The sequence below is a fragment of the Bacillus sp. B4EP4a genome, from assembly GCF_006680105.1.
Classification (GTDB): Bacteria; Bacillota; Bacilli; order Bacillales; family DSM-1321; genus Peribacillus; species Peribacillus simplex_E.
This window is the reverse complement of the sequence record NZ_VHIK01000018.1, coordinates 115,343-173,013: the sequence shown is the minus strand read 5'-3', so window position 1 is coordinate 173,013 and position 57,671 is coordinate 115,343. Positions and strand designations below refer to the sequence as shown.

The window sequence follows — 57,671 nt, the reverse complement described above, 5'->3', positions numbered from 1 at the left end:
AACTTGCTATATCAATTATTTATAGGGGGACATGCTCATGGAAATAGCAGACAACCGTCAGTCACCGAATATAGAACAAGTAGAAGTAATGGATAAGCCAGCGTATGATTCAATGCTGGGAACTAAAAGTATTCCGTTATTATATTTACGATTTGCTTTGGCAGGCATTATGGCTAATGCGATTTTAGGAGTTGGAGCGGTTGTCGATGGCTATTTCGTCAGTGGCTTTCAGGCACTGGAAGTTGAAGGGATCGGAATTGGATTTACCGTCATGGTTATTACTCGTATGCTTGGGGTTCTTTTTGGTGTCGGAGCGGGAGCGGTTATTTCCCTTCGGCTCGGAAAAGGAAAGATCGAAGAAGCTAGGAGTATTATGGGACAAATCTTATGGTTTACTCTTTTCTTATCTATTTTGATCGCCGTACTTGGGTTGATTTTTGAGAATCAAATTATGATCTTTTTCGGAGCAAGTAATGAATCGCTTCCGTATGCGGTACAATACAGCCGCTTATTATGGATTTCGTTGCCATTAACAATATTGGCTGTTGTACTAAGTATTTTAACTAACATCGATGAAAAGCCTATATTATCAATGAGCAGTTGGTTAGTAGCAACAGGTGTTGCTGGGATTACAGAATGGATTATGGTAACGAAGTATGACATGGGAATGATGGGTTCCTCATGGGCCAATACGATTGCACAGTCGATTCCTGTTTTACTGATTTTTTATTTTTGGTTCAGCAAAACAAAGCTTAAGCCAAAAATGAAAGATATGATGATTAATTTAAAGACGATCGGTGAAGTGGCTTGGACTGGGTTTGCATCTTTCTCGAGCCAGTTGATGATGTTCTTTGCAATTATTTTTTTCAACAACTTACTGCAAAGCTACGGAGGTGGTTTGCATGTCGTAGCTTTCACGATTCAGAATGGCTACATTACAAATATGCTCGCATTAGCAGCACTCGGTGGGATGACGGGACTTCAGCCAATCATTAGTTACAACTACGGTGCGGGCAAATTTGATCGTGTGAAACAGGCAATTAAGATTGGGCTCATTTTTACGGTTTCCTTCTTTTTGGTTATGACAGTTATCTTGATCATTTTTGCAGACTCAATTGTGTCATTTTTCTCCAGCGGAAATCCTGAATTGCATCAATTGGGCATTTGGACGACAATTGTATTTAATTCTTTGTTTATGCTTAATGCAGTTGGCTTGCTTGTTTCCGGCTATTTCGAATCTCAAGAGAGAAACTGGATCGCAACGTTTATTAGTGTTAGCAAAATGCTGTTGTTCTTATTTCCGTTCATGTTTATTTTCCCAAAATATTGGGGCGTAGAAGGTTTATGGTACGCAACTCCTGCTGCAGAAATTCCAGGCGTTCTCATTGCCATATACTTTATGAAAAACGAGTTCAAACGTTTAAAAGATACAAATGTTAAGACAGTACGTTTATAGAACCTATTCCTTCAAAATTACCTATAAGAAAGAGAGAGGATCATCATGTTTTTTGCGAAAAAACTTACAGCAGAAGAAGCACTACAACTAGGTGTTGACACGTGGGAACCATGGGTAGGCGAACCAGATAAAGGAACGTGGCATCTAGAAGAACAGGAAGTTTTCTATGTGACAGACGGTGAAGTGTTTATTACTGTTGATGGAAATAAGTATCATATTACAAAGGACTGGGTCGTTTCCTTGGCTAAGGACCTTGTCTGTGAATGGGATTGTCCAGTATTTTTGAAAAAGAATTATAAAATGAACCATGAGATCAATCTGAAATAATGTGAAATGGGGAGTGGGCAAATTTTAAGCAGATAATGCTAAATACTGAATTAATCACTCTAAAAGAGTAATTTCGAAAGGGATGAGTTTATGAAAGCTGATGTTGTATTGATAAATGGAGAAGTTATTACAGTAGACCAAAAGAATACAGTAGCCGACGCTGTAGCAATAAAGGATAATCGTATCGCAGTTGTTGGTTCAAATCAGGAGGTTAAGAGTTTTATAGGAGAAAAAACGAATGTAATTGACCTGCAAGGAAAAACGCTTCTTCCTGGATTCATTGATTCTCATATTCACCTCATTTTTTATGGGGTGAATCAGTTGGCGGTAAGTTGTAAAGCTGAGCATATTGATTCTATCGAGGCTTTGTTAGATGACCTGAAGAAGAAAGCCATAGAAACTCCTAAAGGTGAATGGATACGTGCTTGGGGCTTTAATGAAACCGCTGTGAAGGAAAAGCGTTATCCAACAATCGCTGAGCTGGATGAAATTTCAGTTGAACACCCCATTATTGTATCCCGTACTTGCAGCCATATAAGCGTGGTGAACAGCAAAGCATTAGAAATTGCGCAAATTAACGAGAACACACCGGATCCTAATGGGGGAGTTATTGAAAAGAATCAGGCAGGAAGGCTTACAGGAAAGTTAATTGAAGCAGCAAATATGGGTATGAGCGAGGTTGCAAGTTATACAGAAAGTGAACTGATGAAGGCTGTGAAAATTGCATCAGATCATTTCGTTGCAGCGGGCATAACAAGTATACATGAGGCAGGTGGAAATGGTCCTGAGAGTTACCGTTTACTGCAACAAGCTGTGAAGAGTAAGGATATTCGTGTCCGAATTTATGCAATGATATGTCAGGTAAATAACTCCCATGAATTTGTTAATAAAATGGTCGAAGCTGGTGTGGTAACTGGTACCGGAGATGAGAGATTCAAAGTTGGACCAGTTAAATTGTTTACAGATGGAAGTAGCACCGGGCCTACAATTGCAACCCGTGAGTCGTACTCCAGTGACTCTAACAATTATGGCATTCTTTATTATAGTGAGGAAGAAATCTACCAAGTTTTAGGTGAATCACATAAAAAAGGCTATCAAATCACTGTACATGCACAAGGTGATAAAGCCATTGAAATGTATTTAAATTGTGTAGAAAAGGTGTTGGAGGAAGCACCAAGAAAAAACCATCGTCATCGGATTGAGCACGCGGGAATTTCTTCACCAGATTTACAAGAGAGAATGAAAAAACTCGAGATGGTTCCTATTCCAAATCCTCCATTTCCATATGAATTCGGAGAGATATATGTCCAACACTATGGTGATCGTGTTAATCACATGTACGCTGTTCGTGATTTTATTGATCGTGGCATCATGGCAGCAGGTGGATCGGACGCGCCAGTTACTGACTATAATCCTTTATTAGGAATTCATGTTGCTGTCAATAGAAAAAGCCAGTCTGGAATGGAGTTTGGTGCTAATCAATCTATAAGCGTAATGGAAGCTATTAAACTATACACTTGGAATGGCGCTTATGCGAGTTTTGAAGAAGAGATAAAAGGAAGCATAGAGGTCGGAAAGTTGGCGGATTTAGTTATATTAAATGACAGCATTTTAAGTGTCAACCCAAACCAAATTAAAGATATAAAAGTAGAAACAACTATTATTGATGGTGAAATTATCTATCAAGAAGAACCATCAGTGAAAATTTAATATATCATAGTTTGCATACCATGTAAGCCTTGTAATGAAAGTGAATGGCGAAAAGTTTACTGCTTTCATTGTTGAAAAAGGTTACGAAGGAGTCTCTATTAGTCCGAAAGAAAAGAAAATGGGGGTGCGGGGGTCTTCCACGTGTTTTCTCATTTTGGATAATGTAAGAGTACCTTCTGAAAATGTTATTGGTGAAGTAGGGAGGGGGCATATTATTGCGTTTAACGTATTGAATATCGGCCGCCATAAGATTTCAACCACTTCGCTAGGACTAGCAAAGAGATCGATTGAGCTAGCAGTTAACTTTGCCAATGAAAGGAAGCAATTTGGCCTGCCTATTTCCAGTTTCAACTTAATTAAAAATAAACTAGGTGATATGGCTATAAAAACGTACGCTAATGAAAGTTCCGTGTATAGAACTGCTGGCGCCATGCAAGAAGGGTTTGAAAAGATGAAACAAACAGGCTCCGCTGACTTTGGTGAAACGATAGCCCGTTATGCTTAAGCGTGTTCGATCAACAAAGTTATGTCCACAGAAGTTCTTGACTTTATCGTATCCATCCTATTGACATTACTCCAATTTCGATCTACAATCTGGTCGAAATTGTTTTCAACTGAAGTAAAGTATTAATAAAAGGGGAGAAAATAGTTGTCATATTCACTAAAAATATTAAGAAAAAGTGAACAAATAACCAGTCTTTGGTCAGGTGGTAAAACAACTCAACTTGCTATTTATCCTGAAGGTGGAGATTACTCGAAGCGTGATTTCAACTGGCGGATAAGCACCGCAGATGTCGAGGTGGACGAATCCTTATTTACTCACCTTCCAGGCATTCAGAGAATCATCATGATCCTTGATGGTGAAATGTTGCTGGAACATAAAGGAAAGCACCGTGTGCATTTACAGCCATTTGAACAGGATCGGTTTGATGGAGGCTGGACGACCCGAAGTATTGGGAGGGTTACAGACTTTAATTTGATGTTAGCAGAAGGATGCGAAGGAGCCCTTAGCACGATTCATTTGAATGATGGAATCCATTCTGAAGTGTTGGATAATGGGGAATCTACGAAAAGAACCGACGCCTATTATTGTTTCAAAGGAAAAAGCAGAATGAGTATCGATGAAAAAGAGACTATTGTTTTAGAGCAAGATGACATCGTAATCATAAACATAGATCATTTATGCAACAATTTAAATATAAAGTTATCCAATTACGAAGACGACTCATCTGCAACAATTATTAAGGTAAGTATTTTTTATTGATGGAAGTTTTGGTTCTTGTGCAAAAAACATTCAATTATGAAAGTAGAAAGAGTTTACTTTATTCAAATTATATACAGTAAAAAGTAAACAGGATATTAAATAATAATTAATCAGAGCTGTCCTTAGACGGCTTTTTCTTTTTAAAATAAATTGAGATAATTCAGCGACTTAAGGAGATAAAAACTCTATAAAGATAATTTTATGATTAAAATTATTTTGATATATCCAAATTTTAGAATATTCGGTATGTGAAATCAGAATTAAAACACTTACATTTCCTATTATCTGTGTACAATTACCTGAAAATATTGAATTGTCTTTAAATTAAGACGATTTAGTGTTATTATATTAGAATATTCAAATTATTAAATTGGAAGGTGAGGAAACTCATATGTCACAGATGTTGGCTTTAGTAATTGTTATTCTGATTTTATTTGTAGGAGACATTGTGGCGGTTCGAACAAAAGCCTGGGTACCTTCCGTTTTCGTTTCCGCAATCCTATTTCTATGTGGTTATTGGACATTCTTCCCGCAAGACATCGTTTCAATAGCAGGTGTTCCACCAGTAGTGGCAACCATGATGATGTACCTATTGATCACGAATATGGGAACATTGCTTTCAATAAGAGAATTGGTAAATCAATGGAAAACGATTGTCATCTCATTATCTGGTATCCTTGGTATTGTTGCACTTATATTCGGAATTGGCATATTCATATTTGATCTGCAAACTGTCCTTGTGGCGATTCCACCTTTAGTGGGCGGTATGGTATCTTCAATAATCATGTCAGAAGGAGCGGCAGACGCAGGACTTACGAGTTTGTCCGTTTTTGCCATTGTTATTTATGTAATGCAAGGCTTTGCTGGATATCCTTTAACTTCAATTGTGTTGAAGAAAGAAGGGAAGAAGCTATTGGGGCAATATCGCAATGGGCAATTAACGGTAAAAAAGAGTGATACTGCAGCCGCTTCAGAAGGCATGACGGAACTTAAGCTGTTTAAAAAACTTCCTGAAAAATATAATACGGAATATTTTAAATTTTTCAGACTTGCGGTTGTTGCTTTTCTCGCTTACCTTGTTTCGACTGGATTAGAGCCGATTATATCAATAAATGCATTTGTTCTTTGCTTACTATTCGGTGTTGTCGGAAAAAGTATAGGTTTCTTGGAAAAGCAGACTCTGCAAAAAGCAAATGGATTTGGATTTGCCATCATGGCCCTTATGCTTTTTGTCTTTGACGGATTAAAAAATGCAACACCAAGTATGATGATGGAGATCCTTTACCCACTTATTGTTTGCATTTTCTTAGCTGTTATTGGCATGTATATATTCTCATTCATTGCAGGGAAATTGTTAAATGTCAGCAAAGAAATGGCCTTTGCTGTATCTTTAACAGCATTATATGGATTTCCAGCCGATTACATTATCACCAATGAAGTGGTCAATTCATTAACAAAAGATGAAAATGAAAAAGAAGCATTGCTAAGCCATATGTTGCCGCCGATGCTTGTTGGTGGATTTATATCGGTTACAATTGTGTCGGTTATTTTGGCAGGAATATTTGTACAATTCTTGTAAAATAGGAGGGATTCTAAGTGAGTCTTATCGAACGTATAGAAAAGCAAATAAATGATTTGAGCGAATTTACATCAACACCCGGAAAAGGGACAACCCGGCTTACGTATAGCAAGGAAGACTTACTTACACGCAATTATATTAAAAATAAAATGATGGAATCCGGTCTAAAAGTACAGGAGGATGGATTCGGAAATATTTTTGGAAAGCTAGAAGGTACTTTAAAAGATGCACCAAGCGTTTTGATCGGTTCACATTTTGATTCCGTACCAAATGGTGGTGCGTATGACGGACCAGCAGGTGTAATTGTCGCTCTTGAAGTGGCTGCCCTATTTGCAGAAAATCAATTAACACCTAAATATCCATTGGAAATCGTTGCCCTGATTGAAGAAGAGGGTGCTCGTTTTGGCGGAGGACTAATGGGGTCTAGAGGAATAGTGGGGACACTTAGTGAGGAAAGTTTTAAAAACTTAAGGGATAAAGAAGGTATCACAACAATTGAAGCGATGTCAAAAATTAGTCTGGATTCATCACTTCCGAAAAGGAGAAATCCCAATAGCATTAAAGCATTTCTCGAATTGCATATAGAACAAGGACCAATCCTTGAAGAGAAGAATATCCCCATTGGTGTTGTAGAAGCTATTGTTGGTTTAACTCAATTAGAAGTAACCATTGAAGGAAAGGCAGGGCATGCAGGCACAACCCCTATGGATCGCCGTACGGATGCATTGGTTGCAGCCGCTCAGATTATTTCTCAATTACCGAGCTTTGCAATTGAGGAAGGTGAAGGAACGGTTATCACGACAGGACGACTACATGTTTTACCAAATGGAGCCAACGTCATCCCAAATAAAGTCGAATTTTCGGTAGATATCCGATCTAGCAAGGAAGAACATATTAACAATGTCATCAAGCGGATGAAAGAATTAATCGAATCCTATCATGAACAGGGGATCCATACAACTGCGGAACAGGTGTTATATATGCCGCCAAAGGTATTGAGTGATGAAATAAAAGCTTTATTAAAAGATAAAAGTTCTGATTTGAAAATTCCATATTGTTCCATTAATAGTGGAGCAGGTCATGATGCGATGGTTTTTTCCGATGTGACTGATGTTGGCATGCTCTTTGTTCCAAGTAAAGCAGGACTAAGTCATTGTCCAGAAGAATGGTCTGATGCACGTCATTTAGCAAATGGAGTGCAAATATTTTACGAAGTGGCTAAATGTTTAACGGAGGTGGAATGAGAATGATTAATCAAACGATAAAAGAAGCGATTCAAAATTATAGTGATGAATTAATAGAAATACGTAGAAAACTTCATAGCGAACCTGAGTTATCATGGGAAGAAGAAAATACAACTGCCTTTATTTGTGAATACCTTGAAAGATTAGGAATACCTTTTCGGAAAGCAGAACCAACAGGTGTCATTGCAGAAATTAAAGGCGGTAAGGCAGGAAAGACGGTAGCATTAAGAGCGGATATGGACGCCCTTTCTGTTGAAGAATTAAATAAAGACTTGCCATATGCTTCAAAAGAAGAAGGGAAAATGCATGCATGTGGTCATGATGCCCACACATCAATGCTATTAATTGCAGCGAAGGCACTAAATGAAATAAAAGAAGAATTACCTGGGAATGTGCGATTAATCTTTCAACCAGCTGAAGAAGTAGCAACAGGTGCAAAGGAAATGGTTAAACAAGGGGCTGTTAAAGGTGTTGATAATGTTTTTGGCATACATATTTGGTCGCAAATGCCAACAAACAAAGTTGCTTGTTCTCAAGGACCTTCATTCGCTTCAGCAGATATCTTTACAGTAACGTTTAAAGGAAGAGGGGGACATGGTGCAATGCCACAGGATTGTATCGATACAACTATTGTGGCCTCTTCATTCGTCATGAATGTACAATCTGTCGTATCAAGAACGGTCGACCCACAAAATCCCGCAGTTTTGACAGTTGGAAAAATGGTCGTTGGAACACGATTTAATGTCATTGCAGAAAATGCCGTTATTGAAGGAACTGTCCGTTGTTTTGATCCTAAAACACGTGACCATATAGAAAAACAGCTCCAGATTTATGCTGAAAATGTTGCTAATATTTACGGTGCGACCGCACAGGTTGAGTACTACCGTGGAACGCAAGCTGTCATTAATGATGAATACAGTGCAAAATTAGTGCAAAAAGTTGCTTCAAATGCGTTTGGCGAAGACGCAGTATATAATGAAAAGCCAACAATGGGTGGAGAAGATTTTAGTTTCTATTTAGATGAAGTACCTGGAAGCTTCGCTTTAGTTGGATCTGGAAACCCTGAAAAGGATACGGAATGGGCCCATCATCACGGGAAATTCAACATCGACGAAGATGCGCTTGCTACCGGTGCAGAACTTTACGCTCAATATGCCTGGGCATATTTGCACGAATAACGGACTGGATAAAAGAGGAAATACGGTATTTGTTAAAAGGTAGTTTGAACGCCAGAAGGCAGCCGATTGGCGGCCTTCTGGCGTTAAGGGTTAAATTTCACTAAAAGGGCTTTGCACACAGTCAAAAAGGGAATGGATTTTACCATTCCCTTTTTGTTTTCCATTAACAAGGAATGAAACATCAAAGATTCTTTTGTCGAAATCAAAAGTGAGGAATCAATTAATCATCTGCAAAAACTTAAATTGACTTAAATTAATGTAGATTTAATTGCAATTAAAAATAAATAGACTTATAATTGGATCTATAAGGTGAAATCATGTAACTGGACGAGTGACTATTTCGACAAATATGAAATGGATTGATATCGAAACAATTTGTTAAATAATAATAAATCCAAAAACACCACTAGAAGAGATATGAAAAATTGGGAGATAAGTGTAACCTCGATTAAATACGTGATGGTTGCCTCTTGTTCCCCAATGAAGTCTATTAATCATGATCATCTTAAAATACAAATGTACTAGAGGAGGATTTTACAGGTGAATCAGGAAAAGGAAGGTTTGTCCCGCAGAAAGTTTATAGGTAACGTCTGTAAAATTGGAAGCGCTTCCGCGGTTCTCGGTGTCACGGACACGATGGGATTATTCATGCCTGAGACGGCAAGTGCGGATTCTGAGAAGAAGGTTGGCCATAACACCAAAAAACCAGGAAAGAACAGTTCCTATATGTTGATGAATGTTCGATTGGAAAGTGGATACAAGTATGAAAATGGCCAGGTCGTCGCAACCGAAACCGTATTGAGGAACCTCCATATTGTTAAAGGCATCATTACCAGAATACTAGATACTAAGTCCCCTTATGGAAAAGGTATCGATTGCTACGACGCGAAAGGCATGCTGCTACTTCCTTCTTTTAGAGATATGCATATTCATTTGGATAAAACTTTTTATGGGGGTCCTTGGAGAGCAGCAGCAACGAGGAAAAATGGCATTTTTGACATGATTACCTTGGAGCAGACACTGCTACTGGAGCTCCTTCCAACAGCCCAGGAGCGTGCGGAGAAATTAATTGAACTAATTCTTGGCTACGGCTCGACATATGTCAGAAGCCATTGCAACATCGATCCAGTCGTTGGTTTAAAAAATCTTGAAAAACTTAATCAGGCCTTAGCAAACTATTCAGATAAAATATCACATGAAATCGTTGGCTTTCCCCAACATGGCTTGCTTCGTTCAAATGCTCAGGGACTGATACGCGAAGCCATGCAACTCGGAGTTACACATGTTGGCGGACTAGATCCAACCTTAGTTGACGGTGATATGGAAAAATCGTTGCAAACGATGGTACAGATTGCGGTTGACTACAAAGCAGGTATTGATATTCACCTTCATGAAGGTGGCGAAACAGGATTGAAGGCAATTCGTCGATTGGCTGATCTGACTGAGGAAGCCGGTCTGCAGGGGAAAGTGACGATCAGTCATGCCTTTTCGCTCGCTTCGTTAGGGGATGGCGCCGACGTAGAAATGGCAAAACGCCTTGCATCGCTTGGGATTTCCATTGCTTCAACCGTTCCAATCGGTAAAGACGTAATGCCGATTCCGCTGCTTCAGAAGCATAAGGTGAACGTCATGCTTGGTAATGATAGTATTACTGATCACTGGTCACCATTCGGGATTGGCGATACACTGCAGAAGGCACATCTCGCTGCAGATCTGTATGGATGGTCAAACGAATACAACCTGTCTCGCTCACTTTCCCTTGCTACCGGCGGCATTACACCGCTAGACGAGTCCGGTAAGCAAATTTGGCCAAAGGTAGGCGATGCCGCGACCGCCGTACTCGTTCCAGCAAGCTGCTCGGCCGAAGCCGTAGCACGCCTGCCCAAGCGTGCTGCCGTATTACATAAGGGAACTCTGTCTTCGGGTTCTCTGGATAGCGTGAAGCCTAAGCTTCATACCAATTAAAAGGATATGACCTTTTTAATGAACCTTGGTAAAAAAGAATTGGGGATAGGTTCGATGAGCACATAAACGTTTAACGTTTTAAAGGAAGTACAAAATATAAATACCAATGGGGGAAGTTATGCTACAAAATATTGGAATACCAGGATTGATGCTAATTTTAGTGATTGCACTTATTATTTTCGGCCCTTCTAAGTTACCGGAAATTGGTAGGGCGTTTGGATCAACATTAAGGGAATTTAAAAAGTCTACCAGAGACCTTGTAGCAGATGACACTAATGCCGATGTAACCAATAAGAAAGAAAGCTAATCAAATAAATGAAGAGGGGATGTAGGATCTGTCTTACATCTTTTTTTCCTGGAGTGATGATGTTGGAAAATCAAAAAAAATCGAGCATGATTCAGCACCTTGAGGAGTTACGTAAACGTATTATTATCACTTTAGTCGTTTTCACGCTGTTCCTCGTACTGACATTTATATTTGTTCAAGATATTTATAATATAATAGTTAAAGATTTGCCGTTTAAGCTAGCTCTGTTAGGACCGAGTGATATCATACTCGTTTATTTAATTATTGCCACCGTCGTTGCCATCGCGGCTACTATACCGGTTGCTGCGCACCAAACTTGGCTGTTTGTACGTCCAGCGTTAACACCAAAAGAACGCAAAGTTACTAGCGCTTATATTCCAGCACTATTTATTCTATTCACACTAGGAATCAGTTTTGGTTACTTCATTTTATTTCCGCTTGTACTAAATTTTTTAATGTCTCTATCAAACGGCATGTTTACAACTTTCTTTACAACGGAGAAATATTTCCGATTTATGCTTCATATGACACTGCCTTTTGGATTTCTGTTTGAAATGCCTGTTGTCATTATGTTTTTAACAAGTTTAGGAATAATAAATCCATACCGTTTGCAAAAAATCAGGAAATATTCTTACTTTATTTTAATAGTTATTTCAATTTTGATTACACCACCAGACTTCCTATCAGATATCCTAGTTACGATACCTTTATTACTATTATATGAAAGCAGTGTAAGCCTATCCAAATTCGTATATAAACGACATCAAAGGGAAAAAGGGATGTCTGAACCTGTCTAAAAAGGGTCTGGCACTAAGACAGCATCATCTCCATTTTAAGGTTGATTTTTTTTCATGCCCGGAATATTAATATCATGTTTAATCCCTGGTTAATATCCCCGATTTGGAATTCTGATAACTAAATATATTGATTACGGTGTTCAGTATTTACTAATAATCTACCCTCGAAAGTTTAATTATCCTTAATATAATTCATGTTTCGTTGTGAATAAACTTGGGTTAACTTATAATTAAATCTACGAGGTGAGATCATGCTGCAGGATGAACGATTAGACGCAATTATTCAATATTTAAATGAAAATGAACGGATTGATATTGAAACAATTTGTAAAATAAATAATGTATCTAAAGATACGGCCAGAAGAGACTTAATAAATTTAGAAGAGGAGAGGAAGATCATTCGAATACGGGGTGGGGCGAAAAAGGCTCTGCTTTCCAATGAAGTCCATAATTATGGTGAGCGTATGAACATGGCATCGGAAGCTAAAAGTGAAATCGGAAAATTTGCAGCTTCTTTGATAAACGATGGGGATCATCTTATTTTGGATGCCTCCACAACAGTTCAATTTCTAGCTAAATATTTAACGAGCCGGAACAATACGGTCGTGACTAATTCGATTAATGTTACCAGTGTATTAAGCCCAAGAGAAGATATAAAGGTTAATTTATTAGGTGGAACATTAAGCACTAGACACCAAGCTATATATGGTTCAAGAGCCATTAGAGATGTCCAGGATTATAAGGTGAATAAATGCATCATTGGTACTTGCGGAATATCTTCTGAAGGACTGTCTACTTCCATCGAGGAAGAAGGCCTCCTCGTTCACGAAATGATTAAGCGTTCTGACCAGGTCATTGTGATTGCAGATTCAACGAAATTTAATAAAACTTTTTTTCAAAAGGTATGTGACCTAGACTCTGTTGATATAGTGATTACAGACAAAGAAGTACCAAAAAATATGCAGGAAATCCTAAAAAAACATGTGGTAGAAGTGATTGTGGTTCCAGGTCAAGAAAGAGACAATTGAGTATTAGAAATTTGGGTTCGAGTTTAAAAACTACTCACTTGATATAAAAAGTATCAGTAAATCTCGAATTTCTAGGTTACAGCCTGAAATAGTGTTGAACGAAAAGCAACAAGATATGTTTGTGAATCACGTTGAAAAAAAATCATGAAAAAAGAGTGCCAAGAGGTGCTCTTTTTTCAGTGGATAGATTGTAATTTAACTTTTGTAAAGGTGAGAAGCTGTGTACTCCACAATGCTGGTAAATGCAAATAAACAAGTAAATGAACCATGGTAATTCATTCTCTAAAACCCTTATGTGCAATTCATTATTTTGTTTATACACTTCAAGATAAGCTGGATGATCAAATGTTACAGTGTAATCTTCAAATGGATGTGAAGGGGTTGTATTCTTTATCTGCTCTGGAAGGGACTGATTTACTTCTTTCATCATTTCATTTATCTTAGCGGTATCTTCAACAGATCTTTATACCTCTTCAATTGGTTATAATTCAAGGAGTTCATTATAGATTTGGTACGCAAAATAATTAGATAATCATTTAAAATTTATAACTAGTGAATTTCGTTTGCTCATTTAGTGCTTATTAATGAAGATGTTGATATGATCCATTTTTTTGATAGACAGGGCCTTTGAAAATCCCTTATTTTAAATGGAAAATGGTAAAGTTAGGGCAGGATAGAAGTTTTCTTTAGAATACTGACTCTCTCCAATCGACTGTAGCTGCCGTATGGAAGCAGGGAAATCAAAAAATTAATATATTAAATTATGGTACAAAGTAAATGTGAGAATTAGGAAGAACTTTACAAAAAGGCTTTGCGGAGGAGGAACACATGTGGGCAATTACTTATCAATCAGTGAAATGGCTTCCATTCACAGTATCTCAAGGCAAACACTCATTTATTACGATAAGATCGAATTATTTAAACCTGTACATATAGATGAACATGGTTATCGGTATTATAGTGCAGTTCAGATTCCGTTTCTAAGGGAAATTTGCTTTTTGAAGTCGATTGGCATCAAACTGAATGATATTAAGGAGCATATAGGAAATCGGAATTTAACTACTGCCATGTCACTTTTGGAATTTCATCAAGAATTCATTGATAAAGAAATAAATACCTTGATGAATACACGTACATTTATTCAGCAGAGATTAATGAAATATTCAGAAGCCAAAAATATTAAAAGTGAATTGGATAAACCTATTATAGAAGAATTTCCTGAAAGGCATGTCTTATTTATACCATTTGAAAATGAATTGTGCCGAGAAGAATTACATTTAACGCTGATGAAAGCTTGGAATGTATTAAGTAAACATGAGATGCTTCCGTCAGAGGGATTTGGCACGGTTATTTTAAAGGATAAGCTTGGAACGGATGATGTTTTCGAGGGTGCGGGAATATATACTTCTTTACCCTTTATAGATCCTGATATGGATAATATGATGACGTTGCCTGCTGGTCAGTATGCATGTGTGTATAAATATGGAATGCCATATGACATTGAGTTTTTAAATGAATTGGTTCATTGGATCAGTGAAAATCAGTATAGAACTGTAGGGGACGTCGTGGACGCTTGTTTATTGGATACGACCTTTTACGAGAATGATAATAGTGTTGATTTTTGTCAGCTGCAAATCCCTGTAGAGAAAATTACTTGAATTTTTAAATATCCATTGACTGTATAGTAGAAATACACTTTAGAATATCAGTTGTAACCGATAACATATAGGTTATTTGAATTTGAATGATACATAGGATACTGGTCATAAAGTGATAGGGGGATTTTTTATGTCTGAAAAAATGAATAAAGTGACAGATTTACGTTCTGCCTTGGAACTACTGAAGTCCATACCAGGACAATTGATTGAAACGGATGAACCTGTCAATCCTCATGCTGAATTATCTGGGGTTTATCGTCATGTCGGTGCTGGCGGAACAGTAATGCGTCCAACAAAAATCGGACCTGCCATGGTTTTCAATCATGTATTGGGACATGAAGATTCAAGCGTGGTGATTGGACTTTTAGCCAGCCGGGAAAGAGTCGGTCTCATGCTGGATACAAAACCGGAGCGACTGGGGTTCCTTTTAAATGAAGCTGTAAAAAACCCAATTGATCCAATCACCATTACAAATGATAAAGCGAAAGCTCAAGAAGTGGTTCACTATGCGGAAGATCCGGATTTCGATATCAGAAAGTTAATACCTGCCCCTACGAATACAGAGGAAGATGCAGGCCCGTATATCACCATAGGCATGTGCTATGCCTCCGATTCGGAAACGGGTGAATCTGATATAACGATACATCGTTTATGTTTACAAAGTAAAGATGAGATGTCCATGTATTTTGTTCCTGGCCGCCATTTAGAAGTTTTTCGTGAAAAGGCTGAAAAAGCAGGAAAACCATTACCAATTTCCATTAGTATCGGTGTTGACCCTGCTATTGAAGTCGCTGCTTGTTTTGAAGCACCTACGACTCCTCTTGGCTTTAATGAGTTGAGTGTTGCAGGGGCTATCAGGAAAGAAGCGGTAGAACTGGTCCAATGCTTGACCATTGATGAAAAAGCTATCGCGAATGCTGAATATGTAATAGAAGGGGAATTGGTTCCCGGAGTGCGCGTTCGGGAAGATCAAAACACCAATACTGGAAAAGCAATGCCAGAATTCCCTGGTTATACAGGCTCAGCTGTAGCGGAACTGCCTCTAATCAAAGTGAAAGCTGTTACGCACCGTGTCAATCCAATCATGCAAACAGTTATTGGTCCAAGTGAAGAACATGTGAATATGGCTGGCATTCCAACTGAAGCAAGCATTCTGCAAATGGTGGAAAAGGCCATGCCAGGCAAATTATTGAACGTTTATGCCCATACTTCAGGAGGGGGTAAATACATGGCCGTTCTTCAATTCAAGAAAAGTCAGCCAAGTGATGAAGGTCGCCAAAGACAAGCTGCACTATTGGCGTTCTCTGCCTTTTCTGAACTTAAGCATGTGTTCATAGTGGATGAAGATGTGGATCCCTTTGATAGTAATGATGTTTTATGGGCGTTAAATACTCGTTACCAAGGTGATGTTGATACTGTATTCATTCCTGGAGTGCGCTGTCACCCGTTAGATCCTTCACAAGATCCCGCATACAGCCCCACCATTCAGGAAAAGGGGATTTCCTGTAAGACCATTTTTGACTGTACAGTACCGTTTCATTTAAAAGATGAATTTAAAAGGTCTGAATTTAAAGAGGTAGATCCAAGTCGATTTGTGCCTGGATTCTCCAATGTATAAGTTCTCTATATTTTTAAGTTTCGATTCAATGACTAATGAATAAGGAGGGGAATTAATGAAAATCATTGTTGGGATAACAGGAGCGACTGGAGCCATTTTCGGAATTAGGATTCTTCAGATGCTTAAAAGCAGTGAAGTGGAGACCCATTTAATCATGTCCCCTTGGGCACATGCCACCATTCAACATGAAACTTCATATTCTGTTAAAGACGTGGAGGGATTAGCTGATCATTCCTATTCTTACAAAGATCAAGCAGCAAGAATATCAAGTGGATCTTTCCGGGTTGATGGCATGATCGTAGCACCTTGCAGTATGAAAACACTAGCTTCCATTCGCATGGGACTAGCGGATAATTTATTAACGCGATCTGCTGATGTCATGTTGAAAGAAAGAAAAAAATTATTACTAATGACAAGAGAAACCCCTCTAAATACGATTCATTTGGAGAATATGATGGAGCTTTCCAAAATGGGGACTATTATATTCCCTCCGATGCCAGCCTTCTATAATAATCCTGAAAATGTTAACGATATCATTGATCATCTTGCATATAGGGCGTTAGATCAATTTGAAATCGATGCTCACGGTGCGAAACGGTGGGACGGAATGAAATATCGCACCAAAATATAACAGATTACTAGTGAATTAAGGAAAAAGGTGAAAAAATGAATGGGATGGAAATGCCAGTAGAGGTATTCGACTTGTTAAATGGTAAAGAACTTGTCGACAAGCAGCATGAAGCCATGATGCTGTTGACGGTAAGTGAAGAAGGATGGCCACATACTGCAATGATTAGCGTGGGTGAGATCGTAGCAATAAGCAGGAAGGAATTAAGGATTGGCTTATGGCCGGATACTTCGACTACAGCCAATGTCAATCGTACCCATAAAGCTACACTGGTTTTGTTTTGGAAAGGTAAAGCCCAATATTTTCGCCTTTCATTAGAGAGATTAAAAGAGCTGCAAAATGTCCAATACAAAAGAGAAAGATTCCAGGCCAAAATAGTAGAGGCACGGGAGGATATTGCTAAGTATGCTGAAATAACCTCTGGAATTAAAATCGACTTGAAAAACCCTAAAGAAATTGTTGAACGATGGAGGGAGACCATAGAGGACCTCCTTCAATAAAATTCCCAGGTACCGACTTTAAGTTACTAAGAAATCAAAATTATCAAATTATAATTGATAAAATTAGAACTTCATGTAAAATGGAATCATTACATGTATTTATACCTTGCCTATTCATTAATCATTAAAAAAAGGCCTTTTTTAATGAAAATTAATGAACTGACTGGCTATCTTAATTTCTCGATCAAGTTACCTTGATGGTGAAGTTAAGATAGCTTTTTTTATTAAATATGTAGGTTGGGTTATGTTTTTAATCAAGGAAATGGAGGAGTGTTACTATGGAAATGTATGTAAAGGAATTGGGGGAACATAGAATCCAAATTGCTGATTATCCTGGAACGAAAGGGCCAATCATCGCCATACATGGTTTAACGGGCAATCATAAGCAAATGCATTATTATGCAGAAATGTTAAAAGGCGAGTACAGAGTCATTTCGATTGACTTGAGAGGGAGGGGAAATAGTTCGAGGACAGATGTGCAGTCTTCTCTTTTTAAACATGCAGAAGATGTAATTGAGTTAATTCAAGAGTTAAAGATTAAAAATCCTATTTTGATCGGGTATTCAATGGGAGCCTTCATCTCAAGTGTTGTAGCCAGCAAATTAACTTCGGTACAGGCCCTGATATTATTGGATGGTGCGGCCATTTCCTCTCAACAACAAAGGGACATCGTACAACCATCTCTAGGCCGATTAAGTAAAGAATATGAATCTCAGGAAAGTTATATTGCAGAAATTAAGGAAATCTATAGCCGTTTGGGTATCAATTGGACAGATCACCTGCAAAGTGTGGCGGAGTATGAGGTTCATGAAGTGGATGGTCACTGGGAGAATAAATCATCAGAAGATAGCATTCTTACAGATTTCAATAGTTTTTATTCTTTTGTCCCTAAAGAAGTTTGTAGACAAATTTCCTGTAAAACCTTATTGGTTTATGCCAGTGGGAAAATAGGGGATTTTCCTCCATTATTTTATGAAGAAGCCTATGATGATACGAAGAAATATACACCTGATATTGAAACGATCGTTTCAACTTGTAACCACTATACAATGGTGTTTGAAAATAGGGCGGAGATTAACAAAGAGATAAAGTCGTTCTTAAAACGAATTTGATTTTTTTGAAGATATTTTTTAAAAAAATATTGAAATTATCAGAAAATAGTGTAATATTAAGAATATATAATAAACTTAATTATTGCCTATTCATTAGCTATTAAAAAACAACCTTTTTTAATAACAACTAGTGAACAACTGGCTACCTTAAACACCTGCTGTCAATTATTGATAGTAATGTTTAGGGTAGCCATTTTTGTCGTGATAATGTAAAAGCTTAATGAATTTGGGGGTTTTATCGTTGAAAATCATTGATTTAACATTGGAACTTTACGATGGTCTAGTTACGAATAATGATTTACCTGCAATAGGGATTAAAGATGAACCTCTTGAACATAAGGGGAAATATGATTCACTTCCTAAAGGCTACCGTTCCAAGTTGATTTCTTTTTCTGACCATAGTGGGACACATGTCGATGTGGCTTCACATTACTCAGAAAATGGGGATTCGGTTGAAACCATCAATCTGAAGAATATGTTTGGGGATGCCCTCATACTGGATGTAAGCATGTTAAAAGCGACACATGAACCTGTTACGAAAGATTTACTTGAAGAGGCCGAACGCAGGCAGGGAGTATATGTTGAAAAAGACGATATCGTCCTGATCAGGACATGGGGGAAATCATGGGGGGAAAAAGGCTTTTTTGAAGCGCAGGCATTAGATGAAAGTGTGGCTCAATGGTTAATTGAAAAGCAAATACATATTGTCGGGTTGGATTTGCCAAATGCGGATTTGAACCAAGATTCAGAAAGCGGAATTCATCAAAAATTACTGAACCATGATATATATATCGTTGAAAATCTAGTGAATCTTGAAAAACTGCCTAAGCATTCCCGCTTTCTTTTTTTCGGGATCCCTTTAAAACTAAAAAATGCAACAGCCTCACCTATAAGGGCACTATCGATACTTGATTCACAATTAATTTAAAGAGGTGCAGACGAATGAGCGAGGGATTATTGTATTTCAAAGAAGTTTATGATGTGGTACCAGGCTGGGTGCAAAAAATGCACGATTATAGCCCCAATGCACTTGATCACTATACCAACTTACGAAGTAACATCATGCGAGAGGGAGCCTTGACGAAGAAGGAAAAAGATATATTACTGGTAGGCATGAATGCTGCGAGGTTGTATGAACGGAGTATGGTTTACCATACCAAAGGGGCAATCGATGGCGGGGCAACAATACCGGAACTGGTGGAATACTTAATTGTTTCTTACTTATATAACGGAACAGAAGCATTAAAAACAGGAATGAAGTCTTTGGAGTATGCTCTAACACTTAAAGGCATTCGATATCCCGAAATAAGTGGCGATCAAGGAACAGCAGAAGAAATCCTGCTTTATATGATTGAACTATTAGGGGATGAGGAGACGGGATTCGTCTCGAATGTTTTGAAACTGGTTAAATCGGAAGACCAAAACTCCCTCAAAGATTATATATTAAGTGATTCAGTGGTTTCAAAAAGTCTAAAACATCTCCTGATGACAGGCATATTCATTACAGAATTAAAAGGGGAACAGGTTGGGGAATGGATGGAGGCGGCAAGGTTAAATGGAGCTTCGGAAGAACAATTAGCTGAAGTGGGACTGATTTGCTTATTGACTGCTGGAATACCTGCTTGGTTTGAGGCAAGTGATTCATTGATTGAAAATAAGTAACGTGAGATTGGTGGGGAAAACATGGAAAAAGTACATCAAGATATAGAAGCAGCTTTATCTTGTGTGAAGAACGGTCATACATTAATGGTAGGTGGATTTGGCTTGATCGGTGCCCCTCTTACATTAATAGATGGTTTGGCCAAAAAGGATGTAGCAGGCTTGACAGTAATCAGTAACAATTTAGGCGAGAAAGGAAAAGGTCTGGGAGTTCTCCTAAGCCAGAAGAAAATAAAAAAGGCGATTGGTTCTTATTTTACAAGCAATCGTGAAATTGGGGAGTTTTACCAACGTGGTGAAATTGAATTAGAACTATTGCCACAGGGGACATTAGCGGAATCCATTCGTGCTGGCGGTGCTGGCATAGGCGGTTACTATACGAAAACGAGTGTAGGGACCGATTTAGCTAAAGGAAAAGAAGAAAGGGAAATAAATGGGGCTACATATATTTTTGAACCTGCCATAAGAGCAAATGTAGCTTTGATCAGGGCATGGAAGGCAGATACACTCGGTAATCTTGTTTATTATAAAACGGCTCGAAACTTTAATCCGGTAATGGCAACAGCCGCAGATGTCGTAATTGCTGAAGTGGATGAGATAGTTGAACCTGGAGAACTCCCGCCAGAGGAGATTGTAACACCGCATCTATTCGTCGATGGAATTATTAAGGCAAAGAAAATCCTGACGAAGGAAGGTGTCAAAGGTTATGAGTGACAAAGAATTAATGCAAAATATGATAGCAAGACGCGCGGCAAAAGAATTGACGGGCCCTTGTATAGTGAACCTTGGAATCGGGATTCCGACCTTGGTTGCAAAATACATTGATGATGAAAATGTTTTTTTCCATACGGAAAATGGATTATTAGGGGTTGCAGAAGTTGATGAAGATGAAATCGATCCCAATTTAGTTAATGCAGGCAAGTTACCGGTAGGGGAATCGATTGGTGCATCATTCTTTAATAGTGCAGAATCGTTTGCAATGATCCGTGGAGGACATATTGATGTTGCCATCTTGGGTGTTTTGCAGGTAGGTCAAACCGGGGAAATTGCAAATTGGGCCGTACCTGGCAAGAATATCATGGGTGTTGGAGGAGCGATGGACCTGTTGGTTGGTGCCAAAAAAGTGATCGTGACAATGACACATACAAGTAAGGAAGGTAAAAGTAAAGTTTTAAATGAATGCACCTACCCGATTACTTCCACTAGAAGCGTTGACTTGATCATCACCGAGTTGGCTGTCTTTGAAGTTATTGACAAACAGTTGAAATTGATTGAATTAATGCCTGGTATAACGATCGAAGAAGTAAGAGCAAAAACAGAAGCGGATTTTATCTATTAAATGTTAAAAAGGTGGTTTAAATGAAAATACGTTCAGTAGATGTATACATTATTGATTTACCCACAATTCGTCCTCATCAGCTTGCCATGCATACGATCGTGGAACAAACGATCATTCTTGCCCGTGTCATGGATGAAGAGGGTGCGGAAGGTTGGGCGGAAGTGGCGACAATAGGCGGGGCTTCATATGGTGAGGGGACACCTGAGGCGATCAAAGTGAATATTGATACATATATCACCCCGCTTATCATTGGTAAAAACCCCGTCCATTATGACAAAATCATGCATGAAGTTTCACTAAATGTTAGAGGAAATAATTTTGCGAAGGCTGTCGTTGAATCAGCCATGGTGGATTTAGTAGCCAGAAGGAGAAACATCCCTGCATATGAATTATTCGGTGGACAAATTCATAAATCATTGCCGGTGGCATGGACTTTGGCAAGTGGGGATACGAGTAAAGATATCGAAGAAGCGAAAGAATCTTTACACCAAAAACGTCATAATATCTTTAAATTGAAAATTGGCAAAGGTAATCCATATAAGAATGTGGAGCATGTATTGAAAATTATTGAAGCCGTGGGAGATCAAGCACGCATTACGGTTGATGTTAATCAAGCATGGGATGAAACAACGGCTACGTATTGCATTGAAGCTTTACAGGAAGGCGGAGTTTCCATGGTCGAACAGCCGCTGCCAGCTTGGGATAATGAAGGGATGGCAAGGTTGACCGAACGTTTTAAGGTCCCGATCATGGCCGATGAATCATTGAATTCATTACAAGATTCATTCCAAATAGCTAAACATAGGGCAGGTAATTCCTTCGCCTTGAAAATATGTAAACATGGCGGGATGACCCAAACGAAAAAGGTGGCTGCGATTGCCGAAGGTGTAGGCTTTGGTTTGTATGGCGGAACGATGATTGAATCATCATTGGGAACGGCCATTTGTGCACAACTTTATTCAACCATTCCAAAATTTGAATTCGGTACAGAATTATTTGGACCGTTACTTTTCAAAGAAAATATTACGCTAAACCAAATAAAATATGAGAATTATGAAATAATCATCCCGGATGGTCCAGGATTTGGCATGGAGATAGATCTGGAAAAAGTAAAACATTTTTCAAGAGGTCTTTAATTAATATAAACTGGAAAGGGGATTAAGAAACACCCACTGGTTTATGCAAGTAATCTTGAGAGGATGTAGTTTTATATGGGACAGCCAACATTATTAATCACGGCCTATGCGAAGGCACCGCAAAATACGAGCATGTATGAAAATTATAAATACGCTGGGATGGTACTGGAAATTCACAAGGAAAGTCACATAATCATTAATGCAGAATTTACGTTTTTAACAACTTTGGCCCAGGATTTTTTTAAGCGAATGATAGTAGGTTTTGATTTTAGTAAAGATATCGATTCCTTAATAGAGAATATTAAAACGGACTTTTTAGCTCCATCGCAGCAGTCGGTGATTGTTGCCCTGAAAATAGCTCACCAAAGATATAAGGATAGTTTAGAAGAAAGAAATAAAAATAGCAGGAGGTAGAAAATTGAGCAATGTAGTTATTATAGATTCGGTTCGCACCGCTATAGGGAAATTAGGGGGAGCATTGGAAAATGTTCCTGCCGATTTCCTGGCAGCTGCTGTCCTTGATGAAGTTATCAAGAGAGCGGATATTCCTAAAGAGAGTATTGATGAAGTGATAATGGGACAAGCCAAACAAAGTTCAGATGCGTCAAATTTGGCAAGAGTTGCATCGCTCAGGGCAGGATTTCCTGTGGAAGTACCAGGTTATACCGTACACAGACAATGCGGATCCGGCATCCAGGCAATCAATTCTGCCAGTCAACAAATACAATGCGGATTTGGGGATGTAATCATTGCAGGCGGAGCGGAATCAATGAGCACGGCCCCATACTATATGAGAAATATCCGTTTTGGATTGAAATCAGGGAATGGACAGTTATTGGACCCGAATACGGAAAGCCAGCCAGGTTCACAGCCCGTTGAAGATTACGGGATGTTAACGATGGGAATGACAGCAGAAAATCTGGCTGAAAAATATTCCATTTCAAGGACTGAACAAGATGAATTTGCTTTAAGGAGCCAAGAAAATGCAAAACGGGCAATTTCTACTGAACTATTTTCGAAAGAGATCGTTCCCTATCAAGTTAAAACGAAAAAAGGGTTAATGGAATTTAATGTGGATGAGCACCCAAGAGAAACCAGTCTGGAAAAGTTGGCTAATTTAAAACCGGTTTTCAAGAAAAATGGAACGGTAACCGCTGGAAATAGTAGTGGAAGAAATGATGGTGCATCCGCTCTGATACTAATGTCGGAAGAAGCAGCAAAAAGGAGTGGTAAAAAGCCGAAGGCAAGAATGATCGCTCAAGCTGCAGCAGGCGTATCTCCGAATTACATGGGGCTGGGACCTGTCAACTCTACCTTGAAAGCGCTTCAAATGTCAGGGCTGAAACTGAATGATATTGATTTAATAGAGCTGAACGAAGCCTTTTCTGCACAAGCTTTGGCAGTAATCAAAGAATTGAAGCTTGATATGAATAAGGTGAATCCTAATGGCGGTGCCATTGCCATGGGACATCCAATTGGTGCCACTGGTGCAATTTTAGCAACCAAATTGATGCATGAGTTAGAAAGAACCGGAAAAAGATATGGGCTAATCACACTATGTATAGCAGGTGGATTAGGAATCAGTACCATCATTGAAAATCAACAAATATAAAAACTTAAAAAAATTGGAGGAAATATAATGAAGAATCAAAAAGTAATCGACGTTTATAATGGATTGGTAGTTAAATTCAAGGAATTAGTTAGTGAATACGAAATTGATCATAATGACTATCAAGCTCTTGTGGATTGGATGGATCAATTAGGCAGGGCAGGGGAAATTCCGTTATTTATGGATGTTTTCTTTGAAACTCATGCTCTTCAAGAAATGTATAAAAGTGTAAAAGGAACTGAACCTACTATTCTAGGACCTTATTACATTGAAAATACGCCAGTCGTTCAAAATCCTGGTGTGCTGCCACAACGTGAAAATGAACCAGGTGACGCCCTATTCTTTTCAGGATCAGTGAAAGATGTTAATGGAAATCCGTTGGCAAATACTAAAATCGATATGTGGCAGGCTGATACAAATGGTGAATACTCATACTTCGCCGAAGGTATTCCAGATGATAATTTACGTGGTGTTTTTTATACGGATGCGAATGGTAATTTTGAAATTAAAACAGTTGTACCGGGTAATTATTCAATTCCAACAGATGGGCCTTCTGGTCAGTTCTTAAAGTGGATTGATCATCATGCATTTCGTCCAGCACATTTGCATCTATTGTTCCAACCGGAAAATGGCGATAGATTAGTAACACAAATATATTTTGAAGGCGATAAATATTTAGAAAATGATGTTGCACAAGGTGTTCGTGGAAGCTTAATTACGAAGTTAGATAAACATTCCGGTGCAGAAAAAGGTTTGAAAAATGATTATTATACGGCTCATTTAGATTTTGAACTTAGATTACAAGATAAACCAGTTTTCAATAAAGCTGTCGTGAAAAACTAAACATCGATAGGAATATGCATTGTTTGTTAATAGGCAATTTCAAAAGTTATTATCTGATTTTTCCGAGTTCTATTTTGGAACTCGGAAAATACATGATATTTTTATAAATGATGGGAGGCGGAAAATGCGTAGTGTAGTTGCTTCGGATATCATTGCTGTCAGTAAATTTAACCGCTTTCATTTACTTGTTTTTCTTTGGTGTTTTTATGCCATCGCTTTCGACGGGTATGAAATAGCGATGTATGGTGTGGGTTTGCCTTGGATGATGGAAGAGTGGGGGTTAACTTCCATACAGGCAGGGGCAGTCGGCAGTTATTCCTTATTCGGCATGATGATTGGCGCCCTGATTTTAGCACCGATTGCAGATAAATATGGCCGGAAGAATGTTCTCGTCATTTGTATGATTTTGTTCAGCGTATTTACCTTGGGGGCAGGGATAGCACCTAACCTCACATGGTTCACAGTCATGCGTTTCATTGCGGCAATTGGCATGGGAGCCTTGATGCCGAATGTTATATCGCTAATGACTGAATATTCCCCAAAACAAAATCGGGCCATCATTGTAGCTGCGATGTATTGTGGCTATTCAATCGGTGGAATCATGGCATCATTAGTGGGAATGTATATCATTCCTTATACGGATTGGCGTGTTTTATACTTTATTGGAATTTTGCCATTACTTACACTTCCAATATTCATGAAGCAGTTTCCTGAATCCCTTTCCTACTATCTAGCAAAGAAGGAAATTGGTAAGGTTGTTGAAATCCTCAATAAAGTCAAACCAGAAGGGGATTTTAAAGAAACAGACGATTTCAGGCTTAGTGAAGCTGAACAGAGGGGGAAAGGATCACCAGTAAAAAAACTATTCACGAACAAACGGGCATTCAGTACGGTTTCCATATGGTTGGCTGTGTTCTGTACATTGATGATGGCTTACGGATTAAATACATGGCTTCCAAAAATGATGCAGGATTCCGGATTCAGTATCACCTCAAGCCTTTCATTTAACCTGGTTTTATGCCTTGGTCAAATTGGAGGTTCCTTATTAGGCGGTTATTATGCTGGAAAAATGGGCCATCGTAAAGTTCTTGTTACACTATTCTTATTAGGGGCCGTTACCTTTGTCGCATTGAGCGCTACGACTAATACCTTCGGAGTATATTTACTGATTTTTATGGGGGGTGCCTGTACTGTGGGTGCCATGAACTTAGCCAATCCGTACATCACGGAATATTACCCCCGTGAAATCCGTACGACGGGTATGGGCTATTCACAAGCAATAGGCAGGATTGGCTCAATTATCGCTCCTACTTTAATTGCCTTTCTTCTGTCAACAGGCATGAATCCAAAGGTTGCTTTTGCTACATTTGCCCTGCCAAGTATCATCGCTGCCATCGGTTATATTCTTGTCCAAGAAAAACATGGATCTTTTGACAGGGTAGTCAAGGAGGATAATGAAGAGGTAGAATCAGAGAAGACTGTAACTATCTAAAGAAATGATTCACAATTCAAAAAACGATCCCCTAAGTTGCTTAACTTTGCAACAAGGGGATCTGCTATCAATGTTCCTAGGGCTGCTCTTGAAAATATTAAACTCGGATTGATAAGTAATTGCAGGAAACATACAAGCATTTATGAAATTTCAATAAAGTTAGTAGAACGATGTACTAATGTTGGACATTAGGTTAGGGGGAAAAATATTGAGTTCAGAATTAAAGGCAATAATAGAAGATCGCACACCGGAACTGTTAACGGACAGATCAAAAAAAGGAAAACAGAAAACTGTTCGATGGTTTATCCTATTTCTAATTGCTTTAGTCACTTGTATAAATTACATCGACCGTGCCATCATTTCGCTTGCTGCTCCGAATATTCAAGCCGATTTACAAATAGACCCGGCTTTAATGGGAATCATATTTTCTGTATTTGGCTGGAGTTATACGTTCTCCATGCTTTTTAGCGGCTACTTTCTTGATAGATTTGGTCCTAGAAAGGTATACACGGTTTCCCTCATTTTTTGGTCTGTATTTACATTCATGGTAGGAACCGCGAAAAGTATATCGTCCCTGATTACATATCGCATAGGACTGGGTGCCTTTGAATCTCCCTCCATACCTACTAATGCCTGGTGTGTATCCGAGTGGTTTCCTAAAAAAGAACGTGCTACTGCGGTAGGGATTTATACGGGTACTCAATATATTGGATTAGCCTTCCTGACTCCAGTATTTACTTGGATCATCATTACCTTTGGCTGGAATTACCTGTTTTATATAGCCGGAATTATAGGGATTCTTATTGGATTGGTTTGGTATGGATTCTATCGGAATCCAAGGGAACATAAGCGTATTTCTCAGCAGGAGCTAAACTATATCAAAGAAGGCGGAGGGATGATCGGTACCGAAGAGAAGCATCCTTTTTCCTGGAAACGGATTGGCCAACTGCTTAAACACCGTCAAATTTGGGGAATGTTCATCGGGCAATTTTCCATTCAAACTACTTTGTTTTTCTTTATGACTTGGTTTCCATCCTATTTGATTGATGAAAAGGGAATGACGATGTTAAAAACCGGAATTTATGCAAGTATCCCATACATAGTAGCGATATTAGGAACTCTGATTGGCGGCCGATGTTCCGATTGGATGATAATACGCGGGTTATCAACCGGAATGGCACGGAAACTGCCCATTATTGTCGGATTGTTACTTTCTTGTTTGATTCTCGGGGGAAATTATACGGATTCACCAAACATAGTCATCACCTTTATGGCAATAGCCTTCTTCGGACAGGGGATGGCATCAACGGTTACCGGTGCCCTTTTAGCTGATATTGCTCCGAAAGGAATGGTAGGACTAACGGGTTCTTCACTATATTTTGTAGCTAACATAGGCGGGGCATTATCTCCATTAATCGTCGGTATAATCATTAGTGCGACACATTCATATGCAGCAGCGCTAACCTTCATATCCGTAGTGGCCCTAATTGGCGCTTTTGCTTATATCTTTCTTCTCGGAAAAGTCCAGCGTATTGAAATCACTGAATGATAAAATAAAAAGGAGAAAGGCGGAATTACATTGAAATTGAGTTTATGCACAACAGGATTTAAAGAATGGGACATAGAGGAAATAATAAATTGGCTGCTTCCGTTGCAAGCGGATGTTAAAGGACTTGAATTATGGAATAAACATATAGAACGATTTCAGGAGAAGCACGGACCACTGGACAAATTAGCCAAATTACTTGAAACCAATGATTTACAGATACCTTCCATTAGTGGATATACGACTTTTTCGAAACTCTGGAACCAAAAAGAACATCAAAACGAAATCAATCAAGCAAGAAAATTGTTAGATATGGCTCATCAATTAAACTGCCCATTAATACGGACGTTCGCAGGTCATATAGCATCAAGGAATGCCTCACCAGAGCAATGGTCGGAAACGGCAACCGAATTAAATAAATTAGGGCAAATGGCAGATCTTTATGGAGTGGATGTAGCAATAGAAATTCACTATGACTCCTTTGCAGATAACCTCGAAGCCATTCATAAGCTTTTAGAAGATATCGACCATCCACGGATAAAACTGATTTTCGATGGTGCTAACTTATACGTTGATCAATTGAATCCGAAAGAGGTATTGGAATCCATTTTCCCCCATGTCAGCCATGTACATTTAAAAAATTATCACTACAATCATAAAGAGCGTTATAAAAACAAACCAGCACCCATTTTTAGTGGGGATGTTGACAATATTCGCTTACTCGAAGAATTGAGAAAGCGAAATTATACAGGTTTTGTTTCTCTGGAATATTTCGGTCAGGAAGGAATGCCTAACTTGCTTGCCTCATTAGAGCAATGGAAACAACAACTGACATATTAATTCTTTTGGGTATTTTAGATGTAGATCAATGGTGGATATTCAACTTTGATTTAAATGATTTTAGCATACTCTTTTCTCTTAATTAGCAGGAAACCCCATCATGGCAGTCGAACATCAATTAGTAAAAGAGCGGTCTAATTAAGAGAAGGTGAAAAGGAGGGTGAATATGCAGAATCATGAACTGGAACAAGTCATAAAAAATGCGGACAGGGCAATAAATAATGAGGATTTCGATCATTTAATGGAGTTCTATTCAGAAGATGCGATTTTAGTTGTCAAACCTGGAAAATTCGCAAAGGGGAAAGAGGAAATTCGTCGGGCATTCATTGCTATCGCTGAATACTTTAATCATAGTTTAATCGTCAATCAAGAAAAGATGGCAATAATCGAAACGGGTGATACGGCATTGGTTGTCGCAAAAGCCCAGCTAAGTGCCAATCAAAAGGAAGATTCCGAATTCTCTATGGAAAGAACCGCGACATATGTATTTAAAAAGGATTCCACGGGTACCTGGCGCTGCATAATCGACAACTCTTATGGTGCTGAAATAATTGAAGAATTGAAGTAATTGGTGAAAGCTGCCTTATATGGTGGCTTTTTATTTTTTCAAGACTCAGCTGGCTACAACAAAAACATTAATTTACGACAAAACAAGACGACGAAATCTTTAAGATATCGTCGTCTCATATACTAGGGTTATAATTTTCACTATGTTCATTCGTCGCTTATTTTAAAGCTGATAAACTTCTGCTCCATCATTTCATGCATCGCATATTTGACGCCTTCCCGGCCAACGCCGCTGTCCTTCCAACCACCATACGGCATATTATCAATTCGGTAAGTTGGGATATCATTGATGACGACCCCACCTGTTTCCAAGCGTTCTGCCGCATAAAAAGCTCGTTCTATACTCGGTGTCATCACTCCTGAGTTCAATCCGTAACGCGAATCATTTGCATCAGTGATGGCATCATCCAGCGTATCGAATGGGAAAATGCAGACAATCGGACCAAATACTTCGAAACGAAATACCTTTGAGTCACGATTTACATTGGTTAAGACGGTAGGCAATAGTACATTGCCTTCCACTGTACCGCCGCATTCAATTTTTGCTCCTTCCTGTACTGCCTCGTCAATCCAACTTTGTAACCGTTCCAATGATTTTTTTGAAATAACCGCTGTAATATTTGTATTTTCCTCCAGGGGGGAACCGATGACAAGCTGTTTTGTTGCACTGACGAATCGATCTAAAAATTGTTGGTATAGCGATTTGTGGACATAAATTCGTTGAATCGAGATGCACACCTGCCCATTATTCGTAAATGAACCCATCACACTTCGTTGAATAATTTTATCGATGTCGACTCCTTCATCAATGATGAAGGGCGAATTGGATCCGAGTTCAAGGGTAAGCTTGCGGAAGCCTGCCTGCTGCTGGATAAGGTGTCCGACCTCTACACTGCCTGTGAATGTCACTTTTTTTACATGTGGATGGGTCGTCAACGCTTCACTTAATACATCCCCTTTGCCCGGTATGATGTTCAATACTCCATCGGGCAACCCTGCTTCTTTAAAAATATCGGCAAGAACCAGTGCACTCAACGGGGTTTGTTCCGCAGGTTTTAACACAATCGAATTTCCTGCCGCGATAGCTGGACCAACTTTATGGGCGACCAGATTAAATGGAAAGTTAAATGGGGTAATCGCGGTAACGACGCCAATAGGGGTGCGAACCGTAAATCCAAAACGGTTTACCCCACCGACTGCCGCATCCATCGGTATTTGTTCTCCATAATTGTTTTTTGACGCTTCTGCAGCAAAACGATAGGTCTCAACCGTACGATTCATTTCTTCACGAGCATTTCGAATCGTTTTCGCCGCCTCTAGAGAAATGATTTTCGCAAGTTCTTCACTGCGTTCTTCCATGATTGTGGCAGCTTTAAATAAAATTTCCGCTCGTGCATGAGCCGGGTAGGATCGGTATTTCTGAAAAGCTGCATTTGCCTCAACAATCGCTTCAATGGCATCCGCTGGTTCAGCCTGTCCGATTTGTGCAATTTCTTCGTTTGAATGGGGATTATATAATGGCTCATATGATTTTGCCTCCCGCCATTTACCACCAATCCACAATTGCCACTTTTTCTTCATCTGAAATCCCTCCAATAATATCTGCCTTTATAGTTTACAAATATAATCACCTAGTGTTTTCGAGAGCTTTACATTTTCCGAATAATCGACATCCACATCAATCAAGACAATTTCCTGACTCGAAATCGCTTCTTCTAATGCATGAAGCAATTCATCGGAGTGGGTTACTTTCACTCCTTTAACACCAAAACTTTTAGCGAAGCTTAAAAAGTCTGGGTCTGTAAATTCAATCGCATTCGTACGATCAAATTTATTCAATTGCTTCCACTCAATTAGGCCGTATTTTGAATCATGGAAAATGACTATCACGAAGGCAAGACCTAGACGTTTTGCAGTTGCCAATTCAACCCCATTCATCAGAAATCCGCCATCCCCTGTAACCGCAATGACAGGTTTATCAGGTTTTGCCAGTTTGGCTGCAATTGCGCCAGGAATGGCAATTCCCATCGATGCAAAGCCATTAGAAATGATAGTGTGATTAGGCATTTCCGGCTGATACATCCGAGCCATCCATAATTTATGGGCTCCCACATCCGAAATGACAATGGCATTGCCCTTTTCCGCCCTTTTCAAATCGGCGATAATTCGCTGAGGGATGATAGGACTTCCTGATACATCATCCGAAGAATGAAATTTTTCTATGATTTGAGACCTTAACCTTTTCACTTCAGGCCAAAGCTCCTTTTCTACTACACCAGTGGACAAGGCTTCAAGTCCCTCCGAAACGTTCCCGACCAATTCAGCTTGAACGGGGTAATAAGCATCAATCTCAGCCGGTCTAGCATCAATATGAATAATCGGATTCATTGCCTCATCGTTCCAATACTTTGGCAAATACTCGACGAAATCATAGCCGACGGTGATAATAAGATCGGCCAAATCAAACCCGCATAGAACATAATCCCTTGCTTGCATCCCTACTGTAAAAAGGGTCAATGGATGGTTGGAAGGTAAAACTCCTTTGGCCATGAACGAATTCACAACGGGAATTTGCTTCTCTTCTGCAAATTTCCGTAAGAACTCAGCAGCTCCATCGCGGACTACGCCATTACCAGCTAGAATAATTGGCTTTTTTGCGCGATTTATTAATTCGACGGCTTTTTTGATTTCTTCCTCTGCAGGGCGGGATCTAGGCATAGGTGTAACCGGAAGAGGTTCACCTTCTGTATCCATCATCGCCACATCTTCGGGGAGTTCGATATGAACAGCTCCCGGCTTTTCTATGACTGCAGTTTTAAATGCTTTACGGATAATTTCCGGAATCGTATGCGGCACTTTAATTTGTTGATTCCATTTCGTTACTTCCTTAAAAACCCCAATAATGTCCACATATTGATGCGACTCCTTATGAATTCGATCAAGGCCCGCCTGACCTGTAATCGCGACAACAGGGGAATAATCCAGATAAGCACTTCCTATCCCTGTCAATAAATTAGTTGCACCCGGTCCCAATGTGCCCAAACAGACGCCAGGCTTTCCAGTCAGCCGGCCATAAATGTCTGCCATAAAAGCTGCAGCCTGTTCATGATGAACCAAGATAAATTTAATATCAGAACTTATTAGAGAATCAATAAGATCCGTATTTTCCTCACCAGGGATCCCAAAAATATACTGAACCCCTTCATTCTCTAAACATCTTACGAACAAATCAGATGCCTTCAAATTATTCCCTCCTCAACCATTTCAATTTCTTTCCCTATATGTTGGCTTTGCCTACTAGAAATTATGTACTTGCGTATTGTTAAAACCATTTCGAACATTTTTAACTCTATATAAAGAAATTCAGGTTTTAGTAAATTAACCTCAATAGTCATAACTTGGAGAAGTAAAATGGAAATCGCAAGTCGTTTATTTATCATCTCATTTATTACTGTTGCACTTGTTGTAATGGCAATTATCCCTTTCAAAAAATACTTTTGTGATTTCGGGGGCTTTTTCCTGTTAACCCCTTGTCAATCCAGTGTTCTTCCAATTTTCTTTTCAGTCTTTTTTAGCAAAACTTTATTTTAACTCGAACAGTGGTATGCTGGTTGATGGGGTGGATTTCAGCAGAAGATATTTTGGTTGTACAGAGATTGTGAAGTTAAAATAAACATTTCTGATACAAACTCCGATTTCGTGAAAAAAAACATTTCCGCAGTTTGATAAAAAGTGCTTAAGCATGGTATAAGTGTAAAGGAAGCAGGGACATGCTGCTTTTTAATTTTGGGATAAGGGGTTGGCCTGGTACCCATAATGAAAGGATTGGATTTTGAATATGAAAGATAATTTTTGGCGTGATTTACCACGACCTTTTTTTATACTGGCACCAATGGAAGATGTGACGGATGTAGTTTTTCGCCATGTAGTGAGTGAAGCAGGCAGACCTGATGTGTTTTTTACAGAGTTTACAAACACGGAGAGTTATTGTCACCCAGAGGGCATCCATAGTGTACGTGGGCGTTTGACTTTTACAGAGGATGAACAACCGATTGTAGCCCATATATGGGGGGACAAGCCTGAATACTTTCGGCAAATGAGTATTGGTATGGCGAAACTAGGCTATCGGGGTGTGGATATCAATATGGGCTGTCCTGTACCTAATGTGACACAGAATGGGAAGGGAAGTGGCCTTATTCGTCGTCCAGAAGTTGCAGCAGATTTAATACAAGCAGCAAAAGCAGGAGGATTGCCCGTAAGTGTAAAGACAAGGCTTGGTTTCACGGATGTAGACGAATGGCACGACTGGCTAACACACATATTGAAACAAGACATTGTTAATCTTTCCATTCATCTGCGTACAAAAAAGGAAATGAGCAAAGTAGATGCTCATTGGGAACTAATCCCGGAGATTAAGAAACTTCGTGACCAGGTGGCACCAGATACACTCTTGACGATCAATGGGGATATCCCTGACCGTGAAACTGGCTTAAAGCTCGCTCATCAATATGGTATTGATGGGATTATGATTGGGCGTGGTATCTTCAATAATCCATTTGCCTTTGAAAAGAAGCCGAAAGATCATAGTAGTAATGAATTGCTTGATCTGTTAAGGTTGCATCTGGATCTCCATGATAAATATTCAAAATTAGAGCTACGTCCGTTCAAGGCTCTTCATCGCTTTTTTAAGATATATGTCCGAGGGTTTCGAGGGGCAAGTGAATTAAGAAATCAATTAATGAGCACAGAGTCAACAGATGAAGTGCGTGCATTGCTCGATAACTTTGGGTCAAAGAATCTTGATGGAATAGGGGAACAGTAGAAGTGTCCCCATTCAAGGTAAAAGCGAAGTAGGATGTTAAACTGGTGTGCCCCCAAAAAGTTAGAGTTTATACTAAGCAGTTAATTGGCTAATGTGAAGGCGGTATTGAACCGGACTCATTCCCGCCAATTTTTGCTTTATTTGTTTGTTATTATAGTAATCTATGTTAGGTTATGAATTTGCAAATACGCAAATGGGGAAGACGATTATTTTCTTCAATATTTTAGATAAATTATCAGCCTACAAGTAAAAAACACAGATAAAATGGCGTCTTAAATGAAATATTGCTAACGGAATCAGGTGATACTGGTTCCGTTAGTTTTTTTGTGAAATCACCAATATCACTTGTGTTCTCAATTACAGGCCACGTACGTGGAGGTGTAGTGAAAATAAAAAACCCTACCTTTCATCTCAATTAATATAAATAAACATTGTGGTTGAATTATTGGACTTAATGGAATCTATTTTTGAAAAAGTACTGTATAAAAGATAGTTTAAAAAATTGACAGGGAAGGGGTTGTGGGTTCAAATCCCTCACAGGTCATCAACTGCCAAAGGCTCAAATCCTTGATATAACAGGGGTTTGGGCCTTTTTTATTTTGTCTTACTGGATGCGATTAGATCAACTATAGTGATTTGCTCACATTTTGCTAACGGGACTTCTTAAGGGCGTTGTGGAAAATATCAGCCACTTCATCATCTAATTTAGGATTAGGTTAATTTAAAAATATGCTCCCTCTTGCATGACCATGATGCCGTAATCATTGGCCCAAATTAAAGGTTTGATCGGGATGTCGGTGATTAGCTATGGTTCATCACACTGTTTTTTAGCAAGTTCAAAACAGGACATTGGTCGGAAGGGAAATATAAAATCTGAGGGGAAATGGTAAGGTAGTTCGGATGTACAAAAAAAGAGGGAGATGGAGCTATGAAGAAATTACTTACTAGTTTGGTAGTATTAGCAATGGCCCTTGGGATATCTTTTTCCACTGCTTCAGCATCAGCTGGAGGGTTTCACCATCCCGAAAGCTGGGATAAAAACTCTATTTTGCGGAAGGACTCTCATGGGGTGGAGATCAGAAATATGCAGTATATCCTAAATGTCATGGGTTTTTATACGGATTCAGCAGTGGTTGACGTTGATGGAATTTTCGGACCAAAAACCGAAGCGGGTGTAAAGAAATATCAAAAAGAAAACAACTTGAAAGTGGATGGTGTGGTTGGCCCACGGACGTGGGATAGCTTCTCGCAATATATTAAGAAGTATGGTAATGAAACATATGGAGCAGGCGGAAACATGGGACTAAGAATTAAATGGAAGTACGACAATTCTTCCTATACATCCGGCTCTAAAGCCTATATTTACGGTAATGGGGATACATTAAGCGACCAATATCGCTTGTATGCGAATTAAGATACAGGAAGGACCAATGAATTTCCCCTTCATATGAAAAACGTGCCTATAAATGGGCACGTTTTTATTTTTGGCTTTCACGAGTTGATTTTTATGTTCTACCTATGATCCATAACTTTCTTATCATAAAGTAATTGAAGTGAATCTTGGATGGTTTGAAAAGAATCAAATTAAAGAAGGAGATTATGTAAAGTTTGATTGAATTCATATCACCTCAGCTCTAGTTCTTAGAGGCGAGGTGATAACTGGTTTTGGAGCAAGTTTTTGCGGTTTGTGATCCCCGCATATTCAATATAAAGTGGTTAGCCACCGATACATCGACGCTTTTTTACATCTCGAAATTTTAAAAACCAAATATAAATTATGCAATATTGAATTTTTTATTCTGATACGCATGATGATATTGCCAACTTTACTAATGATTGGCCGTTATAATAGTATTTTGTTAATTTGGAATAAGAATTGCATATTGAATAAATAGAAAATTCAAAAAATAGGAGGAGGACAAGAGAAATGTATATTTCCAAATAACGAGGTTATTTTTTGTATAAACTGGTCTGACCGGTCTGATATCTAAAGCAATGGAGTTGAACTTAAAGATGACAATTGTAAGTGAAACTGTTCAAAAATTTTTATGTGATTTTATTCTTAAGAATAATCTTATGAGTGGTGACCAGCTTCCGTCTGAAAGAGAATTGGCAAAACTATTAGAAGTAAGCAGATCTTCTGTAAGAGAGGCATTGCAATCACTTTCTGAAAAAGAAATTATTGAAAAAAAAATAGGAAAGGGGGTGTATGTAAAGAAAAGTTTACATCTCAATGACAAGGCATTTTCAAGCACGTTCGAAATATCTGTCAATATCGATAATTCTCTAGACTTATTAGAACTTCGCAAAGTAATTGAAGCTGAAATCGCTTATTTGGCTGCAAAAAGGATAAAACCGAGTGAAATCCATATTCTTGAACAATCGCTGGTCGACTTAGAAGTGTGTATTAAAATGGAAACTTCTATTATCGTTCCCGATCTTGTATTTCATAGAACGCTTGCACGATCGACAAACAACCAAGTGATTATTGATATGTACAATAATATTTCGGAATTTTTCAAAAAAGTAAGGATTGAAATGGCAACTTATGACGATACAAAAAATGCACTTTATTACCATCAACAGATCTTGAAGGCGGTGAAAAAAGGAGATACAGATAGAAGTTCTAAATTAATGAAAGAACATATTGAAGATGTGAAAAGCCATTATATCAAAATGGTAGAGGAGTATAAGAGCGTCCAAAACACTCACACCTGATACCAATAATAGGGGGAAATAAATTGAGAGCTAAAACCATCGTTAATTCAGGTTTAATTCAAGAAGAGCCAAATTTTAAGAGAGTTCTAACCCTCCCTTCCCTTGTATTTTACGGCCTTGCTTATTTAATACCTACGACAATTTTTGATATGTATGGAATTGTATCGAATATAACTCACGGAATGTTTTCCTTAACTCACGCGTTAACAGCATTAGCAATACTGTTCACAGCATTTAGTTATGGAAGCATGGTTGCCGCTTTCCCGGTTTCAGGTTCCGCATACACGTATGCCCAACAAGCTATAAATCCATATATTGGTTTTTTAACAGGTTGGACTGTTATGATGGATTATCTTCTTGTACCTATGCTGTCTTACGTTATTGCTGCTAATTATATGAATGCGATTTTCCCTGAAATACCTAATTGGATATGGATCCTCGGATTAACTGTCCTTGTGACAACGATTAGCTACGTTGGCATTAATGTTACCGCCAAAGTAAATAACATAATTGTTTTGGTTCAGCTCTCCATTATAGCTATTGTAACGATTTTTTTAATTAAATTTATTGCCCAAGGAGGAGGAATGGGATCCTTTTTCTCATGGGATGTATTTGTAAACTCTAGTGAGTTTGCTAAACCAGAAGTAGGATGGGGAGTCATTTTTACTGGTGCATCTATACTGGTACTATCATATTTTGGATTTGATGCTGTAACAATGGTAGCGGAAGAAGCTATCAATCCGAGAGTTAATGTTCCAAGAGCGGTATTAATAATTTGTGCGGGTGCAGGGCTTTTATTTACAACCGTATCTTACTTAATGCTATTAGCCTGGCCTGCAGGCTGGAGTGAATTCACGGATGTAAATACGGGAGCACTTGAATTATTTAAAAAAATTGGATTAGGTATACTCGCTGTTATCTACCCTTTCTTCACCTTAATTGGAGCCATAGCGGGCCCTTTAGCTGCACAAACCTCTTGTTCCCGTATGCTGTGCAAAATGGGTGGCGACAGAATTATACCAAAGTTTTTTGGCTACATTCACCCTAAAAAAGCTACTCCAACAAATAGTATTTTATTTATTGGGTCTCTTAGTTTAACTGCTTTGTTTCTTGATGTAAAAACAGTCATTTCTTTAGTAAACTTCGGAGCACTGTTTGGCTGTACCTTCGTAAATATATCCGTTATATTCTATTATTTTATTAAGCAGAAAAAACGTAAAGGCATAAATATTGTACGCTATTTGTTATTCCCTTCTATTGGAGCAATGATCACGCTATTCTTTTTATACAAATTGGATATGTATGCAAAGACTGCAGGTTTGATTTGGTTGACAGTTGGAGTTATTTACCTAGGACTCAATACAAATTTCTTCAAAAAACTTCCACCGGAATTAAATATGAATGAAATGAAAGGATGATACTTTAATGACACAATCATATTGGTTAGCAAATGCATTACTTGAAAGCGCTTTCCTTCGTAAGGATGGAATGGTTACAAAAACAATAACGGAACACTGTCATATCCTAGTTGAAGAGGGAAAATTCACTAAAATAATCCCAGCTCATGAGAATTTACCCGTTGAGTTGCCAGTTCAGGATACGGGCGGACTGCTTATGCTTCCTGGTTTTCAGGATATGCATATTCACCTGGACAAAACATACTATGGAGGTAAATGGAAAGCATGTACCCCATTTGTGGATGTATTTGGCCGAATGAAAGAAGAAGAAGACATGCTTCCGTCTCTTCTTCCTGTTGCGGAAGAAAGGGCGAAGAAGATTTTGGAGCTGCTTTTACAGAATGGAGTAACCCACATAAGGGCTCAGTGTAATGTTGACCCCATAATTGGGTTGAAAAACATGGAAGCAGTTTTACAGGCATTACAATCATACGATGGACAGCTTTCTTACGAGTTAGTTGCTTTTCCTCAGCACGGACTCTTGCGAAGTAATTCCGTTCCACTTGTAAGGGAAGCATTGAGAATGGGAGCAACTGCTGCAGGGGGATTGGATCCGGCCATAGTAGATGAAAATATTGAAGCTTCATTACATGCACTCATAGAACTTGCAGTTGAAGCGGATGCAGATATAGATTTGCATTTACATGAACCTGGTCACCTGGGAATTTATACGATGAAACGATTGGCTAAACTTACAGAAGAAGCAGGGTGGCAGGGAAGAGTTACAATTGGACATGCGTTTGGACTCGGGGATGTTCCAGTTGAAGCGGCAGCCGATGCGGCGGAAACTTTAGCTCATGCGGGTATTTCAATTGCTTCTACTGTACCTATCGATATTCCCACAATTCCAATCCCATTGCTTCATGAAAAGGGTATAAATGTCTCGCTTGTAAATGACAGCATAACAGATCATTGGGACCCATTTGGCACTGGGGACGTGCTTTACAAAGCTAGTCTGATGGCTGAGCGTTTCGCTTGGATTGATGAGTGGTCTTTAGGACGAGCTCTTGGTTTTATTACTGGCGGGAAAATACCTCTTAATTCAGAGGGAGAGCGAGTTTGGCCGACTATTGGTGATAAAGCGGATGCTGTTTTTGTGGAAGCTAGTTGTTCAGCGGAAGCAGTCGCAAGACGTGCAAGGCGCCTTGCGGTTATGCACAAAGGGAAAATTGTTTCAGGTTCTTTCAATAATTGAAGTATTTGATGAAAGCTGCCGTATATGGTGGCTTTTATTTTTTAATTATACGGCTTGACAATATACCCCTATAGGTATAATATGAACTCACAAGTAAGATTGCATAAACTCACGAGTAAAACGTGCAAACTCACGAGTAAAATGCGCAAATTCACGAGTAAACGCGATTTAACTAGCTATGGGCTTATAATCATTATCGTGAGAATGTTGATTAAGAGGTTTTGCATATTCATTATGTCTATTTGAAGCGTTAATTCGGAAGTGAACTTGGGGCTTCGCTTCATAATCGGAAAGTAATTGCATTTGTAAATAGATGGGTGGGCAGAGTATGGAGTATGATAAAAGTGTCATTAATCGCTTGAAGCGGATTGAAGGACAAATCAAGGGTGTACTTGGAATGATGGAGCAGGGAAAGGATTGCAGAGAAATCGTCACGCAGTTGTCGGCTGCACGTAATGCCATCGATAGGACCATGGGTGTTATCGTAAGTGAAAATCTTGAGCAATGCGTTCGGGAAAACGTTGTGAAAGGCGAAGGCACTGATCATCTAGTCAAGGAAGCGGTTAATTTACTGATAAAAAGCAGGTAATAGAATTTGACCTGACCTTTAGAAAAAGGAGTGTTATTCATGTCTTATATTTTACAAGTGGATTTTAAAATGGAAGGACCATTTGGCAACGAAATGGTAAAAGAATTTACTGATTTAGCAAAAAGCATTAATGATGAAGAAGGCTTGATCTGGAAGATTTGGACCGAAGACAATGAGGCAAAGGAAGCTGGTGGCATTTATCTGTTTGAAACGAAGGAATCTGCATGTAAGTACTTGACTATGCACACAGCTCGGTTAAAAGGGTTTGGTATCGTGAAGGTTAATGGAAAAATATTCGAAGTGAATGAAGTTTTGACTTCAATCAATCATGGGCCAATTAAATAAAGAAAAACCTATTCCATTCATTTTTTTAGTGAAGTAGGTTGACGAACTATATTTTTTAGAATAATATATACCCCATAGGGTATGATGAAACAACAAAATGAAATATCATCAGGGGGAAAACATAATGACTGAAAAGAAAAGAACGACGATCATTTTATTTAGTGGTGATTATGATAAGGCAATGGCTGCTTATATCATCGCAAATGGGGCGGCGGCTTACGATCATGAAGTGACCATCTTCCATACATTCTGGGGATTGAATGCCTTAAGGAAGGATGAGCCGGTTTCATTAAAAAAAGGCTTTCTGGAAAAAATGTTTGCAAAAATGATGCCGCGTGGTTCAGATAAAATGGGACTATCCAATATGAACTTTGCTGGGATGGGTCCTAAAATGATCAAACATGTGATGAAAAAGCATAACGCCATGTCACTCCCAAATTTAATTGAGTTGGCCCAAGAACAGGAAATCAAACTAATTGCCTGTACGATGACAATGGATTTATTGGGCTTGCAGCAAGTGGAATTAATGGATGGAATTGAGTATGCAGGTGTTGCGGCTTATTTAGCTGAAGCAGAGGATGGAAATGTAAACTTATTCATATAATTTGGGGTACTGGAGGGATGAGTTCAAATGGGAACTATATTCAATCTCATTATATTAGGTTTCATCGTTTGGTTTTTATATCAGCGATTTGTCCCGGCAAAGGGGATAAAAAATATAAATGCGGCAGAGTTAAAAGTTGAGCTGAGTAACAAAGGAAATAAGCAATTCATTGATGTCCGTACTCCTAATGAATATAGGGGCAATCATATTAAGGACTTTAAAAATATTCCTTTAAGCGAACTTGGTAAAAGGGCACAAGAACTTTCAAAAGATAAAGAAGTGGTAGTGATCTGCCAAAGCGGGATGCGGAGCAGTAATGCAAGTAAAGCATTGAAAAAATTAGGATTTAAAGAAGTCACTAACGTAAAAGGCGGCATGAGTTCTTGGCGCGAATAAAAGGAGGATCTTAAAAATATGAAAGAAATTTTACCGAATGAAGTGAGTGCATTGTTGAAGGGAAACTCGCCAGTCCACATTATTGATGTGCGGGAGGTGGAGGAAGTAAAGGTAGGGAAAATACCAAATGCTGTAAATATCCCGTTGGGTCTAGTGGAATTTAGAATGCAGGATCTGGATAAATCAAAAGAGTATATCATGGTCTGCCGGTCAGGGGGCAGAAGTTCAAGGGCAGCACAGATACTTGAGGATCATGGATATAAAGTGTTGAACATGGTGGGTGGTATGAATCGCTGGGAAGGTCCTACAGCATAATTTCAAACCCGAATATACCCCCATCCCTATTTAGAAAACAAGGAGGAAATAAAATGATTAAAACAAATTCCGTTTTGGATGCTAAAGGTTTAGCATGTCCCATGCCAATCGTAAAAACGAAAAAAGCCATGAATGGTCTGGAAGCAGGGGAAGTACTGGAAGTTCAAGCGACTGATAAAGGGTCAACTGCCGATATGAAAGCCTGGGCGGAAAGTACAGGTCATCAATATTTAGGTACAGTTGAAGAAGGAACCACACTAAAACATTATCTTCGGAAAGCAAGCGGAGAAGAAACAGAAGTGAAGAAGCATGAAAAAATCATTTCAAATGAAGAACTTCTTCAAGTAATGGAAGAAAATCGAAATATGATCCTTCTGGATGTACGAGAATCCGCAGAGTATGCTTTTCATCATATTCCAGCAGCGAAATCCCTTCCAATGGGTGAATTGGAACAACGTATGGGTGAACTTGATAAAGAGTCAGAGATTTTCGTGATTTGCCGTTCTGGCAGCCGAAGTGATCTTGCTGCACAAAAACTGACGGCGGCTGGATTTGAACAAGTATTCAATGTTGTACCAGGCATGAGCCAATGGAACGGGCCTTCACAAAAATCCGTTAATAAATAAAGGTGACTCTAAAATGGAGGAATATAACATGACTAACAAAGTGGCAATAATCGCAAGTAATGGTGGTGTATTTGACGCATATAAAGTGTTTAATATCGCAACGGCAGCGGCAGCAACAGATCAAGAAGTGGCCATTTTCTTTACTTTTGAAGGCTTGAATTTAATTCATAAAGAGGCGAATGGACAACTTCCATTGCCTGAAGGTAAGGAGCATTTCGCCGAAGGCTTTAAAAAGGCTAATGTTCCTTCAATTCCGGAATTAGTTACTATGGCTCAGGAAATGGATGTCAAGTTTATTGGCTGTCAAATGACCATGGACGTTTTGGGCATGGAAAAAGAAGCTTTAGTTGACGGTATCGAAGTAGGTGGGGCAATCACATTTTTAGAGTTCGCTAAGGATGCTGATGTTACATTAACCTTTTAATGAAGGTAAAATTTTTTGGGATTTTTAATACTGTAGGGGGTATATAAGATGGCGTTTAAGCAAATGACAGCAGCTGAGGTTTCAAAGAAAGTAATCAATAAAACAGACTTATTTATTTTGGATGTTCGAAATGAAAGTGACTTTAATGATTGGAAAATTGAAGGGCAGAACTTTGAATTCCTTAATATCCCTTATTTTGATCTACTGGATGGCGTAGAAGAAATCCTCGATCAAATCCCGACCAATAAAGAAATCCTGGTAGTATGCGCAAAGGAAGGCTCATCTGTTATGGTAGCTGAAATGCTATCTGAAGCTGGATTGGATGTTTCTTATTTAAAGGGCGGCATGAAAGCATGGAGTGAACACTTGGAACCAGTGAGGGTCGGCGAATTGACCAATGGCGCTGAAATTTACCAATTTGTTCGACTTGGTAAAGGCTGTCTATCTTACATGGTCATCTCCAATGGTGAAGCAGCCGTAATTGATTCTACAAGAATGATAGATGCGTATCTTGATTTCGCCGATGGTATCGGAGTGAAAATTACACATGTTCTGGATACGCACTTACATGCCGATCATATTTCAGGTGGAAGACGAATAGCGGAAGTAACAAATGCAGCCTACTGGCTGCCGCCAAAAGATGCGGCTGAAGTAACTTTTGAATATCAGCCATTAGAAAGTGGTAAAGTGATAACGATCGGTCATATAGCGATTGATATCCAAGCATTATACTCCCCGGGCCATACCATTGGATCCACTTCATTTGTGGTCGATCAAAAATACTTGCTTTCCGGGGATATACTATTCATTGATTCCATTGGCAGACCGGACCTAGCTGGATTAGCTGAGGATTGGGTAGGGGACTTAAGAGAAACACTTTATACACGTTATAGAGAATTATCAGACGAGTTAATAGTATTGCCATCACATTTCATGATCATCGATGAATTGAATGAAGACGGAAGTGTCGCTAAAAAGTTGGGTGCGCTGTTTGCTGACAATCATGGATTGAACATTGCAGATGAAACGGAATTCAGAGAGCTTGTAACAGGTAATTTACCGCCTCAACCAAACGCATATCAAGAAATTCGCGAAACCAATATGGGGAAAATCGAGCCTGATGATGAAAAACAGCGCGAAATGGAAATTGGGCCCAATCGTTGTGCGGTTCGCTAATACTGGTAAAAATAAAATCCAAGAAAATAGGAGAGAAGAAATATGAATTCAGATAAAGTGTTAGACGCTAAGGGACTTGCATGTCCAATGCCGATTGTTAAAACAAGAAAAGCGATGAATGATTTGCAAACCGGTCAAGTGCTGGAAATACATGTAACAGATAAAGGAGCAAAAGCCGACTTAGCGGCTTGGTCAAGATCTGGTGGCCATGAACTGGTGGAAACGGCAGAAGAAAATGATATACTGAAATTTTGGATCAGAAAAGGCTGATAAAGGGAAGGGAACCAATAGGGTTCCCTTCTTTTAAGGGAGGCACTTACAATGGATATCACCTTTATCATGACCATCTTTTTGATTGGTTTTATAGGTTCATACGTTTCTGGAATGCTCGGCATCGGCGGCTCGATAATAAATTATCCAATGCTGCTGTTTATTCCCCCGATCTTTGGTTTAGCGGCATTTAGCGCCCATGATGTGACAGGAATAAGTGCTATACAAGTCTTATTCGCTTCCATCGGAGGTATATGGAGCTATCGTAAAAGCGGACATTTAAATAAAACGCTTATTCTCTATATGGGGATCAGTGTGTTAATTGGAAGTGTGGTTGGAAGTTTTGGATCACAATCGATGTCGGAAAACGGAGTGAATATCGTCTATGGAGTTTTGGCGTTGATAGCGGCTGTCATGATGTTCATACCGAAGAAAGGGATAGATGACATTCCTTTGGATCAAGTTACCTTCAACAAATGGCTTGCTGCCATCCTTGCCTTAATCGTTGGTTTAGGTGCCGGTATAGTCGGTGCCGGAGGGGGCTTTCTATTAGTTCCGATCATGCTTATCGTTTTAAGAATTCCAACCAGGGTAACGATTGCGTCTTCATTAGCCATCACTTTCATTTCATCCATTGGTGCAACAGTAGGAAAAATCTCAACGGGACAAGTTGATTACTATCCAGCATTAATCATGGTTGTTGCAAGTTTAATAGCATCTCCGCTTGGGGCAATGGCCGGTAAAAAAATGAATGTAAAAGTCCTGCAAGTCATACTGGCTCTATTGATTTTAGCGACGGCTGTGAAAACGTGGGTGGGGATCATGTCTTGAGGTACTATTTGAAATGGAAGGAAGCAGTTGTGAAAATAATATTAGAATTCTAAAAAGAGTTCTATCGTTAAAGAATTGTTCACAATAGGCCACACTAAAAGTTTTCCTCCATCACTTTTTTCTCTTATTATCTTGTACCAGATAAGTCAATGGGACTTCTGTTAATAGAAAAAGCTGACTGTTGAAAGTCAGCTTTTTCCTAATGTGGCCGTTGATAAATAATTAAAAAATTACCGCTAAAATAAAAAAAACAATCATCAATAATTGAATTAATACTTTGGCTAAACTGCCGCCTAAAAAACCGATTATAGTAGCAAACCCAACTTTTGAAGCCTTCACTATATCTTTTTGAATGATTAATTCCGAAATGAGGACTGCTAAAAATGGTACGAGAATTATCCCAAAAGGAGGGAAGACGAATGAACCAACAATCGTGGCAATAGCTGCTATTGTCTCGGATGTTTTTGACCCCCCATACTTTTTAACAAAATAACTATTTGCGATAATGTCGGCCGCGATTAATACACCGCTCAACACAACCATACTGATCCAGAACCATAAGGATAACTCATCAGAATTAATAAGGAATTGATAAACTGCATATCCTCCCCAAATGGCAACAACCGAGGGAATAATAGGATAGACAATTCCTACAAAACTTAAAGCAAATAAGACGATCGTTAATCCCCACCATAAAATATCCAATAAAACTCCACCTTTTCATACTTACTTATCATATATCTACTAAATTATATTTCTATTTAGGGTCAAAAACCATTTATTCTTTTTTTGTATATTCGAATCCCTCACAGGTCATCAACTACCAAAGGCTCAAATCCTTGATATCACAGGGGTTTGGTCCTTTCTTTATTTTGTCTAACGGGATGCGTTTAGATAAACGTTAATCTAACGGGTGCTTTAGTTAAATAAAGTTTAGGTATTCCAAATAAAGAAACTCGCCAATTACTATGGCGAGTTTTTGCTTATTTATATATCAATACCGATGTCAAAACGACTGTCATTTCAGCACGGATTTTTAGAAAAGCACCTTAAAACGGAACCCTATAACCTTTAAGGTAAGTCTTTTTGTTTTGAGGTTTCCATATAGGAAAAATAAAAAACAACAATGAAAGCAGTTGATTTCACCTAAGAAATACAACTGCTTTTAGCTTTTGGAAAGGAACCTGCGGATATTTCCTAGCAAATTAGTATACAAGGACTTTTATAATTTACAAAAAAGAAATAGCGCCACTAATTATAGCTAATACTGTTAAGATTAACGATGTAAAGATTGCCCATTTGTATGCGAATTTTTGATATTCTCCAAGGTCTTTATCAACCATGCCAACTAATAGAATGGTTGATGCAACAAGTGGGCTCATTAAATGAGCGGGTTGTCCCAATATAGAAGCCCGAGCAATTTCTAACGGACTAATACCATAGGCTGAAGCTGCTTCTGCAAGAATAGGGAGAACTCCAAAATAATAGGCATCATTCGATAAAACGAAAGTGAATGGCATACTTGTAATGCCAACAATGACAGGAAAAAACTGTCCTAATGAAGCAGGTATTATCGCAACCAGTCCATTAGCAATGGCATCAACCATTTTTGTACCGGAAAAGATTCCTGCAAATACTCCTGCCGCAAAAACTAATAGAACAACAATTAAAGCGTTTCCAGAATGTGCTAAGATACGTCTTTTTTGCATTTCCAGATTAGGGTAGTTAATCATTAAAGCAATGGCGAAACCGACCAAAAATAAAATAGGGGAAGGTACCAATCCCATGATAAGAATGACCATAATGCCTACCACAATTAATAAGTTAACCCACAAAAAACGAGGACGTTTAATGTCAATATAAGGGAATGTTTCAGTGGCTTCATTTTCTACAGTAGCAGCTATTTCATTTTTCAACTCGTCTATGTGTATTACACCCAGTCGTTTACGTTCTTTTTTCCCTAAAATAAATGCGACGAAAATAACCCAAAGAGCACCACCAATCATGGTAGGAATAAGTGGAACAAAAAATTCGGATGCATCAAGTCCCAATACTGCTATTGCTCGGGTAGCAGGTCCACCCCAAGGGGTCATACCACTCATAACACTTAAAGCTAGCATGGCTACTGTGGCTAAAACCAATGGATTCATACCGATTCGTTTATAAAGTGGATACATAGCTGAAACAGTAATGATATATGTTGTTGTACCGTCTCCATCTAGGGCCACGAGTAATGCAAGAATTGTGGTACCCATCGAAATTTTGACAGGATCTCCCTTGACGACTTCTAATAACTTTTTGATAAGTGGATCAAATAAGCCCGTGTCTATCATAATACCAAAAAACAATATGGCAAATAATAATAGAGCTGCAGATGGAGCGACTAGCTTAATGCCTTCCATCATCATAGTCCCAATTTTACTTCCAAAACCACCAGCTACTGCAAAAACGATCGGAACTAAAGTTAAAGCAACAATGGGTGATAAACGTTTGGACATAATTAAATAGGTAAAAACGGTAACCATGGAGATGCCTAAAATTGTAACAAACATTATTAAATCCCCTCCCATATTTTGAATGCGCTTTCAAATGATTTCTGATGACTAAAAAAACAATTTCGCGACTATTCAGAAAAATTAATCGGTAGATTAATTAGTTTTACACTATGCTAAGCGCTTTTCTTTATTAAAGGTAATACAGAGAGAACAATAAGTTAAATACATATTTTTTTTGTATTGGTATCAAAATAATTTATTCTTTAAAAAGAATCGGGAGTAGAGCAAAGAAAGCCAAAGGATAAATGATTAAATGACGAAATATTTTAAAAGTTTAATGATATTTTTAGTATTTAAAAAGAAGGTCATCATCTAAATATTGTGGATGATAACCCTCTTTTCTTTATAAATCAGACTTTTTCAGTGTCCTTGAGTAAAGCTCTCTCTTCTTTTTTATTTAACATTTAGTTTTACGTTACTGTTCTTGTCTTTTTTTCTTAAACTTAATTTTAATACCATTCTTAGCAATGGAGGCACTGCGGCATAAATAAAAGCCATCCGAAATAGTTGATAGCTGGTAACAGTAGATACATCAGCATTGACTTCTTGTGCAATGATTCCCATTTGATCCATTCCACCAGGGGCTAAACTTAAAAAACCCGTAATAGTCGATAAATCATAATAATAGGTCAGTAGAAAACTAAAAAACATTGTTGCGCAGATCAAAATTAGTCCGTTCAGCAAAGCCAATAATAAGGTTTTTCTTTTGTTGTCAAGTTGTTCCGGTTTTAATAGTAAACCGATATAACCGCCAACCATAAATTGAGATATATCAAGAAGTGAAGGAGGAAGTGGTGGTCCCTGCAAACCTAAAAGACCTATTGCAGCAGCAACGATTACTGGTCCTAAAAAGTAAGGAGCTGGTAGTTTGAATATTTTACCTATTCTTGCTGCGAGAAAACAAATAAGCGCGAACAGAAAGATAAGAGGAAATAAATCACTCCACTCTGGAATAACGTTATCCATTATTTTAGATGAGCCATTGGTACTTTTCGCAGCAAAAATGGGACTGAAAATTAAAAGGGGAACTAAGAAAACAACCATTATCACTCTTGTAACATGGAAAAAGGTTACTGTCGTAATATCAATACCTTTCATTTCTTCTGCAAACACAACAATTTGTGACAAACCTCCAGGAATACTACTCGTTAAGGATGTAGGATAGTCAATGCCAGAATATTTTGACATAACAAAAGCCGAACATACACACACAAGGACAATTAAGGTTGTAAGGATTAACATTGAGGGAAGGTGACTAATCATGTCAGACAGTGAGCTCTTGGTAAAAGAGATGCCAATTGAATAACCTACAATAATTAATCCAGTATTTCTCATCGAAACGGGCCAAATTAAATTAACGTTTTTGAAACGTGATGCAATTAATAGGGCTGCCATTGGACCTAGAAGCCAGGGGATTGGCAACCTGATAAGAGTGAAAAGGCCGCCTCCAATAAAAGCAGTTAGAAGTGCAGCTGAAAATTGGGTTGTCTTGCTTGCATTATTTAAATCCCACTTTTTCATATTAATTCTCTTCCTTTGTACTAGTTTTATTTCGATTCGTCTTATTTCTATTGTTTAGAATCATTAAGAAAATCAATAAATGCTTTTACTTGTGCCAAATCCATAGTCACATCCCGATAAAAAACCCAAGTTTCTCTAAGCAAATAGCTATTATCGCTTAATACAATGGGGAAAGTATACAGTGGTTCATCATTTTTAATACAGATTTCTGGTAAAATGGCATATCCTAAACCATTAAGAACCAGTTCTTTACATGTTTCAATCCGATCTACCTCCATTGAAATCTTAGGTGGTACCGCAAATGTTTCCTGCCACCAGTTTTCAATAGTATTCCTTAACGATTGGTCTGTCTGATAATTAATTCTAGGAAGAAAAGGAAGTTCTTTTAATTCAATTTTTTTACTGGAGGCAATACAAATCTTTTCTTCTTGAAATAACACTTTATTTTCCTGCCATTTGTAAGGACCTCTAACTATCCCGAGGTGTGCTTCTTCTTTTTGAAGCATTTGATGAATTTGAGAACTCCATCCAGTTTTCAAACTAATTTCAACCTCTGGATATAGGGTTAGAAATTCTTTTAATAATACTGGCAGTTTATATCGGGCAAACAAGCCAGATACACCCAATCGCAAAGTTCCTTTTACTTTTTTATCCAAATTTGAAATGTGTTCTTTTGCAGCTCCTAATTGCTTACGCATATTTTTCGAATATTTAACTAGGTATTCCCCTTCAATTGTAAACTCGACACCTCTTTTGCCTCTAGAGATTAAATTTGTTTTGAACTCTTTTTCCAGCTGTTTTATACGATAGGATAAAGCTGGTTGAGAAATAAATAGTCGTTGTGCTGCCTTTGTTATATTTCTTTCTTCGTAAAGAGTAATTAAAATAAGCCAGTCTTTTTCATCCATAAAATTTTTCTCCTTTAACCATAAAAAATATTTATGGGTAATTGTAAATAATAATAATTTATTTGATTTCTAAAAGTATAATACAACTAATGAATAAAAGAAATCTATCTTTTTATGTAAATCAATAGACTCACAATAGTTTGCGTTTCCTGCATTTTTTCATAAAATTTTTCTATGGCAATGAATAAAAAAACAATATTATTTTTATTCATTATTTTCACTTATTATTTACATGAAGAGTTATCACTACTTAACAGGAGGGGTAAAAATGTCAAATACACAAAATTATGATGTAGTTGTAGTAGGGGCAGGAAACGCAGCTTTATGTGCCGCAATCTCAGCAAAAGAGGGCGGTGCTAGAGTTCTTGTGTTAGAACGAGGACCAGTGGAAAAGCGTGGAGGGAACTCTTTCTTCACGGATGGAGCCATTCGTGTTGCATACAATAATTTGGACGCAATCAGAAATATAATACCTGAATTAACAGATGAAGAATCCGATTTAATTGTAATGCCTGAATACTCGGAATCCGATTATTACAATGATCTAATGCGAGTAACAGGTGGACAAAGTAATCCTGAGTTAGCAAAACAGCTGGTTTCTAGATCGTATGAAACAATTACGTGGATGCGTGATCAGGGAATAAAATTTGAATTGAATTATGAAAATCAATCTTTCGTACAAGATGGAAAGCGCAATTTCTGGGGGGGACTGCCTATCAAAACGGAGGATAAAGGCGTTGGCTTAATGAGACAGCTCTTTGCGCGGACAGAAGAAATCGGCATCGACGTTTGGTACGATTCACGTGCTGTGGAGCTTGTATCAGAGCATAACACAATAACCGGTGTCGTTGTTGAGAAGGATCATACAATGGTAACTGTTCAGACATCCGGTGTGATTTTGGCTTGTGGCGGCTTTGAAGCCAATAAGAAAATGAGAAGTGAAAATATTGGTGAAGAATGGGAAGCGGCTATTGTTCGTGGAACCGAGTTCAACACAGGAGACGGCATTTCCATGGCTATGGCAGTTGGGGCTGAAAAATTTGGGCAGTGGTCTGGATGTCATTCTATTGGGACTGATTATAATGCGCCAAAAGTAGGAGACTTCACGAAGCCGGGAGATATTTTTAAAAAGCATTCTTATCCTTACAGCGTCATGCTTAATAATGAAGGGAAACGGTTTGTTGATGAAGGAGCAGATTTGCGAAATTACACCTATGCCAAATACGGCCGTGAGGTATTAAAACAGCCTGGACATGTGGCATATCAAATTTATGATGCACAGGTACGCCCGATGCTGCGTAAAGAATATGACCTTGAAGAAGCGACTATTTATAAAGCAGATACGCTTGGGGAGTTGGCTAGTTTACTGCCGGTCAATCAAACACAATTTCTTAAAACGATCGAAGAGTATAACAGTGCCGTACAAGATGGCGAGTATAGACCCGCAGAGAAAGATGGCAAAGGAACGAAAGGAATTACCCCTCCTAAATCCAACTGGGCACTTCGAATTGAACAAGGTCCATTCTATGCTTTCCCTGTAACGTGCGGAATCACCTTCTCGTTCGGTGGTTTGCATGTAGATACAACGGGTCATGTGTTAGACAAAGAAGAACAACCGATAAAAGGTCTCTTTGCGGCTGGTGAAATGATTGGGGGGATTTTTTATGAAAACTATCCTGGTGGATCCGGGTTAATGTCTGGAGCAGTCTTTGGAAAATTAGCTGGTTCATCCGCAGCCCGCTATACTCAAGAAAAGGTTGAAACGATCAATAATCACTGAGTCTTTTCCATGAATGGTTTATTAGATAAGAATGTGTCCAAAAAATAATAGAGTTACGTGTAGTAGAAGAATGAAAAATAGCCAAGGCTTAAAAAAGTCCTTGGCTGTTTGGTATTTTAAAATATAAAAATTCTGTATGCTTTGACTAAAACTCATATCATATAGGTATATAAAAGGTCAAACTTAGTAACAGTTTATCTATTGGAATTTTTTCAGGTGGAGTGATTGTATAGCTTTAAGCGTCCTGATGGCCAGACAATAAGATTCTTCATTACTAGCTTTTCGAGTTTAGCACCAGCTTGAATGGATCAGATGGGCATTAACGTGCATGAAGCCAGTTCTAACTTATCAATTTACCAGTTATGTTGCTGTTGATCACTCCGATGCTAAAATTCAGCATGAAAAAGGGTAGTGGATTTGTTTATTGGTATTTTTCTCTAAACAAAATGATAGATAGTAATTAGCTTTTTTTAAATACTATAGTAACCATAAAAATTTGATTTCAGTATCTGTACCCTAATTTGTATAGGGGTTTTAGCTTATCTGGGGAAATTCACTTCTATTCTCAATCCTAGTTTATTATTAAATTTGAAGACATGGTTTAGGTGAAATACATTAGAGTCTGGGCTCTTTTGAAGTCTCACTTATACAAAACAAGGATCATTGAAGTAAACAATTTCGGAAAGAATTTTAGTGCCTTTCATATTTTTGAATAGTTCTTTCGCTTCTTTTTCTGTGTCAAATTCAAATATTTTAATATTTTCTTTTAAAAAGACAGTGATGACCCACATTTGACAAGCCTCCAAGTGATAGAAATTTTTTTTGCTGTAATTGCAGATCAATTCAAATCAAGCTAATTGATAGGAAAGCTCATAATATTTTTTCGTGTACACGTATCCCTCCAAAATGATTCTTGCTGTGCGTACCACTTTAATAGCGCGTATGTGTCCTGCCAAGAAATCAACTTTTGTTTCCATTATCCCGGCCGGGTGGGCTAATCGAAAAATTTCGTGTTTAATATTTACCATCTCAGATAAAACCGTTTCCTGTAAGTAAGCCCCTGCTGTTGCACAGATGGCTCCTGTAATAGCAAGCGCTTGATGGGGCTTTTGCATGGACATCATTCGGATCATCAAATCCATCTCTGACGCTTTTCTTTCCGATCCGTTTAGATCGACGTAATCCATAGGAGGAGCAATTAGGGTCATTTTAGGTACAGCAGGAGATTTGACAGTAGCTGTTTTCTTATCGGAAAATTGACACATTTCAGCTGCAATTGACCGAATTTCTTCCAGTTCATTTAATTTTTCCTGTGAATAATCAGTGGGCAATTCGCTTCCGCTTAGACCAATATCCTGTGCCCTTACAAAAACGAGTGGATTGGCAACATCAATAATTGAAACTTGAATTAGTCGATCCTTGGTTTTAATCATGTCAATCGGATTTCCTGTAGGGAAAAGTTTTCCTGTAACTGCTCCTTCTGCACGAGTAAAAGAAAGATAGATAGGTGATCCTTTACCAGGCACCCCAGGAATTGAGCAGCATCCTTCTGATTTTACATGTCCATTTTCAACCTCTACTTCTGCAATAATCAATTTTTGTGTATTCACGTTAAAAATTTTCACCGTTGTAACAGGTTCTTTTGCAGGGACTAATCCTTGCTCAATTGCGTAAGGTCCTACAGCAGATGAAATATTTCCACAATTTCCTTTAAAATCAACCATTTGATTATCGATACTAATCTGAGCAAATGTATATTCCACATCGAATTCTGGTGAATCTGATTTTTTGATAATCGCTGCTTTACTTGTCAATGAATTCGCTCCTCCAAGACCATCAATCTGTCTCCGATCCGGACTGCCCATCACGTCAAGTAAGAAACCTTCCCAGTGTAAGGGATTCGAAGGCATATGTTCATAGTTAAGGAACACACCTTTACTTGTCCCGCCGCGCATTACAACTACAGGTACTTTCATTGTATAACCACCTTTTCTCAACCAATATTTATAGCACTACCGGTTCCTTTGAAAATATAGTATGATAAGTTTGTTCATAAGTAAAATACATATTTTTTTAATAAAAATGATAAAAAAACTTATAATCTACAAAGGGGGAGATGGTTAAGTGGACGAAAAAGATTGGATTGCGATAAGGGTACTTTATGAAGAAAAAAACATTAGCCGTGCCGCAGAGCGTTTATATATATCGCAGCCGGCGTTAACGTACCGGCTTAAAAATTTAGAAAAAGAATTTAGCACGAACTTATTTTTCAAAATAAAAGGAGGCATTGAGTTCACTTCAGAAGGGATACATTTAGCGGGCTATGCGGAAGAAATGGTGAAAAAGTTGCAAAAAACGAAAGATTATATGCTGAATATGAAAAATGAGGTAAGAGGAACGTTAAGGCTTGGCGTTTCCAGCAACTTTGCCCAATATAAACTACCAGAAATATTGAAAAAGTTTTCAACACAATATCCTCATGTACAATTTAATGTGAATACAGGCTGGAGTACTGAAATCATGCATCTTCTGGATTCCTCTAGTGTTCAATTAGGCATTCTGCGTGGAAATTATGAATGGTATGGAATCAAATCGCTACTGCATAAAGAAAGACTTTGTTTAATTTCTAAGAAAGAGGTAGACTTGGATAATTTGCCAGAACTTCCATTCATAAATTATAAAACCGACAGTTCTTTAAAAAACTTAATAAATGGCTGGTGGCATGATAGATTCCCAGAGCCACCATTTGTAACTATGGAAACAGATCGGCAGGAGACGTGCAAAGAGATGGTCAAAAATGATCTTGGTGTTTCTATTCTGCCAGAAATATGCCTGCAGCCTTCAGATAATTTGCATACATACGGGTTATCCTACAAAAATGGGAAGCCGGTGTTAAGAAATACATGGTTAATGTATAACCAGGATTCATTAAAACTCTCTACTGTGAAAAACTTTATTGATTTCTTGAATAAAAATTCCAATCTATAACGAAAAAGCACAATGAAATTATTGACAATTTCATTGTGTTTTTTTGATTTCTTAATTTAATATAAAATGGATTATAAGTTTTTTTTTCGAAAAAGTACAAAAAATATGTATTTCACTTATTTAATGATATGAACTATTCTAAAAATAGAAAAACAAAGCAACAGAGAAACAGAAAATAATATGTTGTATTTTTTAACTATTCAAACTTTTCATCTGATTTGTAAGCGGTTTCTTTAATAGGAGGGGATTCATATTCTAACGTTACTTGGAATTTCAATGGTCGTTGTTTTTACTTATTTAATCATGTCTAAACGGTTATCACCTGTTACTTCTCTTGTAGTCATTCCAATTATCTTTGCATTAATTGGCGGATTTGGTCCAGAGCTCGGAGATATGATGCTCGATGGAATAAAGGTTGTCGCACCTTCAGCCGCTTTGCTATTGTTCGCTATTTTGTTTTTCGGAGTTCTGATTGACGCTGGATTATTTGATCCACTTATTAAAACTATGTTGAAAATCGTAAAAGGGGATCCGGTTAAAATAGCGATAGGAACAGCAGTAATCGCAATGACCGTTGCCTTAGATGGTGATGGTACCACGACTCATATGATTACGATTTCCGCTATGCTGCCTCTTTACTTACGACTTGGTATGAATCCACTTATTCTTGCCACTATTTCTATGCTGGCTGTCAGTATTATGAGTGGTATGACTCCTTGGGGAGGACCTGCAACAAGAGCAATAGCATCTTTAGGTCTGGATGCAAATGAATTCTTTGTCCCGATTATCCCAACACTATTCTCAGGAATAGCAGCTATTCTTTTTACCGCTTATGTACTTGGTAAAAAAGAGCGCAAAAGGCTTGGCGTTGTTTATATCAAATCTGCACCTGAAATGAAAGGGGCTTTTGCTGAAGCAGCGGTAGCTTCCGCCATACAAGTCGATTTAAAGCGCCCTAAATTAATATGGGTCAATCTTTTGTTGACGCTCACAGTCATGGTCGTTCTTATAATGGGCTTAGTACCGGTACCGGTGTTGTTTCTAATCGGGTTTGTGCTTGCTTCGATCATTAATTACCCTAATTTAGAACAGCAAAAAGAGCGAATCGTGTCACATGCAGGAAACGCTATAACCGTTGTCACATTAGTATTTGCGGCTGGTATTTTCACAGGGATCTTTTCCGGAACGAAAATGGTAGACGCCATTGCAAATTCATTAGTGGCCATCATTCCGGATTCTTTAGGCTCTTTTTTACCGATGGTCGTTGCGTTCACAAGTATGCCATTTACGTTCGTTTTATCTAATGATGCTTACTACTTTGGTGTTTTGCCGATTCTTGCCGAAGCAGGAGAAGTTTATGGGGTGAGTCCTTTAGAAATTGCCAGAGCTTCCGTACTGGGCCAGCCTGTACATTTCTTAAGTCCACTCGTGGCCTCGACTCTTTTACTGGTAGGGATGGTAAAGACAGATATCGGGGAACTACAGCGGTATGCATTTAAATGGGCTCTAATTTGTTCATTAGTCCTTATCATTGTTGCTATCTTGACAGGGGCTATTATTTAAGTATAACGTTATCTAATAAATTCTCCGAACTTAAACAAATTAGGGCTGTGCCAAAACCAATTATTATTAGTGGTTTTTGGGACAGCCCATTCTTTTAATAAGGTCTAGAAGTCTCGCCGGTCGCTTGAGTAATGATTTTTACGATTTTATTCGCCAGGTTCATAACCGTGTATAGACGAGTATCATTTAAAAATTGCATCGTTGGCAGCGGATCTATATAATTTACCATTCCTATAATATGATAGTCTCCCACTTCAGGTAATACTTTTTTTAAAGCTTTCCCTGGGACAAGTGGTCCATTCTTCAAGAAAACATAACCGACCTGGTTTTGATCCCCTAAACAAGCATCCACACTAAAAATAAGAGGCTTTTTGAATTGTTTTTTAATTTCTTTCAACGTGTCTTTTAAATTAAATGCATGAACGGGATATTCCAAAGTACCGTATACACGATAAGGCACCGTATGTTCTTTTAGCATTGTCCCGACTAAAGGGCCTAATGAATCCCCAACTGATCGGTCTGAACCAATGCACAGAAAGATTACATCTTCATTTTGACATCCTGAAGATTGAATAATCTCTTTGACTTTTAATGCTAAGCAGTTTATTTCTTCGCCTTTTGGTTCCACAGAACAAATCTGCTCCCTCTTTTTGTAAATTAGACTCATTTTGATTCCCCTTTATTCTATTATACGAATTAAAAAGATATCATGCATATAAATATGAGCATATGCTTGAGACTGATGGATATTTTTAAATTATTAGTATTCAACACTCTGAAAAATGGAAGTACTTCAAAACATGCCCTTTAATTTATTGGCGAGGAAGTGGGAGTAGGTTTACAACTAGAATATTTCTAGATCAATTATATAGCATGGCTTTAACCGATTCCACTTTCCAAAAATTCATTAGATTTGGGTAGAATTATGCTTTCACGAACTGGTGATATCATGCCTAATGGTGACCTTGTCCCTTCCGCCCACGATGGAATGGCAGCCTATGAAGGGGAAAAGGGTACAACCATTCTTGTAAGAAACCATGAAAATGGGACAAATTCAGATTACCCTGTAAACGGAAAAAAACCTTGGAGCGCTGGTGCTGCCGGCGACACAACTACAATAATCGTTGGACAAAATAACAAAGTCATCGATCAGTATGTATCAAGTTCAGGTACAATTCGTAACTGT

At 38.4% G+C, this 57,671-nt stretch carries 58 protein-coding genes and 1 pseudogene (1 of these 59 cut by a window edge); 48 read left to right on the top strand and 11 right to left on the bottom strand.

Going from position 1 to position 57,671, the window contains the following annotated elements; genetic code table 11:
- Positions 1-37: 37 nt before the first annotated feature.
- The 12 genes from FNK51_RS11075 (at position 38) to FNK51_RS11020 (ending at position 12,855) form a co-directional block, all read left to right on the top strand.
- Positions 38-1,456: an MATE family efflux transporter gene (locus tag FNK51_RS11075; protein ID WP_141993356.1), complete on the top strand. Its 1,419-nt coding sequence runs from the start codon at positions 38-40 to the stop codon at positions 1,454-1,456.
- Between the two features lie 45 nt (positions 1,457-1,501).
- Positions 1,502-1,783: a cupin domain-containing protein gene (locus tag FNK51_RS11070; RefSeq protein WP_141993355.1), complete on the top strand. Its 282-nt coding sequence runs from the start codon at positions 1,502-1,504 to the stop codon at positions 1,781-1,783.
- Between the two features lie 90 nt (positions 1,784-1,873).
- On the top strand, positions 1,874-3,493 hold the full coding sequence (locus FNK51_RS11065; protein ID WP_141993354.1) for an amidohydrolase: 1,620 nt from the start codon (positions 1,874-1,876) through the stop codon (positions 3,491-3,493).
- A gap of 34 nt (positions 3,494-3,527) precedes the next feature.
- Complete coding sequence (locus FNK51_RS11060; RefSeq protein WP_141993353.1) at positions 3,528-3,998, top strand: acyl-CoA dehydrogenase family protein; 471 nt, start codon at positions 3,528-3,530, stop codon at positions 3,996-3,998.
- Positions 3,999-4,142: 144 nt separating this feature from the next.
- Positions 4,143-4,757: a HutD/Ves family protein gene (locus tag FNK51_RS11055; RefSeq protein WP_141993352.1), complete on the top strand. Its 615-nt coding sequence runs from the start codon at positions 4,143-4,145 to the stop codon at positions 4,755-4,757.
- Between the two features lie 391 nt (positions 4,758-5,148).
- Positions 5,149-6,336: a hypothetical protein gene (locus FNK51_RS11050; protein WP_098373143.1), complete on the top strand. Its 1,188-nt coding sequence runs from the start codon at positions 5,149-5,151 to the stop codon at positions 6,334-6,336.
- Positions 6,337-6,353: 17 nt separating this feature from the next.
- Entirely contained in the window at positions 6,354-7,580 is a 1,227-nt protein-coding gene (locus FNK51_RS11045; RefSeq protein WP_141993351.1) for a Zn-dependent hydrolase, read from the top strand.
- Between the two features lie 2 nt (positions 7,581-7,582).
- Positions 7,583-8,758, top strand: a complete 1,176-nt coding sequence (locus tag FNK51_RS11040; RefSeq protein ID WP_141993350.1) for a M20 family metallopeptidase — start codon at positions 7,583-7,585, stop codon at positions 8,756-8,758.
- Positions 8,759-9,484: 726 nt separating this feature from the next.
- On the top strand, positions 9,485-10,723 hold the full coding sequence (locus tag FNK51_RS11035; RefSeq protein WP_286177208.1) for an amidohydrolase: 1,239 nt from the start codon (positions 9,485-9,487) through the stop codon (positions 10,721-10,723).
- 118 nt (positions 10,724-10,841) lie between these two features.
- A complete protein-coding gene (locus FNK51_RS11030; RefSeq protein WP_063236065.1) occupies positions 10,842-11,030 on the top strand; it encodes a twin-arginine translocase TatA/TatE family subunit in 189 nt (62 codons plus the stop codon).
- 59 nt (positions 11,031-11,089) lie between these two features.
- The gene (gene tatC / locus FNK51_RS11025; RefSeq protein WP_141993349.1) at positions 11,090-11,827 is read left to right on the top strand and encodes a twin-arginine translocase subunit TatC; all 738 of its coding nucleotides are present in this window, start codon (positions 11,090-11,092) and stop codon (positions 11,825-11,827) included.
- Positions 11,828-12,078: 251 nt separating this feature from the next.
- Positions 12,079-12,855 (top strand): DeoR/GlpR family DNA-binding transcription regulator, encoded by a 777-nt coding sequence (locus FNK51_RS11020; RefSeq protein ID WP_141993348.1) that lies wholly within the window; start codon positions 12,079-12,081, stop codon positions 12,853-12,855.
- A gap of 306 nt (positions 12,856-13,161) precedes the next feature.
- On the opposite strand, the pseudogene FNK51_RS27765 reads toward FNK51_RS11020, so the two are convergent.
- Positions 13,162-13,387 (bottom strand): annotated as a pseudogene (locus FNK51_RS27765) (serine hydrolase); the annotation flags it as partial.
- Positions 13,388-13,685: 298 nt separating this feature from the next.
- Here FNK51_RS27765 and FNK51_RS11010 point away from each other — a divergent pair.
- The 17 genes from FNK51_RS11010 (at position 13,686) to FNK51_RS10930 (ending at position 29,403) form a co-directional block, all read left to right on the top strand.
- Positions 13,686-14,513 carry a MerR family transcriptional regulator gene (locus tag FNK51_RS11010; protein WP_141993346.1) on the top strand — a complete coding sequence of 276 codons (828 nt, stop codon included), beginning with the start codon at positions 13,686-13,688 and terminating at the stop codon, positions 14,511-14,513.
- A gap of 130 nt (positions 14,514-14,643) precedes the next feature.
- On the top strand, positions 14,644-16,131 hold the full coding sequence (locus FNK51_RS11005; RefSeq protein WP_141993345.1) for a UbiD family decarboxylase: 1,488 nt from the start codon (positions 14,644-14,646) through the stop codon (positions 16,129-16,131).
- 55 nt (positions 16,132-16,186) lie between these two features.
- The gene (locus FNK51_RS11000) at positions 16,187-16,762 is read left to right on the top strand and encodes a non-oxidative hydroxyarylic acid decarboxylases subunit B (protein ID WP_141993344.1); all 576 of its coding nucleotides are present in this window, start codon (positions 16,187-16,189) and stop codon (positions 16,760-16,762) included.
- Between the two features lie 35 nt (positions 16,763-16,797).
- A complete protein-coding gene (locus tag FNK51_RS10995; RefSeq protein ID WP_260398041.1) occupies positions 16,798-17,259 on the top strand; it encodes a pyridoxamine 5'-phosphate oxidase family protein in 462 nt (153 codons plus the stop codon).
- Positions 17,260-17,537: 278 nt separating this feature from the next.
- Positions 17,538-18,371: an alpha/beta fold hydrolase gene (locus tag FNK51_RS10990; RefSeq protein WP_141993343.1), complete on the top strand. Its 834-nt coding sequence runs from the start codon at positions 17,538-17,540 to the stop codon at positions 18,369-18,371.
- Between the two features lie 241 nt (positions 18,372-18,612).
- A complete protein-coding gene (locus FNK51_RS10985) occupies positions 18,613-19,299 on the top strand; it encodes a cyclase family protein (protein ID WP_179891168.1) in 687 nt (228 codons plus the stop codon).
- 14 nt (positions 19,300-19,313) lie between these two features.
- Entirely contained in the window at positions 19,314-20,033 is a 720-nt protein-coding gene (locus tag FNK51_RS10980; protein ID WP_141993342.1) for a carboxymuconolactone decarboxylase family protein, read from the top strand.
- A gap of 21 nt (positions 20,034-20,054) precedes the next feature.
- The gene (locus FNK51_RS10975; RefSeq protein ID WP_141993341.1) at positions 20,055-20,744 is read left to right on the top strand and encodes a CoA transferase subunit A; all 690 of its coding nucleotides are present in this window, start codon (positions 20,055-20,057) and stop codon (positions 20,742-20,744) included.
- Positions 20,737-21,369 (top strand): 3-oxoacid CoA-transferase subunit B, encoded by a 633-nt coding sequence (locus tag FNK51_RS10970; RefSeq protein ID WP_098373128.1) that lies wholly within the window; start codon positions 20,737-20,739, stop codon positions 21,367-21,369. Before FNK51_RS10975 ends, FNK51_RS10970 begins: the two co-directional genes overlap by 8 nt.
- Before the next feature lie 20 nt (positions 21,370-21,389).
- The gene (locus FNK51_RS10965; RefSeq protein ID WP_141993340.1) at positions 21,390-22,505 is read left to right on the top strand and encodes a muconate cycloisomerase family protein; all 1,116 of its coding nucleotides are present in this window, start codon (positions 21,390-21,392) and stop codon (positions 22,503-22,505) included.
- A gap of 75 nt (positions 22,506-22,580) precedes the next feature.
- Positions 22,581-22,919: a DUF3870 domain-containing protein gene (locus FNK51_RS10960; protein ID WP_048687694.1), complete on the top strand. Its 339-nt coding sequence runs from the start codon at positions 22,581-22,583 to the stop codon at positions 22,917-22,919.
- A gap of 4 nt (positions 22,920-22,923) precedes the next feature.
- The gene (locus FNK51_RS10955) at positions 22,924-24,117 is read left to right on the top strand and encodes a thiolase family protein (protein ID WP_098373126.1); all 1,194 of its coding nucleotides are present in this window, start codon (positions 22,924-22,926) and stop codon (positions 24,115-24,117) included.
- A gap of 27 nt (positions 24,118-24,144) precedes the next feature.
- Complete coding sequence (locus tag FNK51_RS10950; RefSeq protein WP_098373125.1) at positions 24,145-24,957, top strand: dioxygenase family protein; 813 nt, start codon at positions 24,145-24,147, stop codon at positions 24,955-24,957.
- 124 nt (positions 24,958-25,081) lie between these two features.
- The gene (locus FNK51_RS10945) at positions 25,082-26,449 is read left to right on the top strand and encodes an MFS transporter (RefSeq protein ID WP_141993339.1); all 1,368 of its coding nucleotides are present in this window, start codon (positions 25,082-25,084) and stop codon (positions 26,447-26,449) included.
- Positions 26,450-26,657: 208 nt separating this feature from the next.
- Entirely contained in the window at positions 26,658-27,998 is a 1,341-nt protein-coding gene (locus tag FNK51_RS10940) for an MFS transporter (protein ID WP_220126987.1), read from the top strand.
- 30 nt (positions 27,999-28,028) lie between these two features.
- The gene (locus tag FNK51_RS10935) at positions 28,029-28,835 is read left to right on the top strand and encodes a sugar phosphate isomerase/epimerase family protein (RefSeq protein WP_181762239.1); all 807 of its coding nucleotides are present in this window, start codon (positions 28,029-28,031) and stop codon (positions 28,833-28,835) included.
- 166 nt (positions 28,836-29,001) lie between these two features.
- Positions 29,002-29,403: a YybH family protein gene (locus FNK51_RS10930; RefSeq protein WP_141993336.1), complete on the top strand. Its 402-nt coding sequence runs from the start codon at positions 29,002-29,004 to the stop codon at positions 29,401-29,403.
- Positions 29,404-29,549: 146 nt separating this feature from the next.
- Here the strand turns inward: FNK51_RS10930 and FNK51_RS10925 are convergent, their stop codons facing one another.
- Complete coding sequence (locus FNK51_RS10925) at positions 29,550-30,983, bottom strand: aldehyde dehydrogenase family protein (protein WP_141993335.1); 1,434 nt, start codon at positions 30,981-30,983, stop codon at positions 29,550-29,552.
- A 27-nt stretch (positions 30,984-31,010) separates the two neighbouring features.
- On the bottom strand, positions 31,011-32,645 hold the full coding sequence (locus FNK51_RS10920; RefSeq protein WP_141993334.1) for an acetolactate synthase large subunit: 1,635 nt from the start codon (positions 32,643-32,645) through the stop codon (positions 31,011-31,013).
- Between the two features lie 595 nt (positions 32,646-33,240).
- Here FNK51_RS10920 and FNK51_RS10915 point away from each other — a divergent pair.
- Positions 33,241-34,224, top strand: coding sequence for a tRNA dihydrouridine synthase (locus tag FNK51_RS10915; protein ID WP_141993364.1), 984 nt, complete (start codon positions 33,241-33,243; stop codon positions 34,222-34,224).
- Between the two features lie 72 nt (positions 34,225-34,296).
- Here FNK51_RS10915 and FNK51_RS27530 read toward each other — a convergent pair whose 3' ends face one another.
- Positions 34,297-34,389: an IS3 family transposase gene (locus FNK51_RS27530; protein WP_141993363.1), complete on the bottom strand. Its 93-nt coding sequence runs from the start codon at positions 34,387-34,389 to the stop codon at positions 34,297-34,299.
- A 763-nt stretch (positions 34,390-35,152) separates the two neighbouring features.
- On the opposite strand from FNK51_RS27530, the gene FNK51_RS10905 reads away from it, so the two are divergent.
- The 14 genes from FNK51_RS10905 to FNK51_RS10840 all read left to right on the top strand — a co-directional run bounded on the left by FNK51_RS10905 (position 35,153) and on the right by FNK51_RS10840 (position 45,170).
- Positions 35,153-35,638 carry a peptidoglycan-binding domain-containing protein gene (locus FNK51_RS10905; protein ID WP_141993333.1) on the top strand — a complete coding sequence of 162 codons (486 nt, stop codon included), beginning with the start codon at positions 35,153-35,155 and terminating at the stop codon, positions 35,636-35,638.
- Positions 35,639-36,237: 599 nt separating this feature from the next.
- A complete protein-coding gene (locus FNK51_RS10900) occupies positions 36,238-36,942 on the top strand; it encodes a FadR/GntR family transcriptional regulator (protein ID WP_141993332.1) in 705 nt (234 codons plus the stop codon).
- 23 nt (positions 36,943-36,965) lie between these two features.
- Entirely contained in the window at positions 36,966-38,360 is a 1,395-nt protein-coding gene (locus tag FNK51_RS10895; RefSeq protein ID WP_141993331.1) for an APC family permease, read from the top strand.
- Positions 38,361-38,367: 7 nt separating this feature from the next.
- Positions 38,368-39,594, top strand: coding sequence for an amidohydrolase (locus tag FNK51_RS10890; RefSeq protein ID WP_141993330.1), 1,227 nt, complete (start codon positions 38,368-38,370; stop codon positions 39,592-39,594).
- 328 nt (positions 39,595-39,922) lie between these two features.
- Positions 39,923-40,183, top strand: a complete 261-nt coding sequence (locus FNK51_RS10885; protein WP_098373111.1) for a metal-sensitive transcriptional regulator — start codon at positions 39,923-39,925, stop codon at positions 40,181-40,183.
- Positions 40,184-40,222: 39 nt separating this feature from the next.
- Complete coding sequence (locus tag FNK51_RS10880; RefSeq protein WP_141993329.1) at positions 40,223-40,528, top strand: monooxygenase; 306 nt, start codon at positions 40,223-40,225, stop codon at positions 40,526-40,528.
- A 124-nt stretch (positions 40,529-40,652) separates the two neighbouring features.
- Positions 40,653-41,132 (top strand): DsrE/DsrF/DrsH-like family protein, encoded by a 480-nt coding sequence (locus tag FNK51_RS10875; RefSeq protein ID WP_141993328.1) that lies wholly within the window; start codon positions 40,653-40,655, stop codon positions 41,130-41,132.
- A 27-nt stretch (positions 41,133-41,159) separates the two neighbouring features.
- Positions 41,160-41,528: a rhodanese-like domain-containing protein gene (locus tag FNK51_RS10870; protein WP_141993327.1), complete on the top strand. Its 369-nt coding sequence runs from the start codon at positions 41,160-41,162 to the stop codon at positions 41,526-41,528.
- An 18-nt stretch (positions 41,529-41,546) separates the two neighbouring features.
- Positions 41,547-41,843, top strand: a complete 297-nt coding sequence (locus FNK51_RS10865; protein WP_141993326.1) for a rhodanese-like domain-containing protein — start codon at positions 41,547-41,549, stop codon at positions 41,841-41,843.
- A 53-nt stretch (positions 41,844-41,896) separates the two neighbouring features.
- Complete coding sequence (locus FNK51_RS10860; protein WP_141993325.1) at positions 41,897-42,469, top strand: sulfurtransferase TusA family protein; 573 nt, start codon at positions 41,897-41,899, stop codon at positions 42,467-42,469.
- Between the two features lie 28 nt (positions 42,470-42,497).
- Complete coding sequence (locus tag FNK51_RS10855) at positions 42,498-42,893, top strand: DsrE/DsrF/DrsH-like family protein (RefSeq protein WP_141993324.1); 396 nt, start codon at positions 42,498-42,500, stop codon at positions 42,891-42,893.
- 48 nt (positions 42,894-42,941) lie between these two features.
- Positions 42,942-44,069, top strand: coding sequence for an MBL fold metallo-hydrolase (locus tag FNK51_RS10850; protein WP_098373105.1), 1,128 nt, complete (start codon positions 42,942-42,944; stop codon positions 44,067-44,069).
- Positions 44,070-44,111: 42 nt separating this feature from the next.
- On the top strand, positions 44,112-44,339 hold the full coding sequence (locus FNK51_RS10845) for a sulfurtransferase TusA family protein (RefSeq protein ID WP_098373104.1): 228 nt from the start codon (positions 44,112-44,114) through the stop codon (positions 44,337-44,339).
- A gap of 51 nt (positions 44,340-44,390) precedes the next feature.
- On the top strand, positions 44,391-45,170 hold the full coding sequence (locus FNK51_RS10840; protein ID WP_141993323.1) for a sulfite exporter TauE/SafE family protein: 780 nt from the start codon (positions 44,391-44,393) through the stop codon (positions 45,168-45,170).
- Between the two features lie 222 nt (positions 45,171-45,392).
- On the opposite strand, the gene FNK51_RS10835 is transcribed toward FNK51_RS10840, so the two are convergent.
- From FNK51_RS10835 to FNK51_RS10820, 4 genes are all read right to left on the bottom strand, one after another.
- Positions 45,393-45,875 (bottom strand): DUF456 domain-containing protein, encoded by a 483-nt coding sequence (locus tag FNK51_RS10835; protein WP_098373102.1) that lies wholly within the window; start codon positions 45,873-45,875, stop codon positions 45,393-45,395.
- A gap of 524 nt (positions 45,876-46,399) precedes the next feature.
- Positions 46,400-47,722 carry a CitMHS family transporter gene (locus FNK51_RS10830; RefSeq protein ID WP_141993322.1) on the bottom strand — a complete coding sequence of 441 codons (1,323 nt, stop codon included), beginning with the start codon at positions 47,720-47,722 and terminating at the stop codon, positions 46,400-46,402.
- Between the two features lie 396 nt (positions 47,723-48,118).
- On the bottom strand, positions 48,119-49,246 hold the full coding sequence (locus FNK51_RS10825) for an AbrB family transcriptional regulator (protein WP_141993321.1): 1,128 nt from the start codon (positions 49,244-49,246) through the stop codon (positions 48,119-48,121).
- 47 nt (positions 49,247-49,293) lie between these two features.
- A complete protein-coding gene (locus FNK51_RS10820) occupies positions 49,294-50,154 on the bottom strand; it encodes a LysR family transcriptional regulator (RefSeq protein WP_063233361.1) in 861 nt (286 codons plus the stop codon).
- Between the two features lie 232 nt (positions 50,155-50,386).
- On the opposite strand from FNK51_RS10820, the gene tcuA reads away from it, so the two are divergent.
- Complete coding sequence (tcuA, locus tag FNK51_RS10815; RefSeq protein ID WP_353617862.1) at positions 50,387-51,934, top strand: FAD-dependent tricarballylate dehydrogenase TcuA; 1,548 nt, start codon at positions 50,387-50,389, stop codon at positions 51,932-51,934.
- A gap of 644 nt (positions 51,935-52,578) precedes the next feature.
- Here tcuA and FNK51_RS26545 read toward each other — a convergent pair.
- Positions 52,579-52,725: a hypothetical protein gene (locus tag FNK51_RS26545; protein WP_169803979.1), complete on the bottom strand. Its 147-nt coding sequence runs from the start codon at positions 52,723-52,725 to the stop codon at positions 52,579-52,581.
- Between the two features lie 57 nt (positions 52,726-52,782).
- A complete protein-coding gene (locus FNK51_RS10810; protein ID WP_098373099.1) occupies positions 52,783-53,910 on the bottom strand; it encodes a 2-methylaconitate cis-trans isomerase PrpF family protein in 1,128 nt (375 codons plus the stop codon).
- A gap of 148 nt (positions 53,911-54,058) precedes the next feature.
- Between FNK51_RS10810 and FNK51_RS10805 the strand changes: the two genes are divergently transcribed.
- Both FNK51_RS10805 and FNK51_RS10800 read left to right on the top strand, forming a co-directional pair.
- Complete coding sequence (locus tag FNK51_RS10805) at positions 54,059-54,922, top strand: LysR family transcriptional regulator (protein WP_034313052.1); 864 nt, start codon at positions 54,059-54,061, stop codon at positions 54,920-54,922.
- A 252-nt stretch (positions 54,923-55,174) separates the two neighbouring features.
- Positions 55,175-56,485: a CitMHS family transporter gene (locus tag FNK51_RS10800; protein WP_141993319.1), complete on the top strand. Its 1,311-nt coding sequence runs from the start codon at positions 55,175-55,177 to the stop codon at positions 56,483-56,485.
- Between the two features lie 94 nt (positions 56,486-56,579).
- Here the strand turns inward: FNK51_RS10800 and yyaC are convergent, their stop codons facing one another.
- Positions 56,580-57,152 (bottom strand): spore protease YyaC, encoded by a 573-nt coding sequence (gene yyaC, locus FNK51_RS10795; protein ID WP_141993318.1) that lies wholly within the window; start codon positions 57,150-57,152, stop codon positions 56,580-56,582.
- 258 nt (positions 57,153-57,410) lie between these two features.
- On the opposite strand from yyaC, the gene FNK51_RS27180 reads away from it, so the two are divergent.
- Positions 57,411-57,671: the 5' end (the start) of an alkaline phosphatase PhoX gene (locus tag FNK51_RS27180; RefSeq protein ID WP_286178641.1), read on the top strand. Its footprint extends 396 nt past the window's final position; only the first 261 of its 657 coding nucleotides appear in the window; its start codon is at positions 57,411-57,413; its stop codon lies off the right edge, out of view.

Bases quoted from the DNA above. Each gene is read 5' to 3' on its own strand.
- FNK51_RS11075 (WP_141993356.1), top strand. From the start codon at position 38: ATGGAAATAGCAGACAACCGTCAGTCACCGAATATAGAACAAGTAGAA.
- FNK51_RS11070 (WP_141993355.1), top strand. From the start codon at position 1,502: ATGTTTTTTGCGAAAAAACTTACAGCAGAAGAAGCACTACAACTAGGT.
- FNK51_RS11065 (WP_141993354.1), top strand. From the start codon at position 1,874: ATGAAAGCTGATGTTGTATTGATAAATGGAGAAGTTATTACAGTAGAC.
- FNK51_RS11060 (WP_141993353.1), top strand. From the start codon at position 3,528: ATGAAAGTGAATGGCGAAAAGTTTACTGCTTTCATTGTTGAAAAAGGT.
- FNK51_RS11050 (WP_098373143.1), top strand. From the start codon at position 5,149: ATGTCACAGATGTTGGCTTTAGTAATTGTTATTCTGATTTTATTTGTA.
- FNK51_RS11040 (WP_141993350.1), top strand. From the start codon at position 7,583: ATGATTAATCAAACGATAAAAGAAGCGATTCAAAATTATAGTGATGAA.
- FNK51_RS11035 (WP_286177208.1), top strand. From the start codon at position 9,485: ATGTTGATGAATGTTCGATTGGAAAGTGGATACAAGTATGAAAATGGC.
- FNK51_RS11030 (WP_063236065.1), top strand. From the start codon at position 10,842: ATGCTACAAAATATTGGAATACCAGGATTGATGCTAATTTTAGTGATT.
- tatC (WP_141993349.1), top strand. From the start codon at position 11,090: ATGTTGGAAAATCAAAAAAAATCGAGCATGATTCAGCACCTTGAGGAG.
- FNK51_RS11020 (WP_141993348.1), top strand. From the start codon at position 12,079: ATGCTGCAGGATGAACGATTAGACGCAATTATTCAATATTTAAATGAA.
- FNK51_RS11005 (WP_141993345.1), top strand. From the start codon at position 14,644: ATGTCTGAAAAAATGAATAAAGTGACAGATTTACGTTCTGCCTTGGAA.
- FNK51_RS11000 (WP_141993344.1), top strand. From the start codon at position 16,187: ATGAAAATCATTGTTGGGATAACAGGAGCGACTGGAGCCATTTTCGGA.
- FNK51_RS10995 (WP_260398041.1), top strand. From the start codon at position 16,798: ATGAATGGGATGGAAATGCCAGTAGAGGTATTCGACTTGTTAAATGGT.
- FNK51_RS10990 (WP_141993343.1), top strand. From the start codon at position 17,538: ATGGAAATGTATGTAAAGGAATTGGGGGAACATAGAATCCAAATTGCT.
- FNK51_RS10980 (WP_141993342.1), top strand. From the start codon at position 19,314: ATGAGCGAGGGATTATTGTATTTCAAAGAAGTTTATGATGTGGTACCA.
- FNK51_RS10975 (WP_141993341.1), top strand. From the start codon at position 20,055: ATGGAAAAAGTACATCAAGATATAGAAGCAGCTTTATCTTGTGTGAAG.
- FNK51_RS10970 (WP_098373128.1), top strand. From the start codon at position 20,737: ATGAGTGACAAAGAATTAATGCAAAATATGATAGCAAGACGCGCGGCA.
- FNK51_RS10965 (WP_141993340.1), top strand. From the start codon at position 21,390: ATGAAAATACGTTCAGTAGATGTATACATTATTGATTTACCCACAATT.
- FNK51_RS10960 (WP_048687694.1), top strand. From the start codon at position 22,581: ATGGGACAGCCAACATTATTAATCACGGCCTATGCGAAGGCACCGCAA.
- FNK51_RS10950 (WP_098373125.1), top strand. From the start codon at position 24,145: ATGAAGAATCAAAAAGTAATCGACGTTTATAATGGATTGGTAGTTAAA.
- FNK51_RS10945 (WP_141993339.1), top strand. From the start codon at position 25,082: ATGCGTAGTGTAGTTGCTTCGGATATCATTGCTGTCAGTAAATTTAAC.
- FNK51_RS10930 (WP_141993336.1), top strand. From the start codon at position 29,002: ATGCAGAATCATGAACTGGAACAAGTCATAAAAAATGCGGACAGGGCA.
- FNK51_RS10925 (WP_141993335.1), bottom strand. From the start codon at position 30,983: ATGAAGAAAAAGTGGCAATTGTGGATTGGTGGTAAATGGCGGGAGGCA.
- FNK51_RS10915 (WP_141993364.1), top strand. From the start codon at position 33,241: ATGAAAGATAATTTTTGGCGTGATTTACCACGACCTTTTTTTATACTG.
- FNK51_RS10905 (WP_141993333.1), top strand. From the start codon at position 35,153: ATGAAGAAATTACTTACTAGTTTGGTAGTATTAGCAATGGCCCTTGGG.
- FNK51_RS10900 (WP_141993332.1), top strand. From the start codon at position 36,238: ATGACAATTGTAAGTGAAACTGTTCAAAAATTTTTATGTGATTTTATT.
- FNK51_RS10890 (WP_141993330.1), top strand. From the start codon at position 38,368: ATGACACAATCATATTGGTTAGCAAATGCATTACTTGAAAGCGCTTTC.
- FNK51_RS10885 (WP_098373111.1), top strand. From the start codon at position 39,923: ATGGAGTATGATAAAAGTGTCATTAATCGCTTGAAGCGGATTGAAGGA.
- FNK51_RS10880 (WP_141993329.1), top strand. From the start codon at position 40,223: ATGTCTTATATTTTACAAGTGGATTTTAAAATGGAAGGACCATTTGGC.
- FNK51_RS10875 (WP_141993328.1), top strand. From the start codon at position 40,653: ATGACTGAAAAGAAAAGAACGACGATCATTTTATTTAGTGGTGATTAT.
- FNK51_RS10870 (WP_141993327.1), top strand. From the start codon at position 41,160: ATGGGAACTATATTCAATCTCATTATATTAGGTTTCATCGTTTGGTTT.
- FNK51_RS10865 (WP_141993326.1), top strand. From the start codon at position 41,547: ATGAAAGAAATTTTACCGAATGAAGTGAGTGCATTGTTGAAGGGAAAC.
- FNK51_RS10860 (WP_141993325.1), top strand. From the start codon at position 41,897: ATGATTAAAACAAATTCCGTTTTGGATGCTAAAGGTTTAGCATGTCCC.
- FNK51_RS10855 (WP_141993324.1), top strand. From the start codon at position 42,498: ATGACTAACAAAGTGGCAATAATCGCAAGTAATGGTGGTGTATTTGAC.
- FNK51_RS10850 (WP_098373105.1), top strand. From the start codon at position 42,942: ATGGCGTTTAAGCAAATGACAGCAGCTGAGGTTTCAAAGAAAGTAATC.
- FNK51_RS10845 (WP_098373104.1), top strand. From the start codon at position 44,112: ATGAATTCAGATAAAGTGTTAGACGCTAAGGGACTTGCATGTCCAATG.
- FNK51_RS10840 (WP_141993323.1), top strand. From the start codon at position 44,391: ATGGATATCACCTTTATCATGACCATCTTTTTGATTGGTTTTATAGGT.
- FNK51_RS10830 (WP_141993322.1), bottom strand. From the start codon at position 47,722: ATGTTTGTTACAATTTTAGGCATCTCCATGGTTACCGTTTTTACCTAT.
- FNK51_RS10825 (WP_141993321.1), bottom strand. From the start codon at position 49,246: ATGAAAAAGTGGGATTTAAATAATGCAAGCAAGACAACCCAATTTTCA.
- FNK51_RS10820 (WP_063233361.1), bottom strand. From the start codon at position 50,154: ATGGATGAAAAAGACTGGCTTATTTTAATTACTCTTTACGAAGAAAGA.
- tcuA (WP_353617862.1), top strand. From the start codon at position 50,387: ATGAAGAGTTATCACTACTTAACAGGAGGGGTAAAAATGTCAAATACA.
- FNK51_RS26545 (WP_169803979.1), bottom strand. From the start codon at position 52,725: ATGTGGGTCATCACTGTCTTTTTAAAAGAAAATATTAAAATATTTGAA.
- FNK51_RS10810 (WP_098373099.1), bottom strand. From the start codon at position 53,910: ATGAAAGTACCTGTAGTTGTAATGCGCGGCGGGACAAGTAAAGGTGTG.
- yyaC (WP_141993318.1), bottom strand. From the start codon at position 57,152: ATGAGTCTAATTTACAAAAAGAGGGAGCAGATTTGTTCTGTGGAACCA.